This is a genomic window from Streptomyces sp. NPDC034037 (genome assembly GCF_055575715.1).
The window spans coordinates 964,902-1,019,552 of record NZ_JBVISC010000003.1 but is presented as its reverse complement, the minus strand read 5'-3'; the positions used below and the strand labels follow the sequence as shown (position 1 = coordinate 1,019,552).

57 protein-coding genes and 1 riboswitch (2 of these 58 running past the window's edge) are annotated in these 54,651 nt (G+C 70.9%); of the genes, 35 read left to right on the top strand and 22 right to left on the bottom strand.

What is annotated here, in order from left to right; translation table 11 throughout:
* The 9 genes from ACZ516_RS15140 to ACZ516_RS15100 form a co-directional block, all read left to right on the top strand.
* On the top strand, window positions 1-2,083 hold the 3' portion of the coding sequence (locus tag ACZ516_RS15140; protein WP_358696172.1) for a mannose-1-phosphate guanyltransferase. The gene continues 413 nt to the left of window position 1, outside the view; the window shows 2,083 of its 2,496 coding nt (coding positions 414-2,496); its start codon lies off the left edge, out of view; the stop codon is at window positions 2,081-2,083.
* An 88-nt stretch (window positions 2,084-2,171) separates the two neighbouring features.
* Entirely contained in the window at window positions 2,172-3,071 is a 900-nt protein-coding gene (locus ACZ516_RS15135) for a DUF881 domain-containing protein (protein ID WP_358580545.1), read from the top strand.
* A complete protein-coding gene (locus tag ACZ516_RS15130; RefSeq protein ID WP_030794354.1) occupies window positions 3,068-3,400 on the top strand; it encodes a small basic family protein in 333 nt (110 codons plus the stop codon). Before ACZ516_RS15135 ends, ACZ516_RS15130 begins: the two co-directional genes overlap by 4 nt.
* 5 nt (window positions 3,401-3,405) lie before the next feature.
* Window positions 3,406-4,233 (top strand): DUF881 domain-containing protein, encoded by an 828-nt coding sequence (locus ACZ516_RS15125; RefSeq protein WP_358696197.1) that lies wholly within the window; start codon window positions 3,406-3,408, stop codon window positions 4,231-4,233.
* 61 nt (window positions 4,234-4,294) lie between these two features.
* The gene (locus ACZ516_RS15120; RefSeq protein WP_361087285.1) at window positions 4,295-5,284 is read left to right on the top strand and encodes an FHA domain-containing protein; all 990 of its coding nucleotides are present in this window, start codon (window positions 4,295-4,297) and stop codon (window positions 5,282-5,284) included.
* 46 nt (window positions 5,285-5,330) lie between these two features.
* Window positions 5,331-6,074, top strand: coding sequence for a transcriptional regulator FtsR (ftsR, locus tag ACZ516_RS15115; RefSeq protein WP_469010437.1), 744 nt, complete (start codon window positions 5,331-5,333; stop codon window positions 6,072-6,074).
* A 96-nt stretch (window positions 6,075-6,170) separates the two neighbouring features.
* Window positions 6,171-6,644 carry a bifunctional nuclease family protein gene (locus ACZ516_RS15110; RefSeq protein ID WP_030794342.1) on the top strand — a complete coding sequence of 158 codons (474 nt, stop codon included), beginning with the start codon at window positions 6,171-6,173 and terminating at the stop codon, window positions 6,642-6,644.
* Between the two features lie 169 nt (window positions 6,645-6,813).
* On the top strand, window positions 6,814-7,425 hold the full coding sequence (locus tag ACZ516_RS15105; protein ID WP_358580552.1) for a MerR family transcriptional regulator: 612 nt from the start codon (window positions 6,814-6,816) through the stop codon (window positions 7,423-7,425).
* Between the two features lie 45 nt (window positions 7,426-7,470).
* Window positions 7,471-8,919 carry a DNA polymerase IV gene (locus ACZ516_RS15100; RefSeq protein WP_469010435.1) on the top strand — a complete coding sequence of 483 codons (1,449 nt, stop codon included), beginning with the start codon at window positions 7,471-7,473 and terminating at the stop codon, window positions 8,917-8,919.
* A gap of 11 nt (window positions 8,920-8,930) precedes the next feature.
* On the opposite strand, the gene ACZ516_RS15095 is transcribed toward ACZ516_RS15100, so the two are convergent.
* The gene (locus ACZ516_RS15095) at window positions 8,931-9,308 is read right to left on the bottom strand and encodes a PRC-barrel domain-containing protein (RefSeq protein ID WP_358696176.1); all 378 of its coding nucleotides are present in this window, start codon (window positions 9,306-9,308) and stop codon (window positions 8,931-8,933) included.
* A 143-nt stretch (window positions 9,309-9,451) separates the two neighbouring features.
* A riboswitch (glycine riboswitch) is annotated at window positions 9,452-9,551 on the top strand.
* 195 nt (window positions 9,552-9,746) lie between these two features.
* Here ACZ516_RS15095 and gcvP point away from each other — a divergent pair.
* Window positions 9,747-12,635 (top strand): aminomethyl-transferring glycine dehydrogenase, encoded by a 2,889-nt coding sequence (gcvP, locus tag ACZ516_RS15090; RefSeq protein WP_469010433.1) that lies wholly within the window; start codon window positions 9,747-9,749, stop codon window positions 12,633-12,635.
* Window positions 12,636-12,736: 101 nt separating this feature from the next.
* Here the strand turns inward: gcvP and ACZ516_RS15085 are convergent, their stop codons facing one another.
* Together ACZ516_RS15085 and ACZ516_RS15080 are read right to left on the bottom strand one after the other, a co-directional pair.
* Complete coding sequence (locus ACZ516_RS15085) at window positions 12,737-12,943, bottom strand: DUF5999 family protein (RefSeq protein ID WP_358580562.1); 207 nt, start codon at window positions 12,941-12,943, stop codon at window positions 12,737-12,739.
* A 316-nt stretch (window positions 12,944-13,259) separates the two neighbouring features.
* Window positions 13,260-13,853, bottom strand: coding sequence for a hypothetical protein (locus ACZ516_RS15080; protein ID WP_361087270.1), 594 nt, complete (start codon window positions 13,851-13,853; stop codon window positions 13,260-13,262).
* Window positions 13,854-14,336: 483 nt separating this feature from the next.
* Between ACZ516_RS15080 and ACZ516_RS15075 the strand changes: the two genes are divergently transcribed.
* Window positions 14,337-15,857, top strand: a complete 1,521-nt coding sequence (locus ACZ516_RS15075; protein WP_358696180.1) for a glutamate-cysteine ligase family protein — start codon at window positions 14,337-14,339, stop codon at window positions 15,855-15,857.
* A 217-nt stretch (window positions 15,858-16,074) separates the two neighbouring features.
* Window positions 16,075-16,878, top strand: coding sequence for a CPBP family intramembrane glutamic endopeptidase (locus ACZ516_RS15070; RefSeq protein WP_469010431.1), 804 nt, complete (start codon window positions 16,075-16,077; stop codon window positions 16,876-16,878).
* A 103-nt stretch (window positions 16,879-16,981) separates the two neighbouring features.
* Here the strand turns inward: ACZ516_RS15070 and ACZ516_RS15065 are convergent, their stop codons facing one another.
* Complete coding sequence (locus tag ACZ516_RS15065; RefSeq protein ID WP_469010429.1) at window positions 16,982-17,830, bottom strand: PhzF family phenazine biosynthesis protein; 849 nt, start codon at window positions 17,828-17,830, stop codon at window positions 16,982-16,984.
* A 205-nt stretch (window positions 17,831-18,035) separates the two neighbouring features.
* Window positions 18,036-18,425: a VOC family protein gene (locus tag ACZ516_RS15060; RefSeq protein WP_469010427.1), complete on the bottom strand. Its 390-nt coding sequence runs from the start codon at window positions 18,423-18,425 to the stop codon at window positions 18,036-18,038.
* Window positions 18,426-18,667: 242 nt separating this feature from the next.
* Between ACZ516_RS15060 and ACZ516_RS15055 the strand changes: the two genes are divergently transcribed.
* From ACZ516_RS15055 to ACZ516_RS15040, 4 genes are all read left to right on the top strand, one after another.
* Complete coding sequence (locus tag ACZ516_RS15055) at window positions 18,668-19,132, top strand: GNAT family N-acetyltransferase (RefSeq protein WP_469010426.1); 465 nt, start codon at window positions 18,668-18,670, stop codon at window positions 19,130-19,132.
* 493 nt (window positions 19,133-19,625) lie between these two features.
* Window positions 19,626-20,027, top strand: a complete 402-nt coding sequence (locus tag ACZ516_RS15050; RefSeq protein ID WP_358580579.1) for a hypothetical protein — start codon at window positions 19,626-19,628, stop codon at window positions 20,025-20,027.
* Window positions 20,028-20,218: 191 nt separating this feature from the next.
* The gene (locus tag ACZ516_RS15045; protein WP_358580581.1) at window positions 20,219-21,034 is read left to right on the top strand and encodes a class I SAM-dependent methyltransferase; all 816 of its coding nucleotides are present in this window, start codon (window positions 20,219-20,221) and stop codon (window positions 21,032-21,034) included.
* A 56-nt stretch (window positions 21,035-21,090) separates the two neighbouring features.
* Entirely contained in the window at window positions 21,091-22,302 is a 1,212-nt protein-coding gene (locus ACZ516_RS15040) for a salicylate synthase (protein WP_358580583.1), read from the top strand.
* 96 nt (window positions 22,303-22,398) lie between these two features.
* On the opposite strand, the gene ACZ516_RS15035 is transcribed toward ACZ516_RS15040, so the two are convergent.
* The 3 genes from ACZ516_RS15035 to ACZ516_RS15025 form a co-directional block, all read right to left on the bottom strand.
* Window positions 22,399-23,196 carry a class I SAM-dependent methyltransferase gene (locus ACZ516_RS15035; RefSeq protein ID WP_469010424.1) on the bottom strand — a complete coding sequence of 266 codons (798 nt, stop codon included), beginning with the start codon at window positions 23,194-23,196 and terminating at the stop codon, window positions 22,399-22,401.
* Complete coding sequence (locus ACZ516_RS15030) at window positions 23,193-24,392, bottom strand: alpha-hydroxy-acid oxidizing protein (protein WP_469010423.1); 1,200 nt, start codon at window positions 24,390-24,392, stop codon at window positions 23,193-23,195. Before ACZ516_RS15030 ends, ACZ516_RS15035 begins: the two co-directional genes overlap by 4 nt.
* A gap of 544 nt (window positions 24,393-24,936) precedes the next feature.
* On the bottom strand, window positions 24,937-25,431 hold the full coding sequence (locus tag ACZ516_RS15025; RefSeq protein WP_469010422.1) for a GNAT family N-acetyltransferase: 495 nt from the start codon (window positions 25,429-25,431) through the stop codon (window positions 24,937-24,939).
* Window positions 25,432-25,588: 157 nt separating this feature from the next.
* Here ACZ516_RS15025 and ACZ516_RS15020 point away from each other — a divergent pair, with 157 nt between their 5' ends.
* A complete protein-coding gene (locus ACZ516_RS15020) occupies window positions 25,589-26,242 on the top strand; it encodes a PadR family transcriptional regulator (protein ID WP_469010420.1) in 654 nt (217 codons plus the stop codon).
* Between the two features lie 108 nt (window positions 26,243-26,350).
* Here ACZ516_RS15020 and ACZ516_RS15015 read toward each other — a convergent pair whose 3' ends face one another.
* Window positions 26,351-26,779, bottom strand: a complete 429-nt coding sequence (locus ACZ516_RS15015) for a type II toxin-antitoxin system Rv0910 family toxin (RefSeq protein WP_469010419.1) — start codon at window positions 26,777-26,779, stop codon at window positions 26,351-26,353.
* A 446-nt stretch (window positions 26,780-27,225) separates the two neighbouring features.
* Here ACZ516_RS15015 and ACZ516_RS15010 point away from each other — a divergent pair, with 446 nt between their 5' ends.
* Window positions 27,226-27,996 carry a putative protein N(5)-glutamine methyltransferase gene (locus ACZ516_RS15010; protein ID WP_469010418.1) on the top strand — a complete coding sequence of 257 codons (771 nt, stop codon included), beginning with the start codon at window positions 27,226-27,228 and terminating at the stop codon, window positions 27,994-27,996.
* Window positions 27,997-28,057: 61 nt separating this feature from the next.
* Here the strand turns inward: ACZ516_RS15010 and ACZ516_RS15005 are convergent, their stop codons facing one another.
* Entirely contained in the window at window positions 28,058-28,246 is a 189-nt protein-coding gene (locus ACZ516_RS15005) for a hypothetical protein (protein WP_358580599.1), read from the bottom strand.
* Between the two features lie 194 nt (window positions 28,247-28,440).
* On the opposite strand from ACZ516_RS15005, the gene ACZ516_RS15000 reads away from it, so the two are divergent.
* From ACZ516_RS15000 to ACZ516_RS14990, 3 genes are all read left to right on the top strand, one after another.
* Window positions 28,441-29,058 (top strand): peptidase, encoded by a 618-nt coding sequence (locus tag ACZ516_RS15000; protein WP_469010416.1) that lies wholly within the window; start codon window positions 28,441-28,443, stop codon window positions 29,056-29,058.
* A gap of 162 nt (window positions 29,059-29,220) precedes the next feature.
* A complete protein-coding gene (locus tag ACZ516_RS14995) occupies window positions 29,221-30,207 on the top strand; it encodes an EamA family transporter (protein WP_361087292.1) in 987 nt (328 codons plus the stop codon).
* A gap of 150 nt (window positions 30,208-30,357) precedes the next feature.
* A complete protein-coding gene (locus tag ACZ516_RS14990; protein WP_469010414.1) occupies window positions 30,358-31,359 on the top strand; it encodes a DMT family transporter in 1,002 nt (333 codons plus the stop codon).
* 119 nt (window positions 31,360-31,478) lie between these two features.
* Here ACZ516_RS14990 and ACZ516_RS14985 read toward each other — a convergent pair whose 3' ends face one another.
* Window positions 31,479-32,120, bottom strand: a complete 642-nt coding sequence (locus tag ACZ516_RS14985) for an FMN-binding negative transcriptional regulator (protein WP_469010412.1) — start codon at window positions 32,118-32,120, stop codon at window positions 31,479-31,481.
* Complete coding sequence (locus tag ACZ516_RS14980; protein WP_361087218.1) at window positions 32,120-32,830, bottom strand: pyridoxamine 5'-phosphate oxidase family protein; 711 nt, start codon at window positions 32,828-32,830, stop codon at window positions 32,120-32,122. Before ACZ516_RS14980 ends, ACZ516_RS14985 begins: the two co-directional genes overlap by 1 nt.
* A gap of 107 nt (window positions 32,831-32,937) precedes the next feature.
* Here ACZ516_RS14980 and ACZ516_RS14975 point away from each other — a divergent pair, with 107 nt between their 5' ends.
* Complete coding sequence (locus ACZ516_RS14975; protein WP_469010411.1) at window positions 32,938-34,269, top strand: aminotransferase class I/II-fold pyridoxal phosphate-dependent enzyme; 1,332 nt, start codon at window positions 32,938-32,940, stop codon at window positions 34,267-34,269.
* Window positions 34,270-34,291: 22 nt separating this feature from the next.
* Here the strand turns inward: ACZ516_RS14975 and ACZ516_RS14970 are convergent, their stop codons facing one another.
* Window positions 34,292-35,341 (bottom strand): DMT family transporter, encoded by a 1,050-nt coding sequence (locus ACZ516_RS14970; protein WP_469010409.1) that lies wholly within the window; start codon window positions 35,339-35,341, stop codon window positions 34,292-34,294.
* Between the two features lie 75 nt (window positions 35,342-35,416).
* Between ACZ516_RS14970 and ACZ516_RS14965 the strand changes: the two genes are divergently transcribed.
* Window positions 35,417-36,319 carry a LysR family transcriptional regulator gene (locus tag ACZ516_RS14965; RefSeq protein ID WP_358580615.1) on the top strand — a complete coding sequence of 301 codons (903 nt, stop codon included), beginning with the start codon at window positions 35,417-35,419 and terminating at the stop codon, window positions 36,317-36,319.
* 212 nt (window positions 36,320-36,531) lie between these two features.
* Here the strand turns inward: ACZ516_RS14965 and ACZ516_RS14960 are convergent, their stop codons facing one another.
* Window positions 36,532-36,999 (bottom strand): pyridoxamine 5'-phosphate oxidase family protein, encoded by a 468-nt coding sequence (locus ACZ516_RS14960; protein ID WP_358580617.1) that lies wholly within the window; start codon window positions 36,997-36,999, stop codon window positions 36,532-36,534.
* A gap of 161 nt (window positions 37,000-37,160) precedes the next feature.
* On the opposite strand from ACZ516_RS14960, the gene ACZ516_RS14955 reads away from it, so the two are divergent.
* A complete protein-coding gene (locus ACZ516_RS14955) occupies window positions 37,161-37,787 on the top strand; it encodes a cysteine hydrolase family protein (RefSeq protein ID WP_469010407.1) in 627 nt (208 codons plus the stop codon).
* A gap of 10 nt (window positions 37,788-37,797) precedes the next feature.
* Here ACZ516_RS14955 and ACZ516_RS14950 read toward each other — a convergent pair whose 3' ends face one another.
* Window positions 37,798-38,304 (bottom strand): winged helix-turn-helix transcriptional regulator, encoded by a 507-nt coding sequence (locus ACZ516_RS14950; RefSeq protein WP_361087203.1) that lies wholly within the window; start codon window positions 38,302-38,304, stop codon window positions 37,798-37,800.
* A gap of 56 nt (window positions 38,305-38,360) precedes the next feature.
* Here ACZ516_RS14950 and ACZ516_RS14945 point away from each other — a divergent pair, with 56 nt between their 5' ends.
* Both ACZ516_RS14945 and ACZ516_RS14940 read left to right on the top strand, forming a co-directional pair.
* Window positions 38,361-39,941 carry an MFS transporter gene (locus ACZ516_RS14945; protein ID WP_469010405.1) on the top strand — a complete coding sequence of 527 codons (1,581 nt, stop codon included), beginning with the start codon at window positions 38,361-38,363 and terminating at the stop codon, window positions 39,939-39,941.
* Window positions 39,942-40,057: 116 nt separating this feature from the next.
* The gene (locus tag ACZ516_RS14940) at window positions 40,058-40,798 is read left to right on the top strand and encodes a class I SAM-dependent methyltransferase (RefSeq protein WP_361087197.1); all 741 of its coding nucleotides are present in this window, start codon (window positions 40,058-40,060) and stop codon (window positions 40,796-40,798) included.
* A 71-nt stretch (window positions 40,799-40,869) separates the two neighbouring features.
* On the opposite strand, the gene ACZ516_RS14935 is transcribed toward ACZ516_RS14940, so the two are convergent.
* Window positions 40,870-41,316 carry a Rieske (2Fe-2S) protein gene (locus tag ACZ516_RS14935; protein ID WP_469010403.1) on the bottom strand — a complete coding sequence of 149 codons (447 nt, stop codon included), beginning with the start codon at window positions 41,314-41,316 and terminating at the stop codon, window positions 40,870-40,872.
* Between the two features lie 160 nt (window positions 41,317-41,476).
* On the opposite strand from ACZ516_RS14935, the gene ACZ516_RS14930 reads away from it, so the two are divergent.
* From ACZ516_RS14930 to ACZ516_RS14905, 6 genes are all read left to right on the top strand, one after another.
* A complete protein-coding gene (locus ACZ516_RS14930) occupies window positions 41,477-42,268 on the top strand; it encodes a HipA family kinase (protein WP_361087191.1) in 792 nt (263 codons plus the stop codon).
* A complete protein-coding gene (locus tag ACZ516_RS14925; RefSeq protein ID WP_358912875.1) occupies window positions 42,265-42,648 on the top strand; it encodes a DUF3037 domain-containing protein in 384 nt (127 codons plus the stop codon). Before ACZ516_RS14930 ends, ACZ516_RS14925 begins: the two co-directional genes overlap by 4 nt.
* A 235-nt stretch (window positions 42,649-42,883) precedes the next feature.
* Window positions 42,884-43,645 (top strand): 3-oxoacyl-ACP reductase FabG, encoded by a 762-nt coding sequence (gene fabG, locus ACZ516_RS14920; RefSeq protein WP_358580638.1) that lies wholly within the window; start codon window positions 42,884-42,886, stop codon window positions 43,643-43,645.
* A 17-nt stretch (window positions 43,646-43,662) separates the two neighbouring features.
* Entirely contained in the window at window positions 43,663-44,418 is a 756-nt protein-coding gene (locus ACZ516_RS14915; RefSeq protein ID WP_358580640.1) for an SDR family oxidoreductase, read from the top strand.
* Window positions 44,419-44,607: 189 nt separating this feature from the next.
* Window positions 44,608-46,173, top strand: coding sequence for an ABC transporter substrate-binding protein (locus ACZ516_RS14910; RefSeq protein WP_469010401.1), 1,566 nt, complete (start codon window positions 44,608-44,610; stop codon window positions 46,171-46,173).
* Window positions 46,174-46,300: 127 nt separating this feature from the next.
* Entirely contained in the window at window positions 46,301-46,984 is a 684-nt protein-coding gene (locus ACZ516_RS14905) for a uracil-DNA glycosylase (protein WP_358580645.1), read from the top strand.
* A gap of 5 nt (window positions 46,985-46,989) precedes the next feature.
* Here the strand turns inward: ACZ516_RS14905 and ACZ516_RS14900 are convergent, their stop codons facing one another.
* On the bottom strand, window positions 46,990-47,397 hold the full coding sequence (locus ACZ516_RS14900; protein ID WP_361087183.1) for a DUF3224 domain-containing protein: 408 nt from the start codon (window positions 47,395-47,397) through the stop codon (window positions 46,990-46,992).
* A gap of 241 nt (window positions 47,398-47,638) precedes the next feature.
* Between ACZ516_RS14900 and ACZ516_RS14895 the strand changes: the two genes are divergently transcribed.
* Both ACZ516_RS14895 and ACZ516_RS14890 read left to right on the top strand, forming a co-directional pair.
* Window positions 47,639-48,649 (top strand): helix-turn-helix transcriptional regulator, encoded by a 1,011-nt coding sequence (locus ACZ516_RS14895; RefSeq protein WP_361087180.1) that lies wholly within the window; start codon window positions 47,639-47,641, stop codon window positions 48,647-48,649.
* Between the two features lie 98 nt (window positions 48,650-48,747).
* On the top strand, window positions 48,748-49,236 hold the full coding sequence (locus ACZ516_RS14890; RefSeq protein WP_469010399.1) for a hypothetical protein: 489 nt from the start codon (window positions 48,748-48,750) through the stop codon (window positions 49,234-49,236).
* A 66-nt stretch (window positions 49,237-49,302) separates the two neighbouring features.
* On the opposite strand, the gene ACZ516_RS14885 is transcribed toward ACZ516_RS14890, so the two are convergent.
* Window positions 49,303-50,385: a DNA polymerase III subunit beta family protein gene (locus ACZ516_RS14885; protein ID WP_469010398.1), complete on the bottom strand. Its 1,083-nt coding sequence runs from the start codon at window positions 50,383-50,385 to the stop codon at window positions 49,303-49,305.
* A gap of 207 nt (window positions 50,386-50,592) precedes the next feature.
* Window positions 50,593-51,060: a hypothetical protein gene (locus tag ACZ516_RS14880; RefSeq protein WP_469010397.1), complete on the bottom strand. Its 468-nt coding sequence runs from the start codon at window positions 51,058-51,060 to the stop codon at window positions 50,593-50,595.
* A 321-nt stretch (window positions 51,061-51,381) separates the two neighbouring features.
* On the opposite strand from ACZ516_RS14880, the gene ACZ516_RS14875 reads away from it, so the two are divergent.
* Window positions 51,382-52,287 (top strand): Gfo/Idh/MocA family protein, encoded by a 906-nt coding sequence (locus ACZ516_RS14875; protein ID WP_361087170.1) that lies wholly within the window; start codon window positions 51,382-51,384, stop codon window positions 52,285-52,287.
* On the opposite strand, the gene lnt is transcribed toward ACZ516_RS14875, so the two are convergent.
* The 3 genes from lnt to ACZ516_RS14860 form a co-directional block, all read right to left on the bottom strand.
* Complete coding sequence (lnt, locus tag ACZ516_RS14870; protein ID WP_469010396.1) at window positions 52,211-53,866, bottom strand: apolipoprotein N-acyltransferase; 1,656 nt, start codon at window positions 53,864-53,866, stop codon at window positions 52,211-52,213. The genes ACZ516_RS14875 and lnt overlap by 77 nt on opposite strands.
* 180 nt (window positions 53,867-54,046) lie before the next feature.
* Window positions 54,047-54,541, bottom strand: a complete 495-nt coding sequence (locus ACZ516_RS14865; RefSeq protein WP_469010394.1) for a nuclear transport factor 2 family protein — start codon at window positions 54,539-54,541, stop codon at window positions 54,047-54,049.
* 75 nt (window positions 54,542-54,616) lie between these two features.
* A protein-coding gene (locus ACZ516_RS14860) for a hypothetical protein (protein ID WP_467465717.1) crosses the window boundary here: on the bottom strand, window positions 54,617-54,651 show its end. Its footprint extends 115 nt past the window's final position; only the last 35 of its 150 coding nucleotides appear in the window; the start codon falls outside the window, past its right edge; its stop codon occupies window positions 54,617-54,619.

Below are 54,651 nucleotides of genomic sequence, written 5' to 3'. Positions count from 1 at the left end.
CCTGGAATTCGGCATCACCATCGTCGACGAGGAGGGCAAGGTCGAGCGCTTCCTCGAGAAGCCGACCTGGGGCCAGGTCTTCTCCGACACGGTGAACACGGGCATCTACGTGATGGAGCCCGAGGTCTTCGACTACGTCGACCCCGATGTGCCGGTCGACTGGTCCGGCGACGTCTTCCCGCAGCTCATGAAGGAAGGCAAGCCCATCTACGGCTACGTCGCCGAGGGCTACTGGGAAGACGTCGGCACCCACGAGAGCTACGGCAAGGCGCAGGCCGACGTCCTGGAGGGCAAGGTCGACGTCGAGCTGGACGGCTTCGAGATCTCGCCCGGCGTCTGGGTCGCCGAGGGCGCCGAGGTGCACCCGGACGCCGTGCTGCGCGGGCCGCTGTACATCGGGGACTACGCCAAGGTCGAGGCCAACGCCGAGATCCGCGAGCACACCGTGATCGGCTCCAACGTCGTGGTCAAGGAGGGCGCCTTCCTGCACCGCGCCGTCGTCCACGACAACGTCTACATCGGGCAGCACAGCAATCTGCGCGGCTGTGTCATCGGAAAGAACACCGACATCATGCGGGCCGCCCGCATCGAGGACGGCGCGGTCATCGGCGACGAGTGCCTCGTCGGTGAAGAATCGATCATCCAGGGCAACGTCCGGGTGTATCCCTTCAAGACGATCGAGGCGGGCGCGTTCGTCAACACCTCCGTCATCTGGGAGTCCCGGGGCCAGGCACACCTGTTCGGCGCCCGAGGGGTGTCCGGCATCCTGAACGTCGAGATCACCCCCGAGCTGGCCGTGCGCCTCGCGGGTGCGTACGCGACGACCCTGAAGAAGGGCTCGACCGTCACCACCGCGCGTGACCACTCACGTGGCGCCCGGGCGCTCAAGCGAGCCGTGATCTCGGCGCTGCAGGCCAGCGCCATCGACGTACGCGACCTGGAGAACGTGCCGCTGCCCGTGGCGCGGCAGCAGACCGCCCGGGGCAGCGCCGGCGGCATCATGATCCGCACCACGACCGGAGTCCCGGACTCCGTCGACATCATGTTCTTCGACGGGCAGGGCGCCGACCTCTCCCAGGCGAGCCAGCGGAAGCTGGACCGGGTGTACGCACGTCAGGAGTACCGCCGGGCCTTCCCCGGTGAGATCGGCGACCTGCACTTCCCGTCCAGCGTCTTCGACTCGTACACCGGGTCGCTGCTGCGCAACGTCGACACCACGGGGATCGCCGAGTCGGGCCTGAAGGTCGTCGTCGACGCCTCCAACGGAAGCGCCGGGCTCGTGCTGCCCAGCCTTCTCGGCAAGCTCGGGGTGGACGCGCTGACGATCAACCCGGGTCTCGACGAGTCGCGGCCCACGGAGAGCGCCGACACGCGCCGAGCCGGTCTCATGCGGCTCGGCGAGATCGTCGCGTCGGCGCGGGCCGCCTTCGGTGTGCGCTTCGACCCGGTCGGCGAGCGGCTGTCCCTGGTGGACGAGAAGGGCCGGATCGTCGAGGACGACCGGGCCCTGCTGGTCATGCTCGACCTGGTGGCCGCCGAGCGGCGCAGCGGGCGGGTCGCGCTGCCCGTGACCACGACCCGCATCGCGGAACAGGTCGCCGCCTACCACGGCACCCAGGTCGACTGGACGACCACGTCGCCGGACGACCTCACGCGCGTCGGGCGCGGTGAGTCGACGATCTTCGGCGGGGACGGCCGCGGCGGGTTCATCGTGCCGGAGTTCAGCGGTGTGTTCGACGGGACGGCCGCCTTCGTGCGTCTCATCGGGCTCGTGGCGCGCACCCAGCTCACCCTGAGCCAGATCGACGCGCGCATCCCGCGTGCCCATGTGCTGAAGCGCGATCTGGCGACGCCGTGGGCCGTCAAGGGGCTCGTGATGCGCAGTGTGGTGGAGGCGGCCGGCGACCGGTCCGTGGACACCACCGACGGCGTGCGGGTCGTGGAGGCCGACGGGCGCTGGGTGCTGGTGCTGCCGGACCCGGCCGAGGCCGTCACCCATCTGTGGGCCGAGGGCCCCGACGACGCCTCCGCCCAGGCCCTGCTCGACGAGTGGGCCACGGTGGTGGACAGCGCCGGCCGCTGACCGCGTCGGCCTGCCGGGCGGTACCGCAACAGGTGCCGCCCGGCACGCCGGTGGGGCCATTCGGAGGTAGCGCCCGCGACGTGCGACGATGTGCGGCATGCCGCAGCAGCCCCCCGTTCGGAGCACCCCCTTCCGCCCCAGGCGTCCGGACGCGTCCATGTCGCTGCTCACCACCGTCATGGACCACAGCCTGGACGAGGGGTACGCGGAGGCCGCGGCCAGAAGAGAAGCCCAGGGCAACAGCGGTGTCCCTCGGCCCCTGCGGGCCAAACTGGGTCTCGCCGCGGGGCTGGTGCTCGCCGCGCTGGTCGTCACCGTCGGCGCCGCGCAGGCGCGTATAGCGGCTCCGGTGCTCGCCAAGGAGCGCGAGGAACTCATCGACCGCGTCGAGGACGCGACGGCGGGCGCCGACACGCTCGAGGACGACGTGGACGAACTCCGCGACGACGTGGGCGAGCGGCAGCGGGCCGCGCTGAAGAAGCACGGCGGCAGCCAGGGCGAGTTGGTCGGTCTCCTCTCCGGTGCCACGAAGGTGACCGGACCCGGCGTGAAACTCGTGGTGAACGACAAGAAGCAGGCCGACCAGGGCGGTGGCGGCCCCCGGGAGAGCGCCGGGTTCTCCGACACCGGGCGGGTGCGCGACCGCGACATGCAGCGCGTCGTCAACGGCCTGTGGGAGTCCGGCGCCGAAGCGATCTCGATCAATGACCAGCGGCTCACCGCCCTGTCGGCCGTCCGGGCCGCGGGGGACGCGATACTGGTCGACAACAGGCCGCTGGTGCCGCCGTATACGGTGCTCGCGGTGGGTCCCGGGCAACGCTTGAGCACCCGGTTCCAGAACAGCCGCGACGGTCAGTACCTGCATGCTCTGCAGGAGAACTTCGGCATCCGGACCAGTATTTCGGTGTCGGACGAGCTCCGGCTCCCGGCAGCGCCGAGTGTGACCGTACGTACAGCACAGCCGAAGGCAGGAAAGGGCACATCGTGATCGCCGTACTGGGCCTCGTCGTGGGAGTCGTGGCCGGATTGCTGGTTCGGCCCGAGGTTCCGGCGGTGGTCGAGCCGTACCTTCCGATCGCCGTGGTCGCGGCTCTGGACGCCGTCTTCGGCGGGTTGCGCGCGATGCTCGACGGCATCTTCGACGACAAGGTCTTCGTGGTGTCGTTCCTGTCCAACGTGGTGGTGGCGGCGCTGATCGTGTTCCTGGGCGACAAGTTGGGCGTCGGCGCGCAGCTGTCCACGGGTGTCGTCGTCGTCCTCGGCATCCGGATCTTCTCCAACGCCGCCGCCATCCGCCGGCACATCTTCAGGGCGTGACGCCGATGAGTGCCGACGAGACACCCTCGTACGACCGCCGCAAGGAACTGCCCCCCGAGGTCCCGGCGGAACCCGGGCCCGCCGCCGAGCCGGTCCGGCGGGAGCAGCCGCCCACCGGCCGTCAGCGGCTGGCGAAGGGCCTGTGGCCGCCCCGGGTGACCCGCCCCCAACTCATCGTCGCCCTGCTCCTGTTCGTGCTGGGCCTCGGCCTGGCCATCCAGGTGCGTTCGAACAACGACAGCAGCGCGCTGCGCGGGGCGCGGCAGGAAGATCTCGTACGCATCCTCGATGAACTGGATGACCGCACTCAGCGTCTGGAAGAGGAGAAGCGGCGTCTCGAGGAGCAGCGGACCGGGCTGGAGAACAGCTCGGACCAGGCGGAAGAGGCCCGCAAGCAGACAGCCGAGCGGGAGAGGCAACTCGGCATTCTGGCGGGCACGGTGGCGGCCCAGGGGCCCGGCATCACGCTTGCCGTCGAGGACAAGAAGGGGGCGATCGAGGCGGACATGCTTCTCGACGCCATTCAGGAGCTGCGCGCCGCGGGCGCCGAGGCGATCCAGATCAATGACGTGCGCGTGGTGGCCAGCACGCATCTGTCGGACGCCGGCCGCGGCGGCGTGCGTGTGGACGGCCGCAAGGTCGGCAAGCCGTACCTCTTCAAGGTGATCGGCAAGCCCCAGGATCTGGAACCTGCGCTGAACATCCCGGGCGGCGTGGTGCAGACTCTGGAGAAGGAGCAGGCCACGGTCACCGTGACACGCTCGGAGAAGATCGTTGTGAGTGCCTTGCGACCCGCGAAGCGGCCTGACTACGCTCGGTCGTCCTCCCCGTGAGCGGCGGGAGCATGAGGGCCGCGGGTCAAGGGCATGAGGTTGCGGGGGGTCGGCGCACCAGATGTGTGGTGCGTGGTGGAAACTGTTTGGTGGATACGGACGTTGTGAGGATGTCTGGTTCACCGATGGATGTCGGTGTGTGCAATCAGGGTTCGTCCTGCCCCACGGGCGGGTCTGTTTCGGTCAAGGGGAATCGCCCGTGAAGTTGTTTGCGAAGTTGTTCGGCAAGAGCGCACGTGAGGACAGCGGCAATCCCGCCACTGCCCGGCACCGTGCCCCGCGTCATGGGGACGCGGAGGGACAGGGGGCCGAGCGCCCCATGTTCCGGGACCAGGTGGCTGGTCCAGGGGGTGACAATCCGGGCGGACAGGGCGCGTCGTCCGTTGACCCCGCCGGTCCCGGCCGCATAGGTTTCGGAGAACCGTCGACCTCGAGTTCGGGTGGAGGGTTCGCCTCCGGCCCGCACGGATCGAACGCCCCCGCGGGGCAGCCGCGGCAGGAGGACCCGTCCATGGCCCTGGTGTGTACGAGGTGCGGCAACCGCAACGCCGAGGCGAGCCGGTTCTGCTCCAACTGTGGTGCGCCGCTGCGAGCCGGTGCGGCTCCGGAGCGTGCGTCCGAGACGACGTCGACGATCTCCATCTCCGGTCTCGAGGCCTACGACGCCGAGGTGACGGGGCAGACGCCGTCGCCGGCGCTCTCCCCGGAGGCGCAGGCCGCCGTCGACGCCCTGCCGCTCGGCTCGGCGCTCCTGGTGGTGCGCCGCGGGCCGAACTCGGGCAGTCGTTTCCTGCTCGACGGCGAACTGACCACGGCGGGCCGTCACCCGCAGAGCGACATCTTCCTCGACGACGTGACAGTGTCGCGTCGCCACGTGGAGTTCCGTCGCCTTCAGGACGGTTCCTTCACCGTCGCCGACGTGGGCAGCCTCAACGGCACGTACGTCAACCGGGAGCGCATCGATTCCGTGGCGCTGTCGAACGGCGACGAGGTGCAGATCGGTAAGTACCGGCTGGTCTTCTACGCCAGCCAGCGGAGCGTCGGCATCTGACCCACCCCCCGGGCCTCGTCCGGGGGCCACCCCCCATGGAAGGTCCATGCTTCACACACCGAGTGGTGGTGCCGGCACCGGCACCACCGTCGCGGACCGCCGGCTGATGAGCATCGGCACCGTGCTGAACGTGCTGCGTGACGAGTTCCCCGAGGTCACGATCTCCAAGATCCGCTTCTTGGAGTCCGAGGGCCTCATCGAGCCGCAGCGCACGCCGTCCGGCTATCGCAAGTTCAGCCCGGAAGACGTCGAGCGGCTCGGTCATGTGCTGAGGATGCAGCGGGACCACTATCTGCCGCTGAAGGTCATCCGCGAGCACCTCGAAGCACTGGAGCGCGGTGAGAGGGCCCCGCTGCCCTCTCTGGGCCGTCAGCGGGGCGCGGAAGGCGCCGGGGACCCGGGCGAGGCCGAGAGGCCGACAGCGGCCCGTGTGGGCCGTGCGGAGCTGCTGGCCGTCGCCGAGGTGGACGAGCGGCAGCTCGACGAGTGGGAAACGTACGGCTTGGTCGTCCGCCTGCCGGACGGCGGGTACGACGCGGAGGCCGTCACGATCGCCTCGCTCGTCGTGGAACTGGGCAGGTTCGGCATCGAGCCACGCCATCTGCGGGCCATGAAGGCCGCCGCGGACCGGGAGGCCGGGCTCGTCGACCAGGTCGTCGCGCCGCTGCGGCGGCACCGCAATCCCCAGACCAGGGCCCACGCGGAGGCCCGTACCAAAGAGCTGGCGAGCCTCACGGGAAAGCTGCATTCGGCTCTTGTGCAGAGCGCTCTCGGCGTCAGACTGCCCTGAAATACGGGCCCGCGCGCGGCGGGCGGACCGTCCCCGGCCGGTACTCGACGGCTGCCCGACTACCCAAACCTGCCGGCCACGTCCTAGGGTTGCTGTGTGAACGAGCTCGACGTCGTAGGTGTCCGGGTCGAAATGCCCTCCAACCAGCCGATCGTGCTCCTGCGTGAAGTGGGAGGCGACCGGTACCTCCCCATCTGGATCGGACCAGGTGAGGCAACCGCCATCGCCTTCGCGCAGCAGGGCATGGCACCCGCACGACCGCTGACGCACGACCTGTTCAAGGACGTGCTGGAGGCGGTGGGCCAGGAGCTCTCCGAAGTGCGCATCACCGACCTGCGCGAAGGGGTCTTCTACGCCGAGCTGGTCTTCGCCAGCGGCGTGGAGGTCAGCGCGCGGCCGTCCGATGCCATAGCGCTCGCACTGCGCACCGGCACGCCCATCTACGGGAGCGACGGCGTCCTGGACGACGCCGGCATCGCGATCCCGGACGAACAGGAGGACGAGGTGGAGAAGTTCCGCGAGTTCCTCGACCAGATCTCGCCCGAGGACTTCGGCACCAACAGCCAGTGAGCCGCTCTCAGCGGCTCGCTTCGGCCCATTCGGCTAGCCTTTCCCCGCGGCGGGGCACGCGAAACCACTCTCAGGGTGATTATCACTCGGCGTGGCGAGTGTGGCGATCGTTGACGAGCCCCTGGTGACTGCCTACCGTCGAGAAGGCAGGTCAAGGACGGAGGTCGGCGTGAGAAGCAGCGGCGACGGTACGGCGGTGGACGGTCCGTACCCGTTTCACAGCGCGGCCGATCACTCTCCGAAACCGATGGCGGTCCAGGGGAGCGGGGACGCGACGTTCGAGAATTCCGAGCAGATCGGGTATCGCGGTCCGACCGCGTGCGCGGCCGCGGGCATCACTTACCGCCAGCTCGACTACTGGGCCCGGACGGGCCTGGTCGAGCCCAGCGTGCGTGCCGCCGGTGGGTCCGGTACCCAACGGCTCTACAGCTTCCGGGACGTCGTCGTCCTGAAGGTGGTCAAGCGGTTCCTCGACACCGGGGTATCGCTGCAGAACATCCGTACGACGGTGCAGCATCTGCGGGAGCGTGGCTTCCGTGATCTGGAGCGGATGACGCTGATGAGCGATGGGGCGACGGTGTACGAGTGCACGTCGCCCGGCGAGGTCCACGAGCTGCTCCAGGGCGGGCAGGGCATCTTCGGGATCGCCGTGGGCGTCGTGTGGCGCGACGTCGAGGCCGCGCTGTCCCAGCTGCACGGCGAGCGGATCGACACGGGGGAGACGCTCGTCGGGCACAACCCCGCCGACGAGCTGGCCCGACGGCGCAACCGGGCGGTCTGAGCCCGCGGCGGGGGATTGTCAGTGGCGTAGGGCAGCATCGGAGATGTGAGAAGCGCGCCGACGATTCTGCATCTGGACATGGATGCCTTCTACGCGTCCGCCGAGCAGGCCGCGAAGCCGAGTCTGCGCGGGAAGGCCGTCGTGGTCGGCGGGCTCGGGCCGCGCGGTGTGGTGGCCACCGCTTCCTACGAGGCGCGGCGGTTCGGTGTGCACTCGGCGATGCCGATGGGGCAGGCGCGCCGGCTGGCGCCGAACGCCGCCTACCTCGTGCCGCGCTTCGGGCTGTACCGGGAGATCAGCGAGCAGGTGATGGGGCTGCTGCGCGAGCTGTCGCCGCTGGTGGAGCCGCTCAGCCTGGACGAGGCCTTCGTGGACCTGGAGGCGGGTGGCGTCGCCGATGACGAGCGCTCGGCCAGGGCGGTGGGCGAGCGGCTGCGGGCGGACATCAGAGCGGTGACCGGCCTGACCGGCTCGGTGGGCCTCGCCGCGTCCAAGATGCTGGCGAAGATCGCCTCCGAGCAGGCCAAGCCGGACGGCCTGGTGCTGATAGCCCCGGGCACGGAGCGGGCGCTGCTGGGGCCGATGTCGGTGCGGACGCTGCCCGGCGTGGGGCCTGCCACCGGGGACCACCTGCGGCGGGCCGGGATCACCACGGTCGAGGAGATCGCGGAGGCGGGAGAGGACGAGCTGGTGCGGCTGCTCGGCAAGTCGCACGGCGTCTCGCTGTACGCCATGGCCCTGGCGCGCGACGAGCGGCCCGTGGTCGCCGAGCGGGACACCAAGTCGGTCAGTGTCGAGGACACGTACGACGTGGACATCCACGACAGAGTGCGGGTCAGGGGAGAAGTGGCGCGGCTGGCCGACCGGTGCGTGCAGAGGCTGCGGGCGGCGGGGCACTCGGGGCGGACCATCGTGCTGAAGGTGCGGCGCTTCGACTTCTCGACGCTGACCCGGTCCGAGACGCTGCGGGGTCCCACCGACGACCCCGCAGTGGTGCGGGAGGCCGCGGCGCGGCTGCTGGAGTCCGTGGACACCACGGGCGGGGTGCGGTTGCTCGGGGTAGGGGTCACGGGGCTCGCGGACTACACGCAGGAGGACCTCTTCGCCCAGGCGCAGGCCCAGGCGCAGGCCGCGGAGGCGGAGGTCTCGGCGGTGGAGGGTCCGGAGGGTGCTCCGCCGACGGGGGCGGCGGGGGAGGCCGTGCCGAGGGCTCCGCTGGGCCCGGCTGACAGTGCGGACGCGCAGGAGTCGCCGGTGCCCGCCGAGCGGCGGTGGGCGGCCGGGCACGACGTGCGGCACACCGAGTACGGCTACGGGTGGGTCCAGGGCAGCGGGCTCGGCCGGGTGACCGTACGTTTCGAGACACCCGGATCGGCGCCGGGGCGGGTGCGGACGTTCCGGACGGATGATCCGAAATTGCGCCCCGCGGAGCCTTTGCCGCTGGTCGGAGCGGGATCCTGCGGGGAGGAGGTGGAAGCGGCGGAGGCGGGGTGAGGCCCGGTGCCTCAGGTGGGGTCGGAGCCCGCGATGTGCCCGAAGTCGTGGTCGGGGGGTGGCGGGTGGGGGAGCGTGGTGTCCAGGCCGTAGTGGTGGTAGAGCTGGAGCTCCTGGGCGGGGGAGAGATGGCGGCCCACGCCGAAGTCCGGGGCGTCCTTGATCAGGTCGCGGTCGAAGGGGATGCGCAGGGTGCCGTCGTCGACCAGTTCGCTCGGCTCCAGGGGGACGAAGGCGTCGCGGCTGAAGAGGCCCGTGCGTATGGCCGCCCACTCCGGTTCGCCGGTGGCGTCGTCGAGATAGATCTCGTCGATCGTGCCGATCTTGGCCCCGTTGCGGTCGAACGCCTTGCGGCCGATCAGATTCCGCGGATCGATGTCGGTCTGCACGGGCCCTCCAGCTGTCGCGGGGTCTGGGATATGGGCATAACTCGTCTTTGTCCGCTCGTACTCACTACGAAAGAGCACTTCGGGGCGGGCGGCCACTCGAGGGAATGCCTGTGACCCTCGCTGGTAGGCTGACGAATGGCTGCTGACCCCGTGCGGGAGAGCTCTCCGGGTCACGATCGCCGGAGGCGCCGAAGGAGCAAATCCTCCCCGGAATCTCTCAGGCACCTGTACCGCACGGACGAGGTCACTCTGGAAAGCAGGGCGGGCGTACGGGCGGGCACGTCCCACACCCTTCCTCACCGACGGTGAAAGCCGGGACGGTGCCTTCACGGGCGCGCCCCGGTGAAGCTCTCAGGTTGAGATGACAGAGGGGGAGGCCGTCCGGGTACCCGCGCCGTGGTACCCCTCGTAGGTCGCGCAGACCAGGAGGCCTCCGCAATGACTGCCACCAATCGCATCCCCCTCTCCGAACTCGAACAGGGCATCCCCTTCGAGCAGCGGCACATAGGGCCCGATGCGGAAGCGCGGGCGAAGATGCTCGCCCAGGTCGGGTACGGCTCGCTCGACGAGCTGACGGCCGCCGCGGTGCCGGATGTGATCAAGAACGCCGAGGCGCTGAAGCTGCCCGGGGCCCGTACCGAGGCCGAGGTCCTCGCCGAGCTGCGCTCCCTCGCGGACCGCAACCAGGTGCTCGACTCGATGATCGGGCTCGGGTACTACGGCACCTTCACGCCGCCGGTGATCCTGCGGAACGTGATGGAGAACCCCGCCTGGTACACCGCGTACACGCCGTACCAGCCGGAGATCTCCCAGGGCCGGCTTGAGGCGCTGCTGAACTTCCAGACCATGGTCGCCGAGCTGACCGGCCTGCCCACCTCCGGGGCCTCGCTGCTCGACGAGGGCACGGCCGCCGCCGAGGCCATGGCCCTGTCCCGGCGCATGGGCAAGGTCAAGGACGGCGTCTTCCTCGTCGACGCCGACACCCTGCCGCAGACCATCGCCGTCATCCAGACGCGTGCCGAGCCCACCGGCGTCGAGATCGTCGTCACGGATCTGAGCACCGGCATCCCGGCCGAGGTCGCCGAGCGCGGTGTCGTCGGCGTACTGGTGCAGTACCCGGGCGCCTCCGGTGTCGTACGCGACATCAAGCCGCTGATCGACGAGGCGCACGAGCTGGGTGCCGTCGTCACCGTCGCCGCCGACCTGCTCGCCCTGACACTGCTCACCTCGCCCGGTGAGCTGGGCGCGGACATCGCGGTCGGCACGACGCAGCGCTTCGGTGTGCCGATGGGATTCGGCGGCCCGCACGCCGGTTACATGGCGGTGCGCGAGAAGTTCGCCCGCAGCCTGCCCGGGCGGCTCGTCGGCGTCTCCGTCGACGCCGACGGCAACAAGGCGTACCGGCTGGCGCTGCAGACCCGTGAGCAGCACATCCGCCGCGAGAAGGCCACCAGCAACATCTGTACCGCTCAGGTGCTGCTCGCGGTCATGGCCGGAATGTACGCGGTCTACCACGGCCCGGACGGGCTGAAGTCCATCGCGCGGCGCACCCACCGCTACGCGACGCTGCTCGCCGCCGGCCTCAAGGAGGGCGGGGTCGAGGTCGTCCACGGCGCGTACTTCGACACGCTGACCCTGCGCGCGCCCGGCCAGGCCGAGCACTTCGTCACCGCCGCCCGTGAGAGTGGCGTCAACATCCACCGCGTCGACGCCGACCACGTCTCGCTCGCCTGCGACGAGACCACCACCCGCCAGCAACTGGCCGCGGTCTGGAGCGCCTTCGGCGTCGAGGCCGACGTCGACGCGCTGGACGCCACCGTCTCGGACACGCTCCCCCAAGGCCTGCTCCGCACCGACGAGTACCTCGCGCACCCGGTCTTCCACCAGTACCGCTCCGAGACCTCGATGCTGCGCTACCTGCGCAAGCTGGCCGACCGCGACTACGCGCTCGACCGCGGCATGATCCCGCTGGGCTCCTGCACCATGAAGCTCAACGCGACCACCGAGATGGAGCCGGTCACCTGGCCCGAGTTCGGGCAGCTGCACCCCTTCGCGCCCGCCCAGCAGGCGCAGGGCTACCTCACGCTCATCCGTGAGCTGGAGGAGCGCCTCGCCGAGGTGACCGGGTACGACAAGGTCTCGCTCCAGCCCAACGCCGGGTCGCAGGGCGAGCTGGCGGGCCTGCTGGCCGTGCGCGGCTACCACCGGGCCAACGGCGACGACCAGCGCACCGTCTGCCTCATCCCGTCCTCCGCGCACGGCACGAACGCGGCGAGCGCCGTGATGGCCGGCATGAAGGTCGTCGTCGTGAAGACCGCCGACGACGGTGAGATCGACGCCGACGACCTGCGTGCGAAGATCGACAAGCACCGCGACGAGCTGGCCGTGCTCATGATCACGTACCCCTCGACGCACGGTGTGTTCGAGGAGCACGTCGCCGACATCTGCGCGGAGGTGCACGAGGCCGGCGGTCAGGTGTACGTCGACGGCGCGAACCTCAACGCGCTGGTGGGTCTCGCCAAGCCGGGGCACTTCGGCGGCGACGTCTCGCACCTGAACCTGCACAAGACCTTCTGCATCCCGCACGGCGGCGGCGGTCCCGGGGTCGGCCCGGTCGGTGTGCGCGAGCACCTCGCGCCGTACCTGCCGAACCACCCCCTGCAGCCCGCCGCGGGCCCGAAGACCGGTGTCGGCCCGATCTCCGCCGCGCCGTGGGGCTCCGCCGGAATCCTGCCGATCTCCTGGTCGTACGTGCGTCTCATGGGCGGCGAGGGGCTCAAGCGCGCCACCCAGGTCGCGGTGCTCTCCGCGAACTACATCGCCAAGCGCCTGGAGCCGCACTACCCGGTGCTCTACACGGGCCCCGCCGGGCTCGTCGCGCACGAATGCATCATCGACCTGCGGCCGATCAGCAAGGCGACGGGCGTCAGCGTCGACGACATCGCCAAGCGGCTCATCGACTACGGCTTCCACGCGCCGACCATGTCGTTCCCGGTCGCGGGGACGCTGATGATCGAGCCGACGGAGAGCGAGGACCTCGCCGAGATCGACCGGTTCTGCGACGCGATGATCGCCATTCGCCGGGAGATCGAGAAGGTGGGTTCCGGTGAGTGGGCCGCCGACGACAACCCGCTGCGGAACGCGCCGCACACCGCGGCCGCGCTCGGCGGTGACTGGGAGCACGGTTACAGCCGTGCGGAGGCCGTCTTCCCGGCCGGTGTCGTCGCGTCCGACAAGTACTGGCCGCCGGTCCGCCGGATCGACCAGGCGTACGGCGACCGGAACCTCGTCTGCTCCTGCCCGCCGCTGGATGCTTACGAGGACTGATGACGGGGCCCGGGTCACGGGCATGCGTCGGGGCCGGTGCGGAGAGTCTCTCCGGGCCGGCCCCTCGGTCTTTCGGTGTGCTGTACGTGCCGTGCGCGGTGTCAGGCGGCCGTCATGATCCGGTCGGTGCCCAGCGGTCGGTGCGGGGCGATGATCTGGCCGTCCGGCAGCAGCTCACCGGTGTCCTCGAAGAGCAGGACGCCGTTGCACAGCAGGCTCCAGCCCTGTTCCGGGTGGCTCGCCATGAGGAGCGCGGCTTCCCGGTCGGCGGAGTCGGCTGTCGGGCACGGTGGTTGGTGCTGGCACATGGAAGGGTTCTTTCGCTGCGGTGAGATGGCTGTGACGTCGGTCCTGTGGCTCGATGCGGTATGCATGACCGCCCCCCGTTGTAGTCGGTCCGATCCCAGTGTTGCCCTCCGGGCGTCAATCCGCAGGGATTTTGCTGCAGCGGTTCTTACTGATTGATGACGTATCACCCGCCCGGACGGTTCAGCCCAACTCAGGTCTCTCTTCGGGTGGTTCACCCATGGCCCGTCCGGGCTAGTCCACCTGGGTGGGGCAGTGTCGTGCCCCGCGGCCGAGGGGGGGCGGCGGGGCACGAGCGGGCGCGGGGGGGCGCGGGTGTCAGGCGGGCGAGCCCAGCAAGGGGGACGGGGTCGACGGGGTCAGCCGGTGGGTCAGGACGGGCAGCAACTCGGCGACGCGATGCGGGCGATGGGCGGCGATGCCGGGCGGGGCGGGGGCGAGGGGCACGAGCAGATCGGCGGCGTCGAGCGGGGCGTCGGTGCCCTCGTCCGTGCAGTCGCGGTGCAGCCAGAGGGTGAGCATGTAGAGCTCCGGCACGGACAGCAGCCGGGGTTGGCAGGGCGTCGGCATGGCCTCGGCGTGCCGCAGGGCCCGTTCCGTGGAGGCGATGTAGGGGCCCTCGAAGAAGTGCGAGAAGGCCCAGCCGTCGGGGGTGAGCATGGTGTCCGCCGCGGCGAGGGCGCGCTCCCCGCCGCGGATCATGAAGCGCCAGCCGGTGAGGCGGGTGGGAGAGGTGCCATCGGTGGTGGTGCGGCCCAACACATGCAGGGGCAGCGGGAGTTCGGGGGCCACGGTTCCCTGGGCGGCACGCAGTGCCGGGGTGCGGGCTTCGCGTACGGCGGTGGGGGAACCGAGTGCCGCGAGAACGCTGCGCAGGGCTGGCGCGGGGGCCGGGAGGACATGCAGCGGCATGGTGGGTCGCCTCTCTCGTTCGACAGGCACAGCGGGGCGGGGGCAGGTGCGTGACGGCGCTGTCAGCTCTGGGTCAGAGGGGCGGGGGCCGGGGGACCTCGAGCGCCAACTCTCTGCCTAGATTGCGGAGTTTATACGAGACGTGTTCGAACCATGTTTCAGCTAGACGTACTCGATATTGCGGGCAAGGAGATATCCGGTCGCCCTCACGAGGAGTTCATCCCGATTTCATCGGGGCCCTACTTGTGTGACCTCGTATTTCGCCGGGGAAGCGGTCGGCCGATTCCCATCGGTCTTTTTGACCACACTCTCCGGAACGGAACCTGCGCTTTGCCGCATGCCGCGTGAATGTGCCTCGCGCCCACGTGTCGAGCGTACTGGTTCAACGGCCGGAAGGGGGCGTTATCGATCACATTGCCTGGGCATCATCCCCCGTACACAGCGGCCGGACCCTTGGCTGCCCATGCGAGGAGGGACGCTTCGATGGGGGAGAAGGTCGTGGCGGGCGCGTTCGACCTGTCCGATCGCCACCAGTACCGCGTCAAGCTCCGGGCGTGCCTGGCGGGGCTGGAGCGATTGTTGGAGGAGGAGCGCTTCGACCGGCCCAGGAATCTGATGGGCATGGAGATCGAGCTGAATCTCGCGGGGCCCGACGGGCTGCCGAGAATGTTGAATGCGCAGGTTCTCGAGCGTATCGCGAGCCGGGATTTCCAGACGGAACTCGGAATGTTCAATCTGGAAGTGAACATCGCCCCGCACCGGCTCGGCGGGCGCGTTCTCGACCGGCTCGCCGAAGAAGTGCGCACGGGTCTCAACTACGCCCACAGGAAAGCGAACGAGCTGGGCGCCGGCATCGTCATGATCGGCATACTGCCGACGGTGAACCGAGCCGACATGGTCTCCGCGAACCTCTCCGACGTGGACCGTTACGCCCTGCTGAACGAGCAGATAGTGGCGGCGCGCGGGGAGAGTTTCGCCCTGGACATCGAGGGCGTGGAGCGGCTGACCTGCACCTCGGCCTCGATCGCGCCGGAGGCGGCCTGCACGTCCGTGCAACTGCATCTCCAGGTCACCCCGGGCCGGTTCGCCGATGTGTGGAACGCGGCGCAGGCCATCGCCGCGGCGCAGGTGGCGGTGGGCGCCAACGCGCCGTTCCTGTTCGGCCGTGAGCTGTGGCGCGAGTCGCGGCCCCCGCTGTTCCTGCAGTCCACCGACACACGCCCGCCCGAGTTGCAGGCCCAAGGGGTCAGGCCCCGGACCTGGTTCGGGGAGCGCTGGATCAGCGGGCCGCTGGAACTCTTCGAGGAGAACCTCCGTTACTTCCCCGCACTGCTGCCCCTGATGGACGTGGAGGACCCGCTGGGCGTCCTCGACGCGGGCGGAGTGCCGCAGCTCGGCGAACTCGTCCTGCACAACGGCACCGTCTACCGCTGGAACCGGCCGGTGTACGGCATCGCCGACGGCGTCCCGCATCTGCGCGTCGAGAACCGCGTGCTGCCCGCCGGGCCGACCGTCACCGACGTCATCGCCAACGTCGCGTTCTACTACGGGCTGGTGCGGGCGCTCGCCGAGGAGGCGCGGCCCGTGTGGACCCGGCTGCCCTTCGAGGCCGCCGCCCGGAACTTCGACGTGGCGTGCCGCCACGGCATCGACGCCCGGCTGCGGTGGCCCCGGCGCGGCCGGCTCGGCGGGACCGTCGAGGTGCCTGCCGTCGATCTCGTACGCGACGAACTGCTGCCGCTCGCGGCCGCCGGGCTCGACGCGTGGGGGGTGGAGCCGGCTGACCGGGATCTGTACCTCGGGGTGATCGAGGAGCGGTGCCGGCGACGGGTCAACGGCGCGTCGTGGCAGGCGGCGACGTACCACCGCGCCCTGGAGGGCGGACTCACCAGGGAGGCCGCCCTGGCCGAGACCACGCGGCGCTACTGCCGGCTGATGCATGAGGGGGAGCCGGTGCATACGTGGCCCGTGGGGCTCCTCGGATCGGCGGGGCGGGCGGGCTGAGGGGGCGGTCCGGGCCCGCCGCAGCGACGTGTACTCCTTCGGTGGTTCCTGGCGGGACGATGCCGTATGCCTGAACGTCGGCGCTGATGGGGCTGTTGCCGGCGTGCCTCCCGTGACTGGTAGTGATGTCCTTCTGTCGCGCGGTCCTGGCGCGCCCTTCCGAGACCCTGGTGGGCGAGGATGGGCACGAGGCGGGATCACTCAACTGGAGGCGTAAGTGCACGTGGAGCCGGGACCGATGGCCGGTTCTCTTTCAGCGGCCGGGCCGACGCGGCGGACCCTGCGGGACGAGACGCTGCTCGTCCTGGCCCTGTCGCTCGGGGCGAGTGGTGTGTCGGCCCTGATCAGCTTTGTCGGGTCGGTCACCAGGCCGGGTGGTCTGAAGGACCAGGCGGCCACGTTGAACGCGTCGGCGGCTCCGGGGCGGCCGTGGCTCGACCTCTCGTGGCAGTTGTTCGGGATTGCCAGCGCGTTGGTGCCGGTCGCGCTGGTCGCCCACCTCCTGCTGAGGGAGGGCGCGGGCTTCCGCACGATCGGGTTCGACCGGGCGCGGCCCTGGCCGGACCTGGGGCGGGGCACGGCGATCGCGGCGGTGATCGGCAGCACGGGGATCGCCTTCTACCTCGCGGCGCGCGGGCTCGGCTTCAACCTCACGGTGGTGCCGGAGGCGCTGCCGGACGTGTGGTGGAAGTACCCGGTCCTCGTGCTCTCCGCCGTGCAGAACGCGGTCCTGGAGGAAGTCATCGTGGTCGGCTATCTGCTGCGCAGGCTCGGGCAGTTGGGGTGGACGCCCATGGCCGCGCTGATCGGCAGTTCGGTGTTGCGCGGTTCGTACCACCTGTATCAGGGCGTCGGCGGGTTCCTCGGGAACGTGGTCATGGGCGTGGTCTTCGCCCTGCTCTACCGCCGGTGGGGGCGGGTCGGGCCGCTCGTCGTCGCCCATTCGCTGCTGGACATCGGGGCGTTCGTCGGTTACGCGTTGCTCGCGGGGAAGGTGGGGTGGCTGCCGACGCCTTCGTGAGGGGCGGCCCTACGGGGACACGCGATTTCGTCGTACGTCCCCGTGAGGGCCGTGCGGAGATGCCGGGGTCGCCGGACGCCGGGGCCACCGGTGGCCGGTGCCGTCAGGCGAAGAGCCGGCCCTCGATGACCGTGACCGCGCTGCCCGTCAGGAGGGTGCGGTCCCCGCGCAGCTCGGTGCGGACCAGGCCGGTGCGGGGCGAGGCCTGGAGGCCCGTCAGCTCGGCGCGGCCGAGGCGCTCGGACCAGAAGGGGGCGAGCGCCGTGTGCGCGCTGCCCGTCACCGGGTCCTCGTCGATGCCGACGCGCGGGAAGAAGCAGCGCGAGACGAAATCGTAGCCACGGGACGGGTCCTCGGCGCGGGCCGTGGCGATGATGCCGCGTTCGGAGTGGCGTACGAGGGCCTTGTGGTCCGGGGTGAGCGCCCGGACCGTCTTCTCGTCGGCGAGCTCCACCAGCAGGTCGCCGATGTACGGGCCGGTGTCGAACGCGGCGAGCGGCTCGGCGCCCAGGGCTTCGGCGACGCCGTCCGGGATGGCGGACGCGGTGAGCGGGGCGGTCGGGAAGTCGAGGGTGTGGGAGCCGTCGTCGTGGGCCGTCGCCGTGAGGACGCCGCTGCGTGTCGCGAAGCGGACGGGGCCCGGCGTGTCACTGGTGGTCCCGGTTGTGCCGGTGGCACCGGTGGTGTGCAGGACGTGGGCGGTGGCCAAAGTGGCATGGCCGCAGAGGTCGACCTCGGTGGTCGGCGTGAACCAGCGCAGCGCCCAGTCCGCTTCACCGCCCTCGGGGAGGCGGTGGGCGAAGGCGGTCTCGGCGTGGTTGACCTCCCTGGCCACGTGCTGCAGCCAGGTGTCGTCGGGGAAGGCGTCCAGGAGCAGGACCCCGGCCGGGTTGCCGGCGAAGGGGCGGTCGGTGAAGGCGTCGACGATGCGGAGCTGCTGGGAAGTCGGCATGGAATTGACGGTAGAGGGCCGTCGGGGAGGAGGGGTAAGGCCAATTGGGGGTGGGTGGACTGGATTGTTGGACTGGTTTGGTCGTTCGGATCGGTGGGGTGGAGAGGCCGGACTGCGTTGACGGGCCAGTTGCGGCTGCGGCTCCGGCCGTGGTTGCTGCTGCGGCTGACCGGCGTATTGCGGGGCGAGGGGGACCGCCCATCCGTCAGGAGAGGTAGTGCACGCGTCCCTCGTCATCCATGTCGAGGGGGCCGTCGGGGATGACGCAGAACTCGTTGCCCTCGGGGTCGGCCATCACCAGGAACCCGCCGTCGTCGTACTCCTCCAGGCGGTGCCCGCCGAGCGCCTCGATCCGCTGTTGCTCGGCGGCCGGATCGGCGGAGGTGAGGTCGAAGTGCAGGCGGTTCTTGCCCGGCTTGGGCTGCTCGCCCTGCTGGAAGCCGAGGCCGAGGCCGTGCTGGCGCCGCAGCCACACGTAGGGGCCGATGCGGCTCACGATCGGCCTGCCGAGCAGCTCGGACCAGAAGGCGGCGAGCCGCTCGGGGTCGGCGGCGTCGACGATGAGGGCGTGGATCTGCGGGGGTGAGTCCGTCATGCCTCGATCTTCTCAAGAGAGGAGTTCCGTGGCGCGGGAACCGGTTGGGCACCGTGCGCACCAGCCGGAAGGCGGCGGCGTCCGATCCGTCCGCGATCATTCGGCCTGAAGTCATCAGCGGCACGTCGGACATGTGCGGAGTGCTCCACCCGGAGGCGGGCGACGCGTGCGCGTGACGGCGGAGCGGGCCGACGGGGCCGTGGGGCGGAGGCTGGAAAGCCCGGCGCGCTACCTTGGCGATCATGTGGGACTGGGAAACGCGGCCGGCGTCGATGTCGGACGTGGAGGCAGTGGCTGAGTTGCGTGCGGTGGTGCTGCGGGTGGATCTGGAACGGCTCGGGCGGTATGACGCGCGGCGGGTGCGGCAGCGGTTGCGAGACGGATTCGACGCGGCCCACACCTGGGTGATCGAGGTGGGTGGTGTGTTCTCCGGCTGCGTGGCACTGCGCCCGGCTGAGGGCGTCCACTGGCTGGAGCACTTCTATCTCGCCCCGCATCTTCAGGGCCACGGCATCGGCTCGGGCGTGCTGCGCGAGCTGCTGGAGCGCTGCGACCGCAGCGGTCTGCCCGTCCGATTGAACGTGTTGCAGGGCAGTCCGGCCCGACGGCTGTACGAACGGCACGGGTTCACCGCCGAGAGGGAGGATTCGGTCGACGTGTTCATGGTGCGCAGTTGTCAGGTGGTCAGCGGGGGGCCGCCGTCCTGATGGGTGGGACCGGCCAGGAGGGGAACGCCCTGGCCGACCGGCAGCAGATCGGTCGTCGCATCGAAGGGGCTCGCTGGCGCCCCTAATTGGCTGAAGGGGCTCCTCGCCACGTGGAATGACGTCTTGGATCTCATTATGAGCTGGCGCAATGTACGCATGGCTCATTCCTGTGCCGCCTGTGACTGGAATGCGCAAGATTGGCCCGGAAGTCGTTATTAATTGCGCCCGGAAGTAACCAGGGGGCAGCGAGGGGCGGGTGTCTTGCGAGATGTCATCGACCCTCCGTTTGTTTTGGACGTCCTGGTTATCAAGCTGCTTGCGGGTCAGTTATCCGGGTAGTCGACACGTCTCCCTATCTTCTGCGCCTGACGGAACGAGCCTTGGTCCATTTGGAAAATCAGCCTTCAGGGATAGCGGTATTGACATCAGGCTTAAGGCGTCCATGATGGAACAAGGACTGCAAGCGACAACGACCGACTGAAGAGGAAGGGTAATGAAACTCAAGCATCTCGCAGAAATCCATGGGGAAATCGTCGCCACCCGGGTCTTAGCAGCCGATGAGGGCAAAGCGCGCACGGAGCTCTCCTACGCGGGTGCCGGCACACTGGACGGAACCCCCATCAACGACGTGATCACCTACGTCTCGATCATCCAGCCCGACGGCCTCCTCGCCGGCAGTGCCGACGGTGTCATCACCGCTCACAACGGCGACATCGCTGTCTGGCACGGGACGGGAGTGGGCCGCACCAAGGGCAAACAGGTGTCGTGGACCTGCTCGTTGACCATCCAGAGCAGCTCATCCACGTTCGGCCACCTGAACGGCGTGGTGGCTGCGGCCACATTCGACGTCGCCGAGAACGGCAAGGTGGCGCAGGCCTACTGGGCCATGCACTGACGTCCCGCCCTAGCGCCGATTAAAGCGCGGTGAAGACCGGTCCAGCCGGCTGGCGGACACGTGTGGGCCGACCCGTAACTCAGATGGCCTCATGGCCTCTCTATGGGTTACGGGAAGGCTCATATGCGCGGCATGCGCAAATGGGCCGTTGTCCTGCCTGGTCCGATACGTCCTGAGAATGGAGGCCGCGGATGCCCTCCTACCTGTTCGACAGCGCCGCAGCCCAAGCCGCGGACCGCTTCTCCGCCTTGGAATCGTGTTACGACGCCGCCTCACGCCGCGAGTTGGAGCTGACCGGGCTCACGTCGGGATGGAGATGTCTCGAAGTCGGGGGTGGCAGTGGCTCGCTGGGTGCCTGGCTGGGGGAGCGGGTGGGGTCGAGGGGCGAGGTGACGGTCACCGAACTCGAACCGCGCTGGGCTGTTTCCCGTGCACGCCCCGAGCACGTACGCCTGCTCAGGCACGACATCGCCCGAGACCCGTTACCCGGCGAGGACTACGACCTCATCCACGCCCGGCTCGTCCTTCTGCACCTCCCGGAGCGGCTCGAGGTGCTCCCGAGGCTCGCTGCGTCCCTCCGGCCGGGAGGTTGGCTGGTACTGGAGGAATTCGATTGCAGCTGGACTCCGGTCCTGGCATGCGAGGACGAAGCAGCGGCGGAACTGTTCGGCCGAGTCCACACGGTGCTGATGGGCCTGTTGGAGAGGGCGGGCGCCGACCCGCTGTGGGGACGCCGGGTGCTGGGAGCAATGGCGGCCGCCGGATTGGCGGATCTCACGGCTACCACGTTCGCCGAGGCATGGCGGGGCGGGAGCACGGGGATTGCCCTGCACCGCCACAACACCGACCAAGTCGCTGGCCAACTGGCCGCAGCCGGTGTGTCACCCGAGGAACTCCAAGCGTTCCGAACGCTCTTGCAGAACCCAGGGTTCATCGTCAACTCATATCCACTGATCAGCGTACGAGGCCGCCGTCGGTACAAGAGAGTCAAGGGCAAGCCGCGATGACTGGAAATCATTACCTCGAAGCATCTCTGCCACTGGAGGAGGAGCCGCTGCTCCTGATGGCCAGAATGGTCCGCAGCGGTCTGTTCCAACCGTATGTGTTGTACGAGAACGGTTCCGATTGGTCCCTGGCCGGCGGAATTCTGACGTCATTGCAACTCAAGGGCCAGGAACTGCGGGACCTGGACAGTGTGGAGGCGTGGCTCGCTCGAACACCGGTGACGGACTGGCGGGCTTACGGATGGGCGGCGTTCGAGCTGGGGGCGGTGCTGGCCGGGGCGAAGCCAGACCCGGACGACACCTTGTTGCACCTGATTGTCCCTGCCGAAGAAGTGCGCACTGACGGAACGGAAATCCTGCTGCGATCCCTCTCCCCGGAACGACTGAGGCTGCTCGTCGATCGAGTGCGGTCGGGAGGGACCAGGGCGACGGTGGAACCGGCCGAGCGGATCCCTCTCTCCCTTGAGGACACCGGCAACTACCGTGCGGCGGTCGCTGCGGCCCTGGTGGAGCTGCGTGGAGACAGCCCGCTGGAAAAGGTGATCCTTTCGCGGCAAGTACCTGTTCCCCTGACCGTGGACCTGGTTGCCAGCTATGTGGCGGGACGACGCGCCAACACCCCGTCACGCTCGTTCCTGCTCGACCTCGGCGGCACCCAGGCAGCCGGTTTCAGCCCAGAGACGGTGGCTGAAGTCACCCCCGACGGCCACGTGACCACGCGGCCTCTGGCCGGCACCCGCGCCCGCACAGGAACGACTGCCGAAGACACGCGCCTGCGCAAAGAACTCTCCGGCGACCCCAAAGAGATCTACGAGCATGCCATCTCCGTAAGGCACACCATGCGGGAACTTGGCGAGGTATGCGATGGCACGGCTATAAGCGAATACATGTCCGTGCTCGACCGCGGCACTGTCCAGCACCTGGCTTCCACCGTCACCGGCCACCTACGAGCCGGTTTTGGCCCCTGGGACGCGTTCACGGCTCTCTTCCCGTCGGTCACCGCAACGGGAATCCCCAAGGCGTCCGCGTTCCCCCTCATCCGGAGCCTGGAAGAAAAGCCGCGAGGTCTGTACGCGGGCGCGGTATTGACCTGTGACGCCGATGGCACCCTTGACGCGGCCCTCGTGCTGCGCAGTGTCTTCCGACTTGATGGACGCTGCTGGCTGCAAGCCGGAGCAGGCGTGGTGTCACAGTCCCAGCCAGAACGTGAGCATGAGGAAACCTGTGAAAAGCTGCGCAGCGTCGGTCACCACCTAAGGGCTGCCCCGTAGGGGCCCGTCCCCGGCTCGCCGCCTCCCACCTGAAGAGGTGTCTCGCCGGGGCACTCAAGCACAGCACTGGTACCCCCGGCAGGGGCATTGACGGTGTCAGGTTCGCGGTTTCGTTCCTGTCACTGTGATCGTGGCCATGCCGAGCTCGAGGAACCCGGGCTGGGAGAGCCGGTGGATGACTGTGGTGACGTCGTCGCGATGGATGTCGGGCAGCTGCGCGATGTCGTCGGCGAGGTGTTGGAGGGTGAGTCGCCAGAACCGGCCTGCCGGAGTGTTGCCTGCGACGGTGGGGCAGGTGACGCGCATCGTGACGTCGCTCAAGCCGAGTTCGGCCAGCTTGCGGGCCAGGTTGAGGGAGGGCGTGCCGCAGTCGGTGCCGACGCGCTGCGCGAGCACGGTGAGAGCGCCGAGGGAGACACGGCGGTAGGGCTCGTCCTGGGCGGCCTGCAGGGGGAAGAGAGCCGGCTCCTCAAGGACCAGGTGGCCGCCCGGGGCCAGCCACTTGGTGATCTCGGGCAGGACACGTTCGCGGACCGGCAGGTGGTGCAGCAGCCAGCGGGCGTGGATGAGGCCGAAGGCCACCTCGGGGAACTGGTCCTGGGTCACGTCGTGGCGGACGAAGTCGAGGTTCTTGCGGCCTTCGGCCTCCAAGTGACGCAGGTCCAGCTCGGTCGCGGTGACCTGCGCGGAGGGCAAGTGGTCGGCCATCCAGCGGGCGATGGTGCCGTTTCCGGCGCCCAGCTCCAGGCAGGCCGCGTCCCCGGTGTCCGGAAGAGCTTCCAGAACGGAGATGGTGATCGGGTCGAGGGCCTCGCTCAGGGCTTCCAAGCGGGCCTGGTCCTCGTCACCGGCGTGACTGTAGGGGAGGTCCGTGTGTGCCGGTCGGGTACTCATGGCGTTCCTTTCCTGTGCGGTGGGATGACGGGGGTGAGATCCCGCGGCGACAAGGTGTCGCAGCGGTGGTGGCCGGTGAGAGCGAGCGCGCTGGTGAACTCGGCCTTCAGGCAGTGCAAGAGATGCTCGACGCCGGCCTGTCCGCCGACGGCCAGCGCGTAGAGCCACGCCCTGCCGACAAGGACGGCTTCGGCGCCCAGCGCGAGGGCGATCAGGACGTCGGTGCCCGAGCGGATACCGGAGTCGAACAGCACGGGAATGCGGCCGTCGACTGCGGTAATGACGGGAGGCAGGCAGTCCAGGGCGGCCACGCCGTTGTCGAGCTGCCTGCCGCCGTGGTTGGACACCACGAGAGCATCGGCTCCCGCTTGGTACAGCTGGGCGGCTTCCGCGGGCGCGCAGACGCCCTTGACGATGATCGGCAGTGCGGTCCAGGAACGCAGGCGTTCCAGATCCTGGGGGCGGAAGGTGGGCCTGGTGAAGATGCGGTTCCATGTTTCCGCAGCGGCCTGCGTCGCTGCAGTCGGTTCCTGCCGCGGCTCCACGTCGGCATCCAGTTCGGCCAATTCCCGAAAGCGGGGGTCCGACAGGTAGTTGCCGAGGCCGTGGGCGACGAGGAACGGGGAGAACCCGGAGGCGAGTTCGCGGGGACGCCAGCCCGCCACGTAGCAGTCGCCCATGACCATGATCGCGCTGTAGCCCGCGTTCTCGGCACGCGTGACCAGCGACCGGGCCAACAGTTCGTCATCGGGCCAGGCGAATTGGAACCAGCGACGGCCCTCCGGCGCCGCCCGCGCCACCTGCTCCAGCGACGTGGACGTCGTCGCCGACAGCACGTGGACCACGCCCGCTTCGGCCGCGGCGCGCGCCGCAGCCTGTTCGGCCTCAGGGTGTGCCAGGCCGGCAACACCCGCCGGGGCAAGCATGACGGGCATGCTCATCGGGGTCCCCATGACAACGCGGGCCGGGTCGGCGTCTCCTTCCTCGCGCAGCACCTTGTAGATGAGACCCCACCGGTCGAACGCTTCCCTGTTCGCGGCCAGGGTCACCTCGCGGCCGGCGCCCCCCGCGAAGTAGTCGAAATCCCGGCGCGGTAGAGCCGACCGGGCTGCTCGTTCCCACCCATCCATGGTGAATGGAAAAGAGCTGCCACCCTCCGCGAACACCTTCGACTGATAATTGCTGGTATACCCCATGGCCTCCTGCTCCCAGCATTTCGACAGCATCCGCACGTGCTGCCCGAACGAAGTGCTCCGAACTGCGGAGGGTAAACATCCGCAGGAACAGGGCGCGAGACACGTCACCTCCCCCGACGAAAGGAAATCGCCATCTCGTGGCGGAGGCGAAATTAGCGTTCTGCATACCTTTGTGGGCGGCTATGGCGAGCTGTTGGGGCAGGTGAACCCAGTGGGGCACGGTCACGGGCCGGCTCGGTGCCGTGCGGGGCAAATTTCCGCCAATGTGGGCACCCGGGGGTGATTCAAGCCAAGTGCGAGCGCCCGAAGAAACAAATGATCTTCACTGTTCCGGCGTGTACGTTAAGGGAGAGGATTTCTGGGGACCGTGAATACCGGATTCGATCAGAGGGTAAAGGTCGGAAGCATGGGGTGCGCCAGCCCTCGCGACATCCCAACTTAAACCGGACTCGTCAGCGCTCACCTCGAACTGGCCCAAAGGTGCCCCTCACTCGAATCAGCTTCCCAGCCGCGACCGTGCCGCTCGGACTTTGTGGGGCGGGCCTCAGCTCTGGTCGAACGAGATCCAGACGTCGGGCGGCAGGTCCGGTCGGTGGCTCACTCGCCTGCGCTCCTCCGTCCACGCGTCACCAGCGACCTCCCTGGCGACGCGTCGCCAGAAGTGGACTGCTCCTGCGTTGGCGTCCTGAAAGGCGATCTCCCAAGGGCCCGGGTGTCTGGCCGTCACCTGCCGCACAGCGCTCAGGCCGATCCCCGCCCTGCGGGCCCCGCGAACGACGAAGAAGCTGTTCAGCACGCGCTTCGGGCCGGTCAGGCCCCGGACGAAGGCAAGACCCGCTGGGCGTGCGTCAAGTGTCAAGAGGTACGCCGCCCAGTCGGGGTCGGTGAGCACGACATGGGGCCGCTCGGCGTAGAACGTCCCGTCGGCATCGGGAAGGGCCTCGTCGAACTCCGACATGTCGTGGCGGAACATCAGCCATAGCCGCTGCACCAAGGGGCGGTCAGCGGTATCTGCCAAGCGCACGGCCACCTCTGGCATCGGACTCCTCCGTGGGGGCGACGTCGGGGCGGGTCCACTGTCGCAGATCTGCAGCGGGCAGCGAGCAAGGGCTTGTCGGCGCAAGTGTTCCGATATATCGTTGACGCATCGCGATAGTGGTGCGATGGAACTAGACGTGGGAAGAGGAGTGATCGCTGTGCGTTCGCATGGTTTTGAGCATGGGCATGAGCACGGACACCGGCATGGTCGTCGTGGTGGGCCCGGTGGGGGTCAGGGGCGAGAGGGCTTCGGGAGTGGGGGATTCGACGGGTTCGAGGGGCGGCGTGGGGCGTTCGGGCCGTTCGGGCCCGGCTTCGGGGGGCCCGGCGGACCCTGGGGTGGTCGCGGTGGGCGGGGCGGTCCGCGGGGCAGGGCGCGGCGCGGGGATGTGCGCGCGTCGATCCTGGCCCTGCTGCGGGACCGCCCCATGCACGGCTACGAGATGATCCAGGAGATCGCCGAGCGCAGCGGCGGGGCGTGGAAGCCCAGTCCCGGTTCGGTGTACCCGACGCTTCAGCTCCTGGAGGACGAGGGTCTGATCGTCAGCGCGAGTGAGGGCGGCAAGAAGCTCTTCTCGCTCACCGAGGCCGGGCGTGCGGCGGCCGACGAAGGGCCCGACGCACCCTGGGAAGAGGCCGGGCGCGGCGTCGACTGGGACACCCTGAACGAGATCAGGCAGGCCGGCTTCGGCCTGATGGAAGCGTTCGGCCAGGTCTGGAAGACCGGGAGCAAGGAGCAGCGCGACAAGGCGGTCTCCGTCATCAACGACGCCCGCAAGAAGCTGTACTTGATCCTCGCCGATGAGGATTGAGGACTAGCGGGATGCGGGGTGCGGGTGGCGGTGAGGGTCTCGCGGGGCGGGGCCTCGCCCCCTGTATCCCCGTAGCCGTCGCCTCCCGCGGAGTCCTCGGGGCGTGGGTCAGGAGACCAAGGCGCTCAGTTTGCGCAGTGATTCGTTGAGCGCGGCCGTCGCCGAGTCCCTCAGTTTGCCCGCCATCAAGGAGACCGCCGCGCCGACGAACTCGCCGTCGATGCGGACCAGTGTCCCGGTGCCGTCGGGCGTGAGGGTGTAGCGGGTGGTGACGTGGACGCCCATGGGGCCCTTTCCGGCGATGGCCAGGGTGCGGGCCGGTGCCAGGTCCTCGATCGTCCATTCGACCTCGGCGGGGAAACCCATCAGCTTCATGTTCTCCGTGAAGGTGCCGCCCTCCTCCAGCGTGGCCGGTGCGCCCTTGGGGAAGTTGGTGTGGGTGACGTTCCATGCGCCGTATGAAGAGAAGTCGGTGAGCTGGGCCCAGACCCTCTCGACGGGCGCCTCCATCCGTGCTTCTGCGCTGACTTCGGCCATGTGGACACCCCTTGGCGTCGGGCGCTGCGACAGCCGCAGCTGAGGTGTCGCGGAACGTAACCCCGGGGGCTTGAACATTCAATACTGATGGGCCGTCAGGACTGGCCCGCCCGGTCGTCCCGGCCTTCGTGTCTCTCGTGGGGCGCGGTGCGGGGTGGGGTACTGTTCTGGTGCCCTGTGACGGACGCAGGCGACGTGTTGTGGAGGTGAGACCCATTACCGCAGTAGCAGGTCGGGCGCTCCCTTCTCGCGACCGCGCGGTTCACCCGGCATAGGTGATCCGAGGGAGCCCCATCGGGATCCCGGAAGGTTTTCTTCACATGTCGGTTTCTTCTTTCTCCGCGTTCGGTTCGTCTCCCTTCGGTTCGTCTCTTTCAGGTTCGTCTCCCTACGAGTCGTCTCCGTCCGAGTCGGCTTTCGTCGCTTCTCGGTCCTCGTCGCTCCTAGTGCAGCGCCCTTCCGTGGTCGCCGCTCTGCGCGCCGCGGGCTGCGTCTTCGCCGAGGACGAGGCCGAGTTGATCCTCTCCACCGCCCGCACCCCGGAGGAGGTCTCCGCCATGGTGGAGCGCCGGGCGGGCGGGCTGCCGCTGGAACACGTCCTCGGCTGGGCGGAGTTCCGCGGTCTGCGGATCGCCGTCGACCCGGGTGTCTTCGTGCCGCGCCGCCGTACCGAGTTCCTGGTCGCCCAGGCCACCACGCTCGCCGGGCGCGAAGCCGTCGTCGTCGACCTGTGCTGCGGATCGGGTGCCCTTGGTGCCGCCCTCGCCGCGCACCTCGACCGGGTCGAACTGCACGCCGCCGACATCGACCCGGCGGCCGTCCGTTGCGCTCGCCGCAATGTCGCCCGCGCCAACGGCGTGGTCTACGAAGGCGACCTCTACGCACCGCTGCCCGCCGCCCTCCGCGGGCGGGTCGACGTACTGCTCGCCAACGTCCCCTACGTCCCCACCGGTGAAGTCGGCCTGCTGCCCGCCGAGGCCCGCGTCCACGAGGCGCGGGTGGCGCTCGACGGCGGCAGCGACGGGCTCGACGTACTGCGCCGGGTGACCGAGGGGGCGCCGCAGTGGCTGGCGGCCGGCGGCCACCTGCTGTTCGAGACGAGCGAGGGGCAGGTGCCCGCCGCCGTCGCCGCCGTCGAACGGGCCGGGCTGGCGGCGCGGGTCGTCGAGGACGAGGAGCTGTACGCGACCGTCGTCGTCGGCACCGCGCGGGGATAGAACTCCCCGTGCGTCAGCGGCACGGGTGCGCGGACCGGCCCCCGGTCACCTCACGCCCCCGCTACCCCACATGCCGTATGACCGCCGCGTCGAACAGGTCCGACGCCCTCGGCAGTGTGCTCTCCTCGTGGCAGTGCCAGGCGTCCCAGAACAGGTCGGCGGGCAGCGCGTCGTCGGGTGCGTAGACCCGATAGACGTACTGCCTGCCGTCGACCGCAGGCAGAGCGACCATCCAGAACCTGCTCTCCATGCATGTGTGACCGCTGACGCCCGCCCGGGGTTGCCCTCCGGGCGGCGGGCGAGTCGGCGCGCCGCACCGGGGGCGGCCGAGTGGATCTCATCCGTAAGGAGGACAACCGACCCATGTCTGCCCAACCTGTGTCGGACACGAAGATGCTTCCCGCCGCCGATGCATATGCCAGAGCGGGTTGATGAGGTGGAGAGGTGCACAGCCGTATTCCTTCCGGCGCCGAATCCGGCCCGACCCGAGCAGAACCCGACTCCAGACTCAGCCCGGAGCTGGCCTCCGTGGTGGCCGGGGCGCGCCGCCGGGCGCTGCGCGACGGGGACCGGCAGATCGACACCGCCCACTTGCTGCACTCCCTCCTGGAGACCGACCCCGAGGTGCGCGCCGTCTTCGAGAACGGCGCGCACGTGGTCCGCCTCCTCGGCTACCTCGTGCAGCGCAGCATCGGCTACGGCCTCCAGTGGCAGGGCACCGTCGAGGACTCGGGCGCCGTGCCCGTGGTGACGCCCGCCGAGGAGCACGCGAAGGACACCGGCTGGTCGCCCGCCGCCCTGTCCGCGATGGACGCGGCCCTGGAGCGCGCCGACGTGCGCGGCGACCCGCACGCCCTCGGCATGGACCTGCTCGCCGGGCTCACCGCCGACCCGGAGTGCCGGGCGGTCGAGGTACTGGGGCGCGCCGGGGTCGACGTCGAGGTCCTGCTGCTCCGCGTCGAGGCCGGCTGCCGGCAGTACGCGTCCGGAGGCCACGGATTCGCGGGCGGCCACGGCACGGGGCGCGCGACGCCGCAGGTCGGAGAGGCGACACCGCGCTGAACGGAGTCACGGCGTCCGCCGATTGAGACAGGGGTCAAGGCGGATGACGCTCGTGACACCGCCTGTCATGATGTGCCGGTGCAGGCGTCAAAGGGAATCTCAAACGCGACCAAGGGCAGTCAGGGCCGAGGGCTCGGGCTGGGGCTCGCCCTGGTGTCGGCGATGGCCTTCGGAGGCTCCGGCGTCGCGGCGAAGCCGCTGATCGAAGCGGGTCTCGATCCCCTGCATGTGGTCTGGCTGCGGGTGGCGGGCGCCGCCCTGGTCATGCTGCCCGTGGCCTGGCGGCACCGCCGGCTGCCACCGCGCAGGCCCGCGCTGCTCGCCGGGTTCGGACTGCTCGCCGTGGCGGGCGTCCAGGCCTGCTACTTCGCCTCCATATCCCGCATCCCCGTCGGCGTCGCGCTCCTTGTCGAGTACCTCGCGCCCGCGCTGGTCCTCGGCTGGGTGCGCTTCGTGCAGCGCCGGCCCGTGACCCGTGCCGCCGCCCTCGGCGTCGTCCTCGCGGTCGCGGGCCTGGCGTGCGTCGTGGAGGTGTGGTCGGGCCTGAGCTTCGACGCCGTCGGACTGCTGCTCGCCCTCGGCGCCGCTTGCTGCCAGGTCGGCTACTTCGTCCTGTCCGACCAGGGCAGCGACGCGGGCGCCGACGCGCCGGACCCCCTCGGCGTCATCGCGTACGGCCTGCTCGTCGGCACCGTGGTGCTGACCGCCGTCGCGCGCCCCTGGCGAATGGACTGGTCCGTACTCGCGGGCGGCGCGGACCTGGACGGCTCGACCGTTCCCGCGTGGCTGCTGCTGGGCTGGATCGTGCTGGTCGCGACCGTCGTCGCGTACGTCACCGGGGTGCTGTCCGTACGCAGGCTCTCGCCGCAGGTGGCGGGCGTCGTGGCCTGCCTGGAGGCCGTCATCGCGACCGCCCTCGCCTGGGTGGTCCTCGGCGAGCACCTCTCGGCGCCGCAGATCGTCGGGGGCGCCGTCGTCCTCGCGGGGGCGTTCATCGCGCAGTCGTCGGCACCCGCGAAGGAGTCCGGGGTGGCCGGGGCCGCTCAGGCCGCTGAGGCTGACGTGGTCGTTGAGGCCGGCGGCTCCGGCGCGCAGGGTGCGGTGCCGGATCCCGAAACGCGGTTGTCGCGCAGCGGCAGCGCGACCTAGTGTGCTGATCATGCATTCACGAGTACGCGTTCTTCCGCCCCCCGCCGCCTAGCGCGGGGTGCCCACGGAATCGCCCGGGCCGCTGGCCGGGCGGAACGGTGCTGCCCGCAGACGGAGCCAACCCATCCTTCTCTGCTGCGGAGAACATACGTGTCGAATGCCGTACTCGGCCTGCCCGTCGGGCGAGGCCTCCTCTATCTGATCATCGCCGGGACCGCCTGGGGCACCGCCGGTGCCGCCGCCGCGCTGGTCTTCCGGTCCAGTGACATGGGGCCGGTCGGCCTCTCCTTCTGGCGGTGCGCGGGCGGGTTCGTCCTGCTGCTCGCCGCGCGCCTGGCGCGGCCGCGCCGGACCAGGCCCTACGGGGCGACGGGCCGGGCCCTGAACCCGGTGCCGTTCGGCCGGCGGGTCCGGCGGATCGTCGTGACCGGCGTGGCCCTCACGGTGTTCCAGACGGCCTACTTCGCGGCTGTCGACACGACCGGCCTCGCCGTCGGCACCGTCGTCACCATGGGCGCCGGGCCCGTCCTCATCGCCCTGGGCGCGCGGCTCACGCTGGGGGAGCGGCTGGGCGCCGGGGGAGCCGTCGCCGTCGTGGGCGCCCTCGCCGGGCTCGTGGTGCTCGTCCTCGGAGGCGGTGACGCCGGCGGCGCGACGGTGCGTCCGGCGGGGGTGGCCTGGGGGCTGGTATCCGCTGCCGCCTACGCGGCGATGACGCTGGTCACCCGGTGGTGGGGCCGCGACGGCGGCACCGACGCGGCCGACACCACGGTCTGGTCGTTCGCCGTCGTCGCGCTCTGCCTGCTGCCGCTCGCGGGCGCCGAAGGGCTGGTGCCGCACACCGCCGACCTCGCGCGTGTGGCCGGCTGCCTGCTGTACATCGCCGCCGTGCCCACCGCGATCGCGTACACGCTGTACTTCGCCGGGGCCGCCGTCGTGCGGTCCGCGACCGTCTCCGTGATCACCCTCCTGGAGCCGGTCGGCGCCGCCGTCATCGCGGTCGCGCTGCTCGGCGAGGAACTGACGGCGACGACGGTCGTCGGCACAGTGCTGATGCTGGCCGCGGTGACCGGGCTCGCGGTCGCGGAGACGCGGGGCGCGATCGCGGTCCGGCGCGAGGTGACGGCGCGGCGGGAAGTGACGCCGGTGTAGGGGCGGGGAGGCCGGGGCGGGGGGCGGCGGATAGTGCCCGTGTCCCGGAGTGGCCGGTGCGTGGGCGGGGCGGTGGCGGGGCGAGGCGTGAAGTCGCTGGTCCGCCCCGCCACCGGCGTTCAGCCGTCGCGGCGGCGCAGGTGGTGCGCGAGGGCTGCCGCGTCGCCCGGGCCGTTCCGCTCGGCGAGCCCGGCGGCGATGCGCTCCCGCACCTCCTCCGACCGGTGGTTCGCGTACTTGAACTTGGCCCGTACGTCCGTCACCTCCAGGCACAGCGCGCGGATGCCCGAGAGCATGCGGCCGAAGGGGGCCTCGCCCACAGCGGCGCGCGCGGAGCCGCCGTCCGGCTGGAAGTGCCGGACCTGGCGGTTCAGGATGTCCGCCGTCTCCTCGGGGTCATCGACGACGCGGGCCGTGCAGCGCAGTTGGACGGCGGCGTAGAAGCTGGTGGGCACGCCGTGCTCGGCCGGGCCGTCCGGTGCGGCCTGCCAGGGACCCGGCACGAACACGTAGTCGTCGACCACGCTCAGGAGCACCTGCGGGTCGGCCTCCAGGGCGTGCCACAGCGGGTTCGGCCGGGCCAGGTGGGTCAGCACCCTGCCGCGCCCGTCGTGTCCGGCCTCGTAGGCGAAGTGCAGGGGCTGCACGTGCGGCGGCTCGCCGGGCAGGCCGTTGACGGCGAGCTGGCCGAAGTCGTGGGCGGCGAGCCACTCCTGCCACTCTGTGTCGGTGCGGGCGGCGTCCCAGGGGTGGATCAGCATCAGAGGTCGACGAGGTAATCGGGGACGCCGACGCCCGGCGCGAGATCGACGGAGGGGATCGGGCTGCCGTGCCCCCTTTGCAGGGGGAGCACGCCTGCCCAGTGGGGGAGGTCCAGGTCCTCCGGCTCGTCGTGCGGGCCGCCGGTGCGGGCCTTCGCCGAGACCGCGTCCAGGTCGAGGCGGAGCACGGCGGTCGCCGCCAGCTCCTTGGCGTTGGCGGGGCGGGAGTCGGCGGCGCGGCCCGGCACGACGTGGTTCACGAGCGCGTCCAGGGCGGTCCGCTTCTCCTCGGGGTCCGTGACCTGGTGGGCGATGCCGTGGACCACGACGGAACGGTAGTTGATCGAGTGGTGGAAGGCGGAGCGGGCCAGGACCAGGCCGTCGACATGGGTGACGGTCAGACACACCGGGAGGCCCGGGTCCTCCTGGCCCTCCTGGGTCTCGCCCGCCATGCGCAGCGGCCGGGAGCCCGTCGAACCGTGCACGTACAGGCGTTCACCGACGCGTCCGTAGAGCGTCGGCAGCACGACAGGGGAGCCCTCGCGCACGAAGCCGAGGTGGCAGACGTAGGCCTCGTCGAGTATCGCGTGCACCGTCTCACGGTCGTACGAGGCGCGCTCCCGCGAGCGGGTCGGGACCGTGCGGTCGGTCGGTGTGTAGGCGGCGCCGTCCGGCGAGGCGGCGTCGGAGGTGGTCGGCGTCGTCTGCATGGTTCTCCCTGTACTGATCCGTTTACTGACGCGTGTGTGCTGAGCAGCCGTGGGTGCGCCGTCACGTCATATTGCCTTGGCTATTGCACTAGTGCATACTCATCTTTGTGCTAGGAGACTATCGGATCGAAGGCCGGCGCGCAGCGGATATCGCGGCCAGCGTGGAGCGGGCCGTGGGGGACGGCGGTCTGGAGCCGGGGCAACCGCTGCCGCCCATGCGGGAGTTGGCGGCCCGGCTCGGGGTGAATCCCAATACCGTCGCGGCCGCCTATCGCACGCTGCGTGAGCGCGGGGTCATCGAGACGGCGGGGCGGCGCGGCAGCCGCGTACGGCCGAAGCCCGCCACGACCGCGCGCGAGCTGATCCGGGTGGAAGCACCGCCCGGGGTGCGGGATGTGTCCCAGGGGAACCCGGACCGCCGGCTGCTGCCCGCGCTCGCCGGGGCGTTCGCCGCGGCCGCCGCGCAGGGCGACGAGCGGGCGGTCCTCTACGGGGAGGAGGCCGTCGATCCGGAACTCGAACGGCACGCGCGCGTGGCCTTCGACGCGGACGGCGTCCCGGCCGGACCCGTCGCCGTCACCTCCGGCTCGCTCGACGCCATCGAGAGGGTGCTCGCCGCCCACCTCAAGCCCGGCGACGCCGTGGCCGTGGAGGACCCGGGCTGGGGAAGCCTCCTCGACCTGGTCTCGGCCCTCGGGCTGCGGGCGCTCGCGGTCGGGGTGGACGACGAGGGGCCGCTGCCCGCCGACGTGGAACGCGCCCTGTCCGGCGGGGCCCGCGCGGTCATCGTCACGGACCGCGCGCAGAACCCCACCGGCGCCGCCGTGACCGCGGCACGCGCGCGTGCCCTGCGCGAGGTGCTCGCCGCGCACAAGGAGGTGCTGCTCATCGAGGACGACCACGGCCACGGCATCGTCGACCTGCCGCTGCATCCGCTCGCCGGGGCGACCCGCAGCTGGGTGCTGGTGCGTTCGACCGCCAAGGCGTACGGGCCCGATCTGCGGCTCGCCGTGCTCACCGGCGACCCCGTCACCGTCGACCGGGTGCAGGGGCGCCAGCGGCTCGGTCCCGGCTGGGTGAGCCGGCTGCTCCAGCGCGCCGTGGTGCGGCTGTGGGCCGACGGCGCGGTCGACCCCGGCGTGGTGGCGGCGTCCTACGGGCGCCGGCGCGACGCGCTGATCGCCGCGCTCGCCGAGCGGGGGGTGCCGGCGAACGGGCGCAGCGGCATGAACGTATGGGTGCCGGTTCCCGACGAGACCGGGGCGGTGGCCCGCCTGCTGCACGCCGGCTGGGCGGTCGCCCCGGGGGCGCGCTTCCGGCTGAGCGCGCCGCCCGGGGTGCGGATCACCGTCGCGGCGCTCGCCGACGAGGACGTCGAGCGGGTGGCCGACGCGGTGGCCTCGGCGGTCGGGCCCGCGTCGCCACGACGCTACGAGTGACGGGGGTGGCCGCCTCCCCGCATCACGGCCGGGGTGAGCGTGCCCCGGCGTCCCGGGCGCCCCTCGCCGCGCGCGGCCGGGACTGGGTGAGCGCCGCGCCCGCCAGTACGATCACCGCGCCGACCGGCGTCGACCAGCTGAGCGACTCGCCGAGCACGGCGACGCCCGCGGCGGTCGCGATGACGGGCACGAAGTAGGTGACCATCTGCGCGGTGGTCGGGCCGACGTCGTCCACCAGCGAGTACTGGAGCAGGAAGGCGAGCCCGGTGCCGAGCGCGCCCAGTGCCATGACCGCCAGCATCGGCGCCACCGGGAAGCTGGTCGGCACGGAAGTGAACAGCGGGGTCACCACGGCCAGTTCGGCCGTCGCGAGCAGCATCTGGGCCCCGGTCAGGGAGAAGTTCGAGTGGCCCGAGCCGGCCAGGGTGCGGCGGACGTAGATCCAGCCGATCGGATAGCTCAGCGAGGCGAGCAGCGCCATCGCCGTGCCCGCGAGGTCGACACCGCTGAAGCCCTGCCAGACGCCCAGCACCGTCAGCACGCCGAAGAAGCCGAGCCCGAGACCCGCGACGCGACGCCGCGTCGGGCGGTCCTCGGAGAGCGCGACGAGCGAGAGGGCCATGCCCCACAGCGGCGACGTGGCGTTGCAGATCCCGGCGAGCGTGGAGGGGATCGTCAGCTCCGCGTACGCGAACAGGGAGAACGGCAGCGCGTTGAGCAGCAGGGCGGCCACCGCCAGATGCAGCCAGGTCCGCGTCCCGCGCGGCAGCCGCTGCCGCTTGACCACGAGTACCGCCGCGACCACCAGCGTGCCGAACACGAGCCTCCCCAGGGTGACCTGGAAAGGCGCGTACGCCTCCGTGCCCACCTTGATCAGCAGGAAGCTGAAGCCCCAGATCAGCGAGAGGAGCCCGAAGCGGATCCGCCAGTCGAGAGCGGGCGGCACGGGCGGCTTCGCGGTGGGGGCGCCGACCGGACCCGAGCGCTTGACGGCGGGTGCGTCGACGGATCCCGGGTGCTGCTGCCCCGGCCCGGCGGAGGGGGCGATCGAAGGGGTGGGGGGTGTGCTCATGCGGACCACGATGCGCCTCGATGATCTCTTAGCACAAGCGATATTTCATGCGGAGTATCGCGTAGCATCGCTTACATGTTGAACCTGGAGCGCCTGCGTACGCTCGACGCCCTCGCCCGGCACGGCTCCGTGAGCGGCGCCGCCGCGGGCCTGCACGTCACCACGTCCGCGGTGTCCCAGCAGATGACGAAGCTGGAGCGGGAGGTGGGCCAGCAGCTCCTCGCCAAGAACGGTCGGGGCGTGCGCCTGACCGACGCGGGGCGCCTGCTCGCCGAGCACGCGGCGCGCATCCTCTCCCAGGTCGCCCTGGCCCAGGCCGACCTGGAGGAGCAGCGCGGCAAGGCGGTCGGTGAGCTGCGGATCTCCGCGTTCCCCACGGCCATGCGTGGTCTGCTGCCCGCCGCGCTCTCGGCGCTGCGGGCCGATCACCCCGGGCTGCGGATCGGCTGCCGCGAGCTGGAGCCGGTGCCCGCCGTGTCGGCCGTGGTGCGCGGCGACATCGACATGGCGGTGGTCCTGGACTGGTACAACAAGCCGCTGCCGATCCCGGACGGCCTGGTCAAGACGCCCCTCCTCGACGACCCCGCCGACATCGCGATGCCGGCCGCGCATCCGCTCGCGGACCGCTCGGAGGTCGACCTGGAGGAGTTCGCGGACGACGAGTGGATCACCTGGGCGGAGGGCGAGTTCTGCGACGAGTGGCTGCTGTTCACGCTGCGCGGCAAGGGCGTCGAGCCACGGATCGCCCACCGCGCCGTCGAGCACCACACCCAGCTCGCGCTGGTCGCGGCGGGCCTCGGCGTCTGCGTGGCCCCCCGGCTGGGCCGCGACCCGATGCCGACCGGCGTGCGCGCGGTCCCGGTGCGGCACCGGGTGCGGCGTCACGTGTACGTGGTCTGGCGGGCGGACGCGGACCGGCGCCCGTCCATCAGAGCGGCGGCGGAGGCTCTACGGGCAGCGGGCGCGGGGCTGCGGTAGGCGGCCGTGGGGGAGTGGGGGCGGGGCCACTGCGGGGTGCGGGGGCGCGTGGACGCGGGGCGCAGGGGCGCCGGGAGCGGGATCTCGTGCGGGCCCGTCCGGGCGGGGCCTGCGGTGGGGGCCTGTACGGGGACTGGGCGAGGCTTGGGCAGGCGTTCGAGCAGGCCCGGACGCGCCAACCTAGGGCAGGCGTCGCGCAACCCCCCGCGCGCCTACAAAGAGGCCAGTTTCCGGAAGTCCCAGGACGTGATCGCGTCCGGCGTCAGCCGGATCCAGGCGTGGCGGCCGTCGTGCGGCATCTCGTCCACGCCGAACAGCTTGCGGGCGAACAACCGCTCGGGGGCGTCGAGTTCCGGGCACGGCTCGCCCGTACGCGGCGCTTCCCCGACGAACTCCACGGTTCCCGACAGCTCGACGCCGCGCAGCTCGCCGTACTCCTCACCCGTGTCGACCACCACGGCCACCCGCCGATCCCGGCGCAGATCGGCCCAACGCCTGCTGCGCGTGATCGAGTACAGCCACAGCGACGTGCCGTCCCAGGCGAACCAGAGCGCGCTGACATGCGGGGCGCCCTCGGCGGAGACCGTCGCCACCCGGCAAGTGCGCTCCGAGGAGAGGAACGCGTCGATCTCCTCCGCCGTCATCATGATCCTGCGCCCCCGGCGCTGTACGGCGGCCATGCGTCCTCCCGACTGGCGTGTACCGCCCACCGACTGACCGAGCGTCAGGCAAGGATGGCGGCTCTTCCTTCGTGACGCAATGGCCGTTAGCCTCGCGCGCACTTCGGAGCCGACCGCCCGCCGGGCGCCGGACACCCCGTACGGACGCGACAGGGGGAACCATGCCGTCGTACGAGCAGCTCAAGGAGATCCTCGACCCCGCCACCACGGCGCTGCTCACCGTCGAGTGCCAGCGGGGCGTCGTCGGCCCGGAGAGCGCGCTGCCCGAACTCGCCGAGCAGGCGCGCTCGTCCGGCGCCCTCGACAACGTGGCGCGCCTCGTGGCGGGCGCCCACCGCAGGGGCGTACAGGTCCTGCACGCGGTCGCCGAACGACGGCCCGACGGACGCGGGGCCGGCCGCAACGCCCGGCTCTTCCGCGCCGCCGAACGGCTCCCGGTGCGCCAGCTCCAAGGCACGTCGGCGATACGCGTGGCACCGCCGATCGAGGTCGCCGACGAGGACCTCGTCGTACGCCGACTGCACGGCCTCTCGCCCCTCGCGGGCACCGACGTGGACGCGTTGCTGCGCAACCTCGGCCGCCGCACCCTCCTGGTCACCGGGGTCTCGGCCAACGTCGCGATACCGAACGCCGTGTTCGACGCCGTGAACCTCGGCTACACCGCCGTCGTCCCCGCCGACGCCATCGCGGGAGTGCCCGCCGACTACGTCCCCGCGATGGTCCGCAACACCCTCGCCCTGGTCGCCACCATCACCACCACGCGGGAGATCCTCGACGTCTGGAAGTGACGGCGGCGGCTCAAGAACGGCCCGGCCTGAGCCGCACCTCGGTCTCCTCGATGCCCACGTCATGGCCCGCCGCGCACCGCACGGCCGGGAGGAGCGTCTCACCGCATCCGGCGTGCGCGAGTTCGACCCCGCTCCGCCCGCCGTCCGCGCTTCCCCAGTTCATCAACGCGACGAACAGCGGGAACAGGGAGCGGCCCCGCTCGGTCAGCACGTACTCGTGCCGCGTGCGCGCGCCCGGCTCCCGGTAGGGGCGCCGTTCCATCAGGCCGTCGGCCACCAGCTGCCGCAGGCGCTTGGCGGCCGCCGTCTCCGCGAGCCCGGTGCGCCGGACCAGGTCGTCGAAGCGGCGCCCGCCGTAGAACGCCTCCCTGACCAGCATCATCGCCGAGCGTGTGCCGACCACTTCCAGGGCCCGTTCCATGGCGCACCAGCCGGCCGCCGTGAAGGCGTCGCGGTCGGCGAACTCGCCGGTGCGCGTGAACACCATGTCTTCGTCGTGCAGGTCAGCGCGTTCCATGAACACATTCTAACCTGGCTAGCTTTTTAAGAAGTCAGGCTGCTACTTTCCTGGCTATGCAAAACAGCAGCCAGCTATCCGGTGCGAGCACCGCGCTCCCTCCCGCCGCCCCCACCGCCGCGACACCCGCCCACCCCTGGCGTGGCGTCTTCACCGTCTGCCTCGGCGTGATGATGGCGTTCGTCAACGTCTCCTCCACCATCGGCGCACTCGGCGCCATCCAGCAGGACCTCCACCCGACCGCGAGCACGCTGGTCTGGGTGACCAGCGCCTACTCCCTGGTCGTCGCCTCCCTGGTGATGTTCGCCGGCACCCTGGCCGACCTGGTCGGACGCCGCGCGGTCTTCCTCGGCGGAGCGGTGGTGCTCACCGCGGGCAGCCTGCTGGCGTACGCCGCCGACAGCGCGGCACTGCTGATCACCGCGCAGGCGATCATGGGCATCGGCGGCGCGGCGGTCCTCCCCGCCAGCCTGTCGATCGTCAGCCACTCCTTCACCGACGCGCAGCAGCGGACCAAGGCGATCGGCGCCTGGGCCAGCTGCTCCGGCCTCGGCCTCGCGGTGGGCCCGCTCGGCGCCGGACTGCTGCTCGACGGCTTCACCTGGCACGCCGTGTACCTGATCGACGTCGTGATCGGCGCGCTCACGGTGCTCCTGACCCCGTTCATGGTCACCGAGACGAAGCACCCGACCCGGCGCCTGGACCTCGCCGGCGTGCTGACGGGCACCGTCATGATCGCGTCCGCGACCTACGCCATCATCGAGGGCGGCTCCTCCGGCTACGCTTCCGGCCGCATCCTCACCATGTACGGCGTCTTCGCCGTCTCCCTCGTCCTCTTCGTCGTCGTCGAGACACGCCACCACGACCCGATGCTGGACCTGCGTCTGTTCCGCAACGCCCCCTACACGGCGGTGATGGGCGTGGCGGCGGCCTCGATGTTCGGCTTCGTCGGCACGTCCCTGCTCGCCGTCCTGTACATGGAGCGGGTCCAGCAACTCTCCGCGCTCGCCACGGGCGTCCGGCTGCTGGCCATGTTCGCCACCTACATCGTCGTGAGCGCGCTCGCCGTCCGCCTCGTGCGGAAGACGGGCGTCACCGTCATGCTGACCGCGGGCCTCGTCATGCTGGGCGGCGGCGCGCTGGCCCTGCTGGCCGTCGGGCCCTTCACCGGCTACCACGCACTGTGGCCCGGCCTGCTGCTCGCAGGCGTCGGCTCGGCACTGCTGACCGCCCCCTCGACGGCGGCGGCCGTCAACAGCGTGCCGCGAACGCAGGCCGGCATGGCCAGCGCGACCGTCAACATGTTCCGCCAGATCGGCTCCGTACTGGGCCCCAGCGTCCTCGGGACCATCGTCACCACCAGATTCCCCGGCTACCTGGAAGACCGGCTGATCACCTCGGGCGTCCCGGCCCAGGACGCCGCCCGGATAGCCGACGGCGCCGTCCACGGCGGCAGCGCCACCTCGCTGCCGCCCCCACTGGCCCACACCGTCAGCGACGCCGTGGCGCGCGCCTTCACCGACGCCGTCCACCTGGGACTACTGGTCGGCGGCAGCGTCCTTCTCGTCCTCGCGATCCCCACAGCGATCTTCGTCCGGCACCGCAACACGCCCGCCCCGGCGCCGTCGGCACCCTGATCCCCGGCTCGCACACCTCCCCTCGTCTCGTGGCGACCCAGGGCCGGACCGGGGCGAGGGCGGGCCGGTGCTTAAATCGGTTGACCGCCGTCGGCGCGCGGTGCTGGAGTCGGCGCGTGGACAGCATCCCCGCCAACCGGCGGCTGTGGAACCGGATCAGCGGCGCCTACCAGCACCAGCACGACCCGCGCATCGGCGCCGCACCCCGGCTCTGGGGCATGTACTCCATTCCTGACGCCCACCTGCGCGCCCTCGGCGACGTGGCCGGCAAGCGCGTCCTGGAACTCGGCTGTGGCGCCGGCCAGTGGTCCAGGGCGCTCGCCGCCGAGGGCGCCGACGTGGTCGGGCTCGACCTGTCCGACGCCCAACTCGCGGCGGCCGCCCGCGCGATGGGAGCGGCCCGCTATCCGCTGGTGCAAGGCGCCGCCGAACAACTCCCGTTCGCCGACGGCAGCTTCGACCTGGTGTTCTGCGACTTCGGTGGGCTCAGCTGGGCGCCCCCGCGCCTGGCCGTCCCGCAGGCGGCACGCGTGCTCGGCCCAGGCGGGCGGCTGGTGTTCAACGTCGCCAGCCCATGGTTCGAGGCCTGCTACGACGAGGCCGCCGGCCGCGTGACCACGACGCTGCGACAGGACTACTTCGGGCTGGACACCATCGCCGAAGGCGACGGCGCGACCAGCTTCCAGCTCACCTACGGCGACTGGGTCAAGGTCCTGCGCGGCGCGGGTCTCGTCATCGACGACCTCATCGAGCCGCGGCCCGAACGCGGAACGCCCAACGGCTACAACGAGACCGATCCACCGGACTGGGCACACCGCTGGCCGGCCGAACTGCTCTGGGTGACCCACAAGCCGTAGGGTCCGCCGCGCCGGGACAAGAAGCGGGACTAGACAGGAACAAGACGGCATCACCACGCCCGGCAACGGGCCTACGCCAGCTTGATCGTGTCGCCGTCCACGGAGATCTCGGCCACGGGCAGCGGGCTCGGCGCCGGGTTCTGCTTGACGCTGCCGTCGGCGATGTCGAACTTGCTGCCGTGGCAGGGGCAGTTGATGGTGCCGCCCTCGACGCTCGACACCGGGCACTTCTTGTGGGTGCACAGGTGCGAGAAGGCCTTGAACCGCCCCTTGGTGGGCTGGGTGACCACCACCCCCTCGTCCTTGAAGATCTTGCCGCCGCCCACGGGGATCTCCGACGTCTTGGCGAGCACGGTCCCGGCGCCGCCGCCTTTCGGCGCCTGGGCGCCCGCCGGTTCGGAGGAGTCCTTCTCCTCGTCGCCGCACGCGGTGAGGGCGGCGGCCAACCCCGCCGCGCCGATCGTGGCCATGACGGTGCGGCGGCCGGGCCCGGGGACGGTTTCTTCGGAAGTCGTCATGCCCAGGGGTACGGATCCACCGGGCGCCGCGTTCACGCGCCCGGGCAATCTCTCGCGAAGTCCGACTCCCGCCGCGGCGGTGTGCGGGAAGTCCAGGGCGGGCGCTGCGGGCAGCGGGGCAGGTGATCGAACAGGCCCTTCGCAGACGTAACCTGGGGCCATGCTCACCGAAGTCACCGCGGTCCGCTACGTCACGCCCCTGCGGGAGGGCGGATCGCTGCCCGGCGTCGTCGAGACCGCCGACGCCGACGGCGCGTACGCGACGTACGTCATGAAGTTCACCGGCGCCGGGCAGGGCCGCAAGACGCTCGTCGCCGAGGTGATCTGCGGAGAGCTGGCGCGCCGCTTGGGGCTGCGGGTGCCCCGGCTGGCGCAGATCCTGCTGGACCCGGTGATCGGCCTCGGCGAGCCCGACCAGCAGGTGCAGGAACTCCTCAAGTCCAGCGGCGGGCTCAACCTCGGCATGGACTTCCTGTCGGGCGCGCTCGGCTTCGACCCGCTCGCCCACGCCGTCGACCCCGGCGAGGCGGGACGCGTCCTGTGGTTCGACGCCCTGATCAACAACGTCGACCGGTCCTGGCGCAACCCGAACCTGCTGGTCAGGCGGGGTGACCTGTGGCTCATCGACCACGGCGCCAGCATGATCTGGCACCACAACTGGCGCACGGCCCACAGCGCCGCCGCCAAGCCGTACGACGCCTCGGACCACGTCCTCGCCCCCTTCGGGCCCGACGTGGCCTCGGCCGCCGCCGAACTCGCCCCGCTCGTCACCGAGGAACTGCTCACCGAGGTCGCCGCGCAGGTGCCCGACGTATGGCTGGTCGACGAGCCCGGCTTCAAGGGCCCCGACGACGTGCGCCGCGCCTACGTGGCGGCCCTGCTGCCGCGCGCCGAGACCATCCACCAGCGCATCGCCCTCGGCGAGCCGCGGCCGAAGGGGGCCACCAAGTGAGGGACCGGGACGTCTTCGAGTACGCGCTGGTGCGTGTCGTACCCCGGGTGGAGCGCGGCGAGCAGTTCAACGCGGGCGTGGTGCTCTACTGCCGCGCCAAGTCCTTCGTCGCCGCCCGCACGCACCTCGACGCGAACAAGCTGCTGGCGCTCGACCCGGCGGCCGACGTCGGCGGCGTCAAGGCGGCGCTCGCCGCCGTCGAGCGGATCTGCGAGGGCGGCGAAGCGGCCGGCCAGGCCGAGCGCGACGACGCGGGGCGGCGCTTTCGCTGGCTCATCGCGCCGCGCTCCACGGTGGTCCAGCCGGGGCCCGTGCACACCGGTCTGACGGCCGACCCCGCGGCCGAGGTGGACCGCCTCCTCGACCTCCTGGTGAGGTAACGCGTCACAGCTCGCCCGGTGCCGTTGACACCCGGTGCCAGGGCTTCTAGCGTCACGTCCAGCTGAAGGTACTAAGCGGTCGCTCACTATCGGGCGTACCGTGGAGTGGATCACGTGGAGCGGCGTTCCGCGGGGCAGTGTTCCGTAGGGCCGCGCTCCATGGAGCCGCACTCCGGAGCGCGTTCCGCAGAGCCGCATCCCGTAGAGCCGCATCCCAAGGGCGAGGAGAACCAGCATGTCCACCACAGAGCAGCGCGTCGCGATCGTGACGGGCGGAGCGCGAGGCATCGGGGCGGCGACGGCCGTACGGCTGGCGGCCGAAGGCCGCGCCGTCGCCGTCATCGACCTTGACGAGGCCGCCTGCGAGGACACCGTCGAGCGGATCACCGCGGCCGGCGGCAAGGCGCTCGCGGTCGGCTGCGACGTGTCCGACGAGGCCCAGGTCGAGGCCGCCGTCGCCCGCATCGCCGCGGAGCTCGGCGCGCCGACGATCCTCGTCAACAACGCCGGTGTGCTGCGCGACAACCTCCTGTTCAAGATGAGCGCGGGCGACTGGGACACGGTCATGAACGTGCACCTGCGCGGCGCGTTCCTGATGTCCCGCGCCGTCCAGAAGCACATGGTGGACGCGGGATTCGGCCGGATCGTGAACCTCTCCTCGTCCTCCGCGCTCGGCAACCGCGGCCAGGTCAACTACGCCGCCGCCAAGGCCGGGCTCCAGGGCTTCACCAAGACCCTCGCCAAGGAACTCGGCAAGTTCGGCGTCACCGCCAACTCCGTCGCCCCCGGCTTCATCGTCACCGAGATGACCAAGACCACGGCCGACCGCGTCGGCATGGACTTCGAGGAGTTCCAGGCGGCGGCCGCCACCCAGATCCCGGTGCAGCGCGTCGGGCGCCCCGAGGACATCGCCAACGCCATCGCCTTCTTCACGGGCGACGCCGCGGGCTTCGTCTCCGGGCAGGTCATGTACGTCGCCGGCGGACCGCTCAACTGACCGGGAGGGCTCAGATCATGACTGGACAGGACAGCGGGAAGGCCGCGCTCATCACGGGCGCGAGCCGCGGCATCGGCTACGGCATCGCCGAGGCCCTGGTCGCCCGGGGCGACCGCGTCTGCATCACGGGACGCAACGAGGACGCGCTCAAGGAGGCCGTCGAGAAGCTCGGCTCCGACCGGGTCATCGGCGTCGCGGGCAAGGCCCACGACGAGGCGCACCAGGCGGCCGCGGTCGAGCGCATGATGGAGGCCTTCGGCCGCGTCGACTTCCTGATCAACAACGCCGGCACGAACCCCGTGTTCGGACCGCTCGCCGAGCTCGATCTGAACGTGGCCCGCAAGGTCTACGAGACCAACGTCATCTCGGCCCTGGGCTTCGCCCAGCAGACCTGGAAGGCCTGGCAGAGCGAGCACGGCGGCGCCATCGTGAACATCGCCTCCGTCGCCGGCGTCTCCGCCTCGCCCTTCATCGGGGCGTACGGGATGAGCAAGGCGGCCATGGTCAACCTCAGCCTGCAGCTCGCGCACGAATTCGCGCCGAAGGTGCGCGTGAACTCCATCGCGCCGGCGGTCGTCAAGACCAAGTTCGCCCAGGCGCTCTACGAGGGCCGCGAGGCGGAGGCGGCCGCCGCCTATCCGCTCGGCAGGCTCGGTGTGCCCGAGGACATCGGGGGCGCCGCCGCCTTCCTGACCTCCGGCCAGTCCGACTGGATCACCGGCCAGACACTCGTGGTCGATGGCGGCATCTTCCTCAATGCGGGCGTCGGCTGACGAAGGCCCCACACCTTCGGGTACGCCGCGAAAGTGACGTACGCACGCATCAAGTGCCCTGTCGGCGCCAGCAGTTGGCCCGGCGGGGCACTGCGATATTGTCTGCCGACCCCATGGCATGGCCGATCGAGGAGCGTGCGCGTGTTCAGTGAAGTTCCCCTTGCGAAGCGTATGAGGGGTCTGCGTCCCATGGCGGCGCTCACGTCCGTCTCGCTGCTCGCGGGATGCGGGGTACTGTCCTCCGACGGCCCGGACGGGGAGCAGCGGATCACCGTGGGCACCATGAGCGCGCCCACCACCCTGGACCCGGCCAAGGCCTGGGACAGCTCCTGGGAGCTGTACCGGAACGTCTTCCAGACGCTGCTCAGCTTCCCGTCGGGGGCCACCGAGCCCGAGCCGGACGCCGCGGAGTCCTGCGAGTTCGCCGACGCCTCCAACACCGTCTTCACCTGCGACCTGCGCGAGGGCCTGAAGTTCTCCGACGGGGACGAACTGGACGCGGCCGCCGTCAAGTACTCCTTCGACCGCATGCGCAAGATCGAGGCGAAGGGCGTGGTCAAGGGCGGTCCCACGGGGCTGCTCGGCTCGCTCGACCGGGTCGAGACCAAGGGCGAGCGGACCGTGATCTTCCGCCTCAAGAAGGCGGACGCGACGTTCCCGTTCGTGCTGTCGACGCCCGCCATGTCGATCGTCGACCCGAACGAGTATCCGGCGGACAAGCTCCGCACGGGCAACGAGATCACCGGGTCCGGACCGTACGCGCTTGAGGCCTACGCACCGAACGAGAAGGCCGAACTGGTCAAGAACAGCCACTACAAGGGTGCGGCCGACATCAAGAACGACGCCGTCACCATCCGCTATTTCAAGAAGTCCTCGGACATGGTCGAGGCCCTCAAGGACAAGCAGATCGACGTCACCTTCCGAGGCCTGGCCTCCGAGGACATCGTCGCCATGCAGAACAAGGGCCGGCGCGAACAGGAGATCGAACTCGTCGAGGGCGCGGGCACCGAGATCCGCTACCTGGTGTTCAACACCAAGGACCCCTGGGTGCGGAAGCTGCCCGTCCGGCGCGCCTTCGCGCAGGTGCTGGACCGGGGCGCCATCGCCCACAAGATCTACAAGGACACCGTCGAGCCGCTCTACTCCATGGTGCCGCGAGGCCTCACGGGTCACGCCACCGGGTTCTTCGACGACTACGGGGACCCCAGTGTCGCCAAGGCCAAGAAGATCCTCACCGACGCCGGCATCAACGAGCCCGTCCCGCTCACCCTCTGGTTCACCACCGACCGCTACGGATCGGTGACCGAGCGGGAATTCGCCGAGATCAAGCGGCAGCTGGAGGCCTCGGGGCTCTTCAAGGTCACGCTCAAGAGCCGCCCGTGGACACAGTTCCAGGAGGGCTACGGCAACGGCGAGTACCCCGTCTTCGGACGCGGCTGGTTCCCCGACTTCCCGGACGCCGACAACTTCATCGCGCCGTTCGTCGGCCCGAAGAACGCGCTCAGCACGCCGTACGTGTCCAAGGAGATCACCGAGCAGCTGCTGCCGCGCGAGCGCAGGGAGACCGACCGGGGCGCGGTCATCGACGAGTTCGAACGGGCACAGGAGATCCTCGTCGACGACGTCAGACTGCTGCCGCTGTGGCAGGGCAAGCAGTACATCATGTCCAGCGAGGAGATCGCGGGCGGCGAGCGGGCGCTGGACCCCTCGGCGATCATGATGATGTGGGAGCTGCAGCGCAAGACCAGCTGGTAGGGGGGCCGGTCCCCTCGTCGGCTCCCGGCCCGGGGCCCCTTGGGGCGGGGCCGGGGGCCGCGTCGAATGTCAGTGGTCGCCGGTAGGTTCTCTCGTGAGAAGTGACCGCACACCGGAGGTTGTTGACGTGACCGACATCGCCATGCTGCCCGCGTCCTGGCGCGGAGTCCTCGGCGAGGAGCTGCAGAAGCCCTACTTCAAGGAACTCACCGAGTTCGTCGAGGAGGAGCGGGCGAAGGGCCCCGTCTACCCGCCGCGCGAGGAGGTCTTCGCCGCCCTCGACGCGACGCCGTACGACCAGGTGAAGGTCCTGATCCTCGGCCAGGACCCCTACCACGGGGCGGGCCAGGGCCATGGCCTGTGCTTCTCCGTGCGCCCCGGCGTGAAGACCCCGCCCTCCCTGCGGAACATCTACAAGGAGATGAAGGAAGAGCTGGGCCACCCGGTCCCGGACAACGGCTATCTGATGCCGTGGGCCCGCCAGGGCGTCCTGCTCCTGAACGCGGTGCTCACGGTCCGCGCCGGTGAGGCCAACTCCCACAAGGGCAAGGGCTGGGAGAAGTTCACGGACGCGGTGATCCGTGCGGTGGCCGACCGCCCCGACCCCGCCGTCTTCGTGCTGTGGGGGAACTACGCCCAGAAGAAGCTGCCGCTGATCGACGAGGAGCGGCATGTCGTCGTCAAGGGCGCGCACCCCTCGCCGCTGTCCGCCAAGAAGTTCTTCGGCTCCCGCCCCTTCACGCAGATCAACGACGCGGTGGCGGCGCAGGGGCACGAGCCGATCGACTGGCGGATCCCGGACATCGGCTGAGCCACTCAGCCGCCGATCGAGTGGTCGAAGGTGTACGCGGCGGACTTCTCGCCGTGCCGCGCGGTGAACGCGCCGGACCCGGTGAGCCCGGCCAGCTCGCCGGTGCCCGAACCGGGCAGTACGGTGAACACGCACTCTATGCCGTCGGCGACGAACGAACCGCGCTGCTCGATCACGAACGACCCCTTGTGGCCCCGGACCGCGCCCTCGATGAACTCGTAGCCGACGTACCCGCCCGTCGTCCCAGTCGTGTACGCGATGGTGTACTCGCACGAGGTGCCCGCCGCCTCGATCCCGCCGGCGTAGTCGTTGGTGACAGCGGCGTGCGCGATGCGGGGGCCGCCGTCCGCACCGGCGACGGGCTGCTCGTCCCAGCCGGTGAAGGTGCAGGTGCCGGTGGTCTTCGTGCTCATGGGTGTCCTCCTGGAGTGCGGTGACCGGCGGCGCGGTGCCGGCTTCTCGCCGGATCGGCCGGGTACGTCGCGCTGAGCAGGCCGTACCTGTGCCGCCTGTGAGTGTGGCTTTCCGCCGATGAGGAGGACTGTGCCGTACGTACCTGACACCTTCTGTCAGGTACGGAATGCGGGGCCGCAAACTCTTGAGACCGGGGTCGGGGCCTGTCGGGCGTGGGTCGCGGGGGCACACTTGGTGCCCATGCGCGCCGACCGCCTCCTCGCCCTCCTCCTGCTGCTCCAGAACCGCGGGCGCATGACCGCGCCCGAACTCGCCGAGGAACTGGAGGTCTCGGTCAGGACCGTCTACCGGGACGCGGAGGCACTGGCCGCCTCCGGGGTGCCCGTCTACGCGGAGCGGGGCCCGGCCGGCGGCTTCCGGCTCCTGGACGGCTACCGCACCCGGCTGACGGGGCTCACCGACGACGAGGCGGACTCCCTCGCCCTCGCCGGCATGCCGGGGGCCGCGGCCGACCTCGGGCTCGGCGCGGAACTGGTCACCGCGCAGCTCAAGTTGGGCGCCGCGCTGCCCAAGGGGCTCGGGGAACGCTCGCGGCGCATCCAGGAGCGCTTCCATCTCGACGCGACCGCGTGGTTCCGTACGGCAGACCCGGCGCCCGCGCAGCTCGCCGTCGTCGCCGAAGCGGTGTGGCGCCGGCGGGTGCTGCGGGCCCACTACCGGCGCTGGGGCGGCGAAGTCCACCGGGAGCTGCATCCCTTGGGGCTGGTTCTCAAGTCGGGTAACTGGTATCTGGTGGCGGCCGTCGAAGGCGCAGGGACCCCGGAGGATCATGCCGCCACCGAGGCTTGCGGTGGCAGCGTACGTACGTACCGGGTGTCGCGGTTCTTGACGGCGACGGTGATGGAAGAGACCAGTGCCCGCCCCGCCGGGTTCGACCTGGCGGCGTACTGGGCGACGGCGGCGAGCGGCCTGGAGGCCCGGGTGCTGTGGGGAACGGCGCGGCTGAGGGTGTCCAGGACCGGGCTCCGGTTGCTGCCCGCGATGTTCGGGGCGGCGGGGGAGCGGGCCGTGCGGGCGGCGGGCGCGCCCGACGCCGACGGCTGGGTCGAAGTGGGGCTCGAAGTGGAGAAGCCGCCGGTGGCGGCGGGCGACGTGCTGCGGCTCGGCCTGGAGGCGGAGGTGCTCGGGCCGCCCGAGCTGCGGGCCGAGGTGGCCAGGCGCGTCACCGGGCTGGCCCAGCGCTACGCGTGAGCACCCCCGCCGGCGAACGTGCCTGACCGCGATTGCCGGTGGCTGCGGTTAGCGTCGTGAGGGATGGGGGCGATGGCCGTACGACCATGGAGGACCCGGTGGCGGAGCAGCAAAAGCAGACGGCGGAGGACGCCATGATGACGCGGATCGGACAAGCGGTCATGCTGCACCACGGCGGTGATCGCGAGGAGGCCCAGGACCGCTTCCTCGGTCTCTGGGGGGAGATCGGCGAGGACGGCGACGCGCTGCACCGGTGCACGCTCGCGCACTACATGGCGGACACGCAGGAAGACCCCTCGGTCGAACTGGCGTGGGACCTGCGGGCGTTGTCCGCGGCGGACGAGCTGACGGACGAGCGCCTGACCGCGCACCACCAGTCGCTCGCGGTGCGCGGCTTCTACCCCTCCCTGCACCTCAACCTCGCCGCGGACTACCTGAAGCTGGGCCGCCCCGAAGCGGCCCGCAGCCATCTGCGCCGGGCCCGCGGCGCGGTGGACGCCCTGGAGGACGACGGCTACGGGAACGGCATCAGGGCGGCCATCGCGAGGCTGGGGGCAGAGGTGGGGGAGGGGAGCGAGGTGGAGTGAGGCGCTGCGGCGGCTTCGAGATCCCGCTGTCACGGCTTCGCTCCCCGGTGGCCACTGCCCGAGGGGTCAGTTCTCCAGGCGGACAGGCATCAGTAGCGAATAGGCGTCCTCGGTGTCGGTCCGGCGGATCGCCAGGGGCGCTGTGGGGGCGCCGACCTCCAGAATCAGCTGGTCCCGGGCCCCGGCGGCGAGGGCCTGCAGGAGGAACTCGCGGTTGACGGCGATGTGGTCCTGGTCGTCGTCACCGTCCTCGCAGACGGTCACCACGCCGTCGGCCGTCACCTTGAGCACGCTGAGATCGCCGGGCACGCCGTCCTGCTCGCGCACCTCGCTCGCCCGGACGGGGCCGGTCTCCACCATCTCCCGCAGAGCCGGGACATCGACAAGGGCACGGCGCCCTGCCGGCACGCGGACGAGGCGACGGTAATCAGGGAAGTCGTGATCGAGGCACTGGCCGACCGCCTGACGGTCCCCCGTCTCCAAGGCCACGCGGTCACCCTCGACAGTGAGCTGAACGGACGCGTCGTCACTCAGCAGCGCCCGCATCGCGTCGGCGAGCGGGGACGGCACGATGGCCTGCACCCGGGGCCCGTCATGCCCGGTGGCGGCGGCCTGTGCGACAGCCATCCGGTACCGGTCGGTGGCCACGACACGGAGCTGGTCGCCCTCGATGTCGAACAGGACACCGTCGAGCATCGGCAGCTCCGGGTCGGCGCCGGCGGCGAAGCGGACCGCGTCCAGCGCGGCGGCCAGCTCGGGTGCGGAGACGGTCGACCGGACGGTCGTGGTGCGGAGCGAAGTCATGGGGTTCTCCCTGCATGCGAGTAGTGCGCGGATCGTGGAGAACTCGTCGCGGGCATCGGACAGCCCGCGTTCGAGACGGCGCAGATGGGCCTGGAGCAGCTTGTGCACCAGGTCGGCGTCCGCCCCGGACCATCCGGCCAGTACCAGCCGAATGTCCGCCAACGGCATGCCGGCCCGGCGCAGCCGGGCCAGCAACCGGGACTCCGCAAGCTGCTCGGGGCCGTACCAGCGGTAGCCGCTCACCGGATCCACCCAGGCCGGGACCAGCACGCCGGCACCGTCGTAGAACCGCAGAGCGCTCACGCTCAGTCCACTGTCCCGGGCCATCTCACCAATACTGCGCATCTCGCTCTCCACACCCAGGACTCTGGGCCCTCCACCAAGTCGAGGGTCAACAGCCGGCCGACTCGAACCACTGCACAGCATGCGGGTACAGCGGCGGGACGGGCTCCCCTCAGGGCCTGGACGCGGTCGGTGCAAGGTGCGGTGGGCGTGCGATCACCGCTCTGCCAGGGGATGTCCGCACGGGGTGAGGCTCCATGCGGGTGAGGTTCAACGACCGTATGCCTTGTGGCAGATGGCCGACTCCGGGCTGCCCGGCTGCCAGCCCCCGTAGGTCTCGCCGAGCGCGCACACATCCGGGATCAGCGGCTTCACCACCGGTGGGGCGGGCCGGGCGGCGCCCGCGTCCCGCCGGGCCACGGGCGGCCTGCGTGCCGGGGGAGGCGGCGGCTGCTCGGGGCGGGGCGGTGGGGCGACGGGGCGGACGTCGACGGCCGGTTTCCGAGGCGCGGGGCGAGGGGGCGGGGTCATGCGCTGCAGCACTTCCCGGCCGGGGCCCTGCTCGGTCTGCGGCCGGCTCTTCCCGTGCCCGGGGGAAGCGGAGGGGGACGCCGGTGCCGTCGTCGGCGCGGGCCCGCTCGGCCGCTCGACCCCCACGCAACCGGAGGCGGTGACCGAGACGGCCACGGAGACGAGGAACGCGGCGGTGACGGAACCGGCTGCGGACGATCGGTGCACGCGCCCAACTCTCTCGGCCGCGGACCCCCTTGGAGCGGGAACGCGGCAGAGGTTGCCCCGCACGGGTGACGGGGCGGTACGCCATGGCTGACGCGACGGCGACTCCTGGGCACGCCCCAGCCCCCAGCGACCTCAGCGTCGGGGCGCCCCGGCACGTTCCGGCCCCGTTCCGTGCGCCTTCGGCGCCCGTGCCCGTGGGCGGCCCGCACGGGCACCGTATGCTGCGGGAACGGCCGGTGAACCCTCGTGCGGACGGGCGGAGGGCTCGGGACGTGGGCCGGAACAGCGGTGGACCCAGTGGTGGGCGGTAGGGAGACAGTGGTGAAGATCGGCTGCATCGGACTCGGTGACATCGCGCAGAAGGCGTACCTGCCGGTTCTCACCACCCAGCCCGGGGTCGAGCTGCACCTGCAGACCCGCACGCCCGCGACGCTCGCCCGGGTCGCCGGCGTCCACCACATTCCCGACGCCCGCTGCCACACCGACCTGGACACGCTGCTCGCCCAGGACCTCGACGCCGCCTTCGTGCACGCGCCGACCGCCGTGCACCCCGAGATCGTCACGCGGCTCGTCGAGGCGGGTGTGCCGACGTACGTCGACAAGCCCCTCGCGTACGAACTCGCCGACTCCGAGCGTCTCGTGGGCCTCGCCGATGACCGGGGCGTCAGCCTCGCCGTCGGGTTCAACCGCCGTTACGCGCCCGGCTACGCCCAGTGCGTCGAGCACCCGCGCGAGCTGATCCTCATGCAGAAGAACCGCGTCGGGCTGCCCGAGGCCCCGCGCACGCTCGTCCTCGACGACTTCATCCACGTCGTGGACACCCTGCGCTTCCTGGCGCCGGGGCCGATCGACCATGTCGGCGTGCGCTCCCGGGTCGTCGACGGCCTTATGGAGCACGTCGTGCTGCAACTGGCGGGCGACGGCTTCACCGCGATCGGCGTGATGAACCGGCTGAGCGGTTCGACGGAGGAGATCCTGGAGATCTCCGGGCAGGACACCAAGCGCCAGGTGCTCAACCTCGCCGACGTCATCGACCACAAGGGCCAGCCGAGCACGCGGCGACGCGGCGACTGGGTGCCGGTGGCCCGGCAGCGCGGCATCGAACAGGTCGTCCTCGCCTTCCTCGACGCCGTCCGCGCGGGCAAGGTCCTCAGCGCCCGGGATGCGCTGGCGACCCATGAACTGTGCGAGCGCGTGGTCCTCGCCGCTCAGGGGCAGGCCGCCTGAGAGCCCGCGCCCCCTCGGCCGCGCACAGCGCCACGAGCACGACGAGAGCGCCGCGCAGGGGCCAGTCGCCCCACCTGACGTACGCGGTGACGCCCCGGCCGAGCGGCACGTCGTAGACGGCGGCGGCGCTCGCCGAGGTGCCCAGCGGGGCGCCGACGCGTGAGCCGTCCGGGGCGTGGACGGCCGAGACACCGGTGAGGGTGGCGTGCACCATGGGGCGGCCCGTCTCGGCGGCGCGTATCGCCGCCAGCGAGGCGTGCTGCTCGGGGGCCCAGCTGGCCTGGAACGACGACGTCGCGGACTGGGCGAGCAGCAGCTGGGCGCCGTCGCGGGTCAGTCGGCGGCTCATGTCGGGGAACGCCGACTCGAAGCAGACCAGCGGACCCACCCGCAGCCCGTGCCCGGCGTCCATCACCACCTGGCGGTCGCCGCGCCTGCGGTCCTCGCCGGCGGCCTTGCCGACGGAGGTGGCCCAGCCGAGCAGGGAACGCGCCGGTATGTACTCCCCGAAGGGGACGAGCCGCATCTTGTCGTAGCGGTCGCCGGTCGGACCCTCCGGGCCCACGAGCACGGAACTCTTGAAGATGCCGGGGCGGTCGGAGCGGCGGGCGTCCACGTTGACCAGGATGTCGGCGCCGACCTCGCGGGAGAGCGCGGCGATGCGGCGGGCCACGTCGGGCCGGTCGGCCAGATCGACGCCGACGCTGCTCTCGCCCCACACGACCAGGTCCGGGTCCCGGCCCGCCAGCGAGCGGGTCAACTCCTCCTCGCGAGCGAGCCGCCTGTCCGGAGCAGAGGCGCCCTCGATGACGCCGGGCTGTACGACGGCCACCCGGACCCGCCCCGCCGGCTCGGGCCGGGGAGCCCAGGCACCGGCCGCGCAGGAGAGGGCCACCACGGCGACGAGCCCGACGAGAGCGGGGCCGGAGGCGGCCCGCCCGGGGACGCGGGAAGCCGCTCCCGCGCCGACCGGCCCGCGCCGGGCCCAGGCGACGGCCAACTGTGCGAGCGCGGTGTTGACGCACACCACGACCGCGCTCACCAGCCACACCCCGCCCACCGAGACGAGCCGCAGGGCCGGGGGCAGCTGCCATTGGCTGGAGCCGAGCAGGCCCCACGGCCCGCCCAGGCCCTCCGATGACCTGACCAGTTCCACCATCAGCCAGCCGGACGGCAGGGCCACCAGAGCGGCCGCGGCCCGTCGCGGCGCGGGCGCGCCCGCGAGGAGCCGCCGCACCAGCCAGCCCCAGGGCGCCCACAGCAGGCCGAGCAGCGCGGCGATGACGACCGTGAACACATGCAGGCTCGGCAACAGCCAGTGATGCACGGCGACCATGAAACCGAGGCCACCGAGCCATCCGTCGAGCATGGCCCGCCGCCCGGTCGGCGCCGTCCGGGCGAGCAGCATCCACGGCACCAGCGCGACGTACGCGAACCACCACAGGGACGGGGCGGGGAACGCGAGGGCGGGGAGCGCTCCCGCCAGGACGGCGAGGGCACTCCGCCACCGGGGTGACGCGAGCAGCCGTTCGACGCGGGACCGAAGCCGCCCTCGCCCATCGTCGCCGAACCGAGCCATGCAGCGCCTCCCCAGCTCCCCGAAAATCCCCGATGCCCGCAGGTGTACCCAGTGTGCGGGCCGCCGACGATCTCTGACAGTGGGCATTTGTTCGAGCGCCGGCGGGAGTAGGCGTCAGGGAGCGGTGGGGACGGTGAGTGACGGGGACGACGCCGGGCGGCGTAAGGGGCGTGGCCGGTCTCAGCCCCCGATGGGGGCCGCGCGCGGCCGGTCCTCGGCGCGGCGCCACTTCTCCCGTACGGTCACCCCGCGCAGCCGCCAGCCTCCGGGGGTGCGCAGCAGCGTGAAGTCGTAGCGCCCGCCGCAGACGAAGTCCGGCGCCGTGGACGGCGCGTCACCGGCACGGTCCGCGAACCGCATGGGGTTCACATAGTCGGCCGCTACGCGCGCGGTGTCGCCGATGTCCTGGTCGAGCGTGCCGAACTCCAGGCGGCGGTTGACGATCAGATGCTGGCGCATCGGGAACACGCGCATCGTCTCGGCCAGCCAGGTGGCGATCTCCGCGTATCCTCCCTCGATGCCGCCCGCCGAGCGGTAGTCGGCGCGTCCTTCGGGAGCGAACAACTGCTGGTAGGCGGGCCAGTCACCGTCGTCGACGGTCACCGCGTACTCGGTGATGAGGGAATCGATGGCCAGCCGGTCGAGCACGGCGGCGAGTTCCACGCGCTGCGTCATCGGCTCAGTGTTGGGTACGACCCGGTCCGAGCCAAGGGCCGTGCGGAAACGAGGGGCTCGGCGCGGCGGGAACCCCTAAGCGGCCTTCACCATCTCCGCCCGGACCGCCT

What these genes read in the sequence shown, in the direction of transcription:
- ACZ516_RS14895 (WP_361087180.1), top strand. Translation starts at nt 47,639, where the DNA reads ATGCGCGCCGACCGCCTCCTCGCCCTCCTCCTGCTGCTCCAGAACCGC.
- ACZ516_RS15035 (WP_469010424.1), bottom strand. Translation starts at nt 23,196, where the DNA reads ATGAGTACCCGACCGGCACACACGGACCTCCCCTACAGTCACGCCGGT.
- ACZ516_RS14970 (WP_469010409.1), bottom strand. Translation starts at nt 35,341, where the DNA reads ATGAGCACACCCCCCACCCCTTCGATCGCCCCCTCCGCCGGGCCGGGG.
- ACZ516_RS14950 (WP_361087203.1), bottom strand. Translation starts at nt 38,304, where the DNA reads ATGGAACGCGCTGACCTGCACGACGAAGACATGGTGTTCACGCGCACC.
- ACZ516_RS14955 (WP_469010407.1), top strand. Translation starts at nt 37,161, where the DNA reads ATGCCGTCGTACGAGCAGCTCAAGGAGATCCTCGACCCCGCCACCACG.
- ACZ516_RS15135 (WP_358580545.1), top strand. Translation starts at nt 2,172, where the DNA reads ATGTGCGGCATGCCGCAGCAGCCCCCCGTTCGGAGCACCCCCTTCCGC.
- ACZ516_RS14995 (WP_361087292.1), top strand. Translation starts at nt 29,221, where the DNA reads ATGGCCTTCGGAGGCTCCGGCGTCGCGGCGAAGCCGCTGATCGAAGCG.
- ACZ516_RS14885 (WP_469010398.1), bottom strand. Translation starts at nt 50,385, where the DNA reads ATGCGCAGTATTGGTGAGATGGCCCGGGACAGTGGACTGAGCGTGAGC.
- gcvP (WP_469010433.1), top strand. Translation starts at nt 9,747, where the DNA reads ATGACTGCCACCAATCGCATCCCCCTCTCCGAACTCGAACAGGGCATC.
- ACZ516_RS14985 (WP_469010412.1), bottom strand. Translation starts at nt 32,120, where the DNA reads ATGCTGATCCACCCCTGGGACGCCGCCCGCACCGACACAGAGTGGCAG.
- ACZ516_RS14865 (WP_469010394.1), bottom strand. Translation starts at nt 54,541, where the DNA reads ATGACGCAGCGCGTGGAACTCGCCGCCGTGCTCGACCGGCTGGCCATC.
- ACZ516_RS15080 (WP_361087270.1), bottom strand. Translation starts at nt 13,853, where the DNA reads ATGCCGCTGCATGTCCTCCCGGCCCCCGCGCCAGCCCTGCGCAGCGTT.
- ACZ516_RS15085 (WP_358580562.1), bottom strand. Translation starts at nt 12,943, where the DNA reads ATGTGCCAGCACCAACCACCGTGCCCGACAGCCGACTCCGCCGACCGG.
- ACZ516_RS15055 (WP_469010426.1), top strand. Translation starts at nt 18,668, where the DNA reads ATGTGGGACTGGGAAACGCGGCCGGCGTCGATGTCGGACGTGGAGGCA.
- ACZ516_RS15030 (WP_469010423.1), bottom strand. Translation starts at nt 24,392, where the DNA reads ATGGGGTATACCAGCAATTATCAGTCGAAGGTGTTCGCGGAGGGTGGC.
- ACZ516_RS15050 (WP_358580579.1), top strand. Translation starts at nt 19,626, where the DNA reads ATGAAACTCAAGCATCTCGCAGAAATCCATGGGGAAATCGTCGCCACC.
- ACZ516_RS14900 (WP_361087183.1), bottom strand. Translation starts at nt 47,397, where the DNA reads ATGAGCACGAAGACCACCGGCACCTGCACCTTCACCGGCTGGGACGAG.
- ACZ516_RS15040 (WP_358580583.1), top strand. Translation starts at nt 21,091, where the DNA reads ATGGCCAGAATGGTCCGCAGCGGTCTGTTCCAACCGTATGTGTTGTAC.
- ACZ516_RS15065 (WP_469010429.1), bottom strand. Translation starts at nt 17,830, where the DNA reads ATGCCGACTTCCCAGCAGCTCCGCATCGTCGACGCCTTCACCGACCGC.
- ACZ516_RS14960 (WP_358580617.1), bottom strand. Translation starts at nt 36,999, where the DNA reads ATGGCCGCCGTACAGCGCCGGGGGCGCAGGATCATGATGACGGCGGAG.
- ACZ516_RS14965 (WP_358580615.1), top strand. Translation starts at nt 35,417, where the DNA reads ATGTTGAACCTGGAGCGCCTGCGTACGCTCGACGCCCTCGCCCGGCAC.
- ACZ516_RS14935 (WP_469010403.1), bottom strand. Translation starts at nt 41,316, where the DNA reads ATGACGACTTCCGAAGAAACCGTCCCCGGGCCCGGCCGCCGCACCGTC.
- fabG (WP_358580638.1), top strand. Translation starts at nt 42,884, where the DNA reads ATGTCCACCACAGAGCAGCGCGTCGCGATCGTGACGGGCGGAGCGCGA.
- ACZ516_RS15125 (WP_358696197.1), top strand. Translation starts at nt 3,406, where the DNA reads ATGAGTGCCGACGAGACACCCTCGTACGACCGCCGCAAGGAACTGCCC.
- ACZ516_RS15060 (WP_469010427.1), bottom strand. Translation starts at nt 18,425, where the DNA reads ATGACGGACTCACCCCCGCAGATCCACGCCCTCATCGTCGACGCCGCC.
- ACZ516_RS14980 (WP_361087218.1), bottom strand. Translation starts at nt 32,830, where the DNA reads ATGCAGACGACGCCGACCACCTCCGACGCCGCCTCGCCGGACGGCGCC.
- ACZ516_RS15045 (WP_358580581.1), top strand. Translation starts at nt 20,219, where the DNA reads ATGCCCTCCTACCTGTTCGACAGCGCCGCAGCCCAAGCCGCGGACCGC.
- lnt (WP_469010396.1), bottom strand. Translation starts at nt 53,866, where the DNA reads ATGGCTCGGTTCGGCGACGATGGGCGAGGGCGGCTTCGGTCCCGCGTC.
- ACZ516_RS15075 (WP_358696180.1), top strand. Translation starts at nt 14,337, where the DNA reads ATGGGGGAGAAGGTCGTGGCGGGCGCGTTCGACCTGTCCGATCGCCAC.
- ACZ516_RS15025 (WP_469010422.1), bottom strand. Translation starts at nt 25,431, where the DNA reads ATGCCAGAGGTGGCCGTGCGCTTGGCAGATACCGCTGACCGCCCCTTG.
- ACZ516_RS14915 (WP_358580640.1), top strand. Translation starts at nt 43,663, where the DNA reads ATGACTGGACAGGACAGCGGGAAGGCCGCGCTCATCACGGGCGCGAGC.
- ACZ516_RS15120 (WP_361087285.1), top strand. Translation starts at nt 4,295, where the DNA reads ATGTGTGGTGCGTGGTGGAAACTGTTTGGTGGATACGGACGTTGTGAG.
- ftsR (WP_469010437.1), top strand. Translation starts at nt 5,331, where the DNA reads ATGCTTCACACACCGAGTGGTGGTGCCGGCACCGGCACCACCGTCGCG.
- ACZ516_RS14930 (WP_361087191.1), top strand. Translation starts at nt 41,477, where the DNA reads ATGCTCACCGAAGTCACCGCGGTCCGCTACGTCACGCCCCTGCGGGAG.
- ACZ516_RS14945 (WP_469010405.1), top strand. Translation starts at nt 38,361, where the DNA reads ATGCAAAACAGCAGCCAGCTATCCGGTGCGAGCACCGCGCTCCCTCCC.
- ACZ516_RS15005 (WP_358580599.1), bottom strand. Translation starts at nt 28,246, where the DNA reads ATGGAGAGCAGGTTCTGGATGGTCGCTCTGCCTGCGGTCGACGGCAGG.
- ACZ516_RS15015 (WP_469010419.1), bottom strand. Translation starts at nt 26,779, where the DNA reads ATGGCCGAAGTCAGCGCAGAAGCACGGATGGAGGCGCCCGTCGAGAGG.
- ACZ516_RS14910 (WP_469010401.1), top strand. Translation starts at nt 44,608, where the DNA reads ATGGCGGCGCTCACGTCCGTCTCGCTGCTCGCGGGATGCGGGGTACTG.